This is a genomic window from Kibdelosporangium persicum, from assembly GCF_013280595.1.
Taxonomy (GTDB): domain Bacteria; phylum Actinomycetota; class Actinomycetes; order Mycobacteriales; family Pseudonocardiaceae; genus Kibdelosporangium; species Kibdelosporangium persicum.
The window spans coordinates 57672-114253 of the sequence record NZ_JAAATY010000020.1; the positions used below are offsets into that span (position 1 = coordinate 57672).

Genomic DNA, 56582 nt, shown 5'->3' on the forward strand with positions numbered 1-56582 from the left:
CATCAGGACCGCGTCGAATGCGCGCCGAGCAGAGCTCGGCGCGCATTCGCCTGTCAGCGGTGCCGGGCGACGGTCGCGGCCGCGGCACTGGCGCCGAGCAACAGCACCAGGGTCACCACGGCCCAGCGCCGTTTCTTCTCCGTGTCGGGTTTCTTCAGCGCCGCAACGGGTTTCGCCGAAGGAGGCGGATCCTTGCGTGGCCGGTACGCGGGCGGAGCGGGCGGCGGCGGAGCCGGAAGCTGAACCACCTGCTGTGCGGGAGGACGCGTCGTTGTGGGCGTCGGAGTCACCGGCGGTGGTGATAGCGGTGGTGCTGGTGATGATGGTGGTGGTGGTGACGGTGGCAGAGCGGGCTGTGAAGCGGGAGGCTGGGGCGGAGCGGGCCGCGGCGAAGAAGGAGGCGGCGGCACCGGGGGAGGCGGAGGCGCGGGAGGCTCGGCAACCGGTGGTGGCGTCAGGCATCCGGCCGCGTCCGTCGAGTCGGCGGGCGGGAAGGAGGCCACCTCCGAAGCACTCCGCAGTGCGTTCAAGGGAATCCGGTACAACCGGCTCTTGCCGTTCGACCGGTTGTTGATCGCGTACAGGATTCGTCCCGGAGCCATCAGCACCGCGCCGTACGTCCCGAACGGCAGAGCATGCGGCCTGCCGAGCACACGCACCTTCCCGCTGAGCGGATCGACGCTCACGACGAGGCCATGGCTCGTCACCCCGTACAGCATGGCGTCCGAGCCGAAATCCCAGTCGTCGACGGCAGCGAGCCAGGACAGCCACTTGGTCCTGGTGACTTTCAAGTACGCCGGGCTGGCGGGATCGATGTTCAGGGAAACCAGTTTCGGTCCGTCCCGCAGGAACAGCGTCGACCCCGAGATGGCGCCCGCGGTCGCGTCCCCGATGCCGTGCACCTTGCCGCGGTCGACGGCCGTTCCACCGCGGTCGAGCGTCACCACACGGGATCGGGTCGACACGCCGTACAGCAGGTTCTGGCTCGCCGAGTAGCCGATGGCGTTCAGCTGGCTGGGGAACTTGCGCAACTCGGTGCCGCTGCCTGCCGGCAGCACCAGCCTGACCAATGTGGACATCGAGCCGTGTTTCGGCGTGTACACCTCGAAGGCCTCGCACGCGCCGTCGGCGGCGTGGGCGGAGCCGACCAGTCCGCTCGCCACCAGGAACGAGACGGTCAACGCCAGGCTGGGCAGGCGCATCAGCTCAACCGGTCCAGCACGGCGGTGAACGCCTCCGGCCCGATCGCCGCCCCGCCGCTGAACGGGTTCTGCAACTGGTAGATCGCGAACAGCAGCAGCGTGATCGCCGCGGCCAGGGTGCCGGTGATCAACGCGTGTGACAGCACTTTCGGGCCGCCGTGCAAGTAGATCAGGCCCATCACCATCAAGCTGCCGAGGATCAGCGCGAACCACACCACGGTGCTCACGCCGCCGCCCGCGGCCGCGTCGAGCCGGGCCTGCCTGGCTTCGTAGACCTGCCACAACTGGTCCGTGGCCGTGGCTTTCCGGCTCTCCCGCCACGAGTCGTCCGGTGTGGTGGGTGCGGCGGCGATGGTGTCACGCAACTGTTCGAGCTGCTGCCAGCCCGCCGTGCTGTCCACTTTGCCGCGGTCGCTCATCTGCGGCCATTCCTGGCGCACGACCGTGTCGGAGTAGGCCGCGGTGATCTCCCGGACCTTCGAGCCGACGGGTTCCTGCAGCGCGTCGGCCGCCCACGACACGGCGACGAGGTTGTTGGCTTCGCGCTGGGATTCCTGCTGGGCCGTGCTCACCCGGTCGAACAACGAGATCAGCACGAACCCCAGCAGCACCGCGTGCAACCCGGCGACGATCGTGAACACCGGACCGGCGACCTCGTTGTTGCCCCGCAGGCCGACGGTCGCGGGGATGCGATGGATGAGGACGGCGACCAGTGCCGCCGCCACTCCGGCGCCGATGATCCAGAAGGCGCCGCTCAGATAGATGCTCACGGCGCCGAACGCTTACGCAACGCACTGTGGCCGGACAAGACCTGTCTGTGATTACCACTCTTCGACACCGGGGATTCGCCGATTCGGAGCAACGCCGGTCAGGGCGACTGCTCCGAACGCGTGAAGCCACCGGCCCTGAGCCACGCCAGAACCGCCGCTCGGCCCAGCGACTCACGGTCCTCGCCCAGCGCTCGCAATGTCGTTGTGCACAGCCGCGCGTGGGGGATCGTCGACGCCCATCGGTCCGCGACCTCGATGGGGTGAACGGGGTCGTCAGAACACGTGGCGATCCCGGCCGGTACGGAGAGCCGCGCCAAGTCGGCCAGTTCCGGAGCGGGCCGCGTCGCGGCGACGTCCAGCGAGTCCGCCAGGCCAGGCCCGGCGCGCCGCCACGCCCGGTCCAACTCGGTGACCAGCCACGAGTCGGCGTCCACGGCCGCGAGCGTGACGTCCACACCGTGCTCGCGGACGGCTTGGGCGCTGACCCGCGCCGACACGGCAGCGGGCGCATCCGCGGGTGACCCGTTCCACGCGGGCAGCGCGAGCAGCAGGCCGGCACACCGTTCCGGGTTTCGGAGTGCCCATTCCGCGGCGAGGTGCGCGCCCAGGGAGATCCCGCCGGCCAGAACCGGTTCGGCGGCGGCCGCGTCGAGTGCCTGCATGTACGCCTCGGCCAGGGCTTTTCCCGGCTGTGGCGGAGGCGCGACCAACCGGATGCCCAAGGCCCGAAGCGGACCTTCGAACACCGAACGGACAAAGACCTCATCCGAGGCGGTACCTGGCAGAAGGACAGCCGTCTGAATCGTGTCCGGGCGGGAACGCCCGACCGCCACCTCGCGTTGGTGTACTGACACGGTTCTGGCCTCCTGCCCACGGTTACGCTTGATTGTGCACGGGTCGGATTCGGGGCCGATCCCACCATCGAGGAGCAGGCATGGGTGTCGACAAGGGGGACGGATATTGGCGCCGTCTTGTCCGCAAACTGACCAGTGACGTCGAAGAGCTGGACGCCGATGACCTGTCCAGGAGCGTGGAGGCCAGCGGCGCGGTCAAGGCGTGTGACTGCCGCTCCGGCCAGGAGGTCACGGTGCTCGGCCGGCTGCGCAGCGTCGAGCTCTCACCGGGTGACGCGGTCGCCACGCTGGAGGCGGAGCTGTTCGACGGGACCGAGGGTGTGACATTAGTCTGGCTCGGCCGACGGCGGATTCCCGGCATCGAGCCGGGCAGGACGGTGAAGGCGAAAGGCCGGATCGCGGTGCGGGACGGCCGCAAGGTCCTCTACAACCCCTACTACGAGCTGCAGACGACTACATGACTGATGAGACGCCGGCCAAGCCGGCCGACCCGCGGACCGCGCGCGCCGACGACGCCGAGAAGCCGATGCCGACGCTCTGGGAGCAGATGGGCGGGATGGTCGGGTTCATCTCGGCCTCCATCCCGGTCGCGGTCTTCGTGATCGTCAACTGGGCCACCAGCATGGGCCCGGCGATCTGGAGCGCGGTCGGCGTGGCCGTGCTGATCGCCGTGGTCCGGATCATCCGCAAGGAACCGTTGATGCCCGCGGTGTCGGGCATCTTCGGCGTGGCCATCGCGGCGTTCATCGCCTACCGGGTCGGCGAGGCCAAGGGCTTCTTCCTGTACGGCATCTGGGTCTCCGGCGCGTTCGGCACGGCGTTCCTGATCTCGATGTTCGTGCGGTGGCCGCTGGTCGGCGTGATCTGGTCGACGCTCAACGGGCACGGCTTGGGCTGGCGCAAGGACCCGAAGTCGCGGCGTTACTACGACATCGCGACCGCGGCGTGGACGCTCGTCTTCGCCGCACGGCTCATCGTGCAGCAGTGGCTCTACAACGCCGACGAGACCACGTTGCTCGGTATCGCGCGTATCGCCATGGGCTATCCGTTGACCGCAGTCGCGTTCCTCGTGACCATCTGGGCGGTTCGTCGCGTGGACAAGCGCGACAAGGCGCGTGAGGAAGCCGAGAGAGCGGAGAACGAGCGCATCGAGCGTGAGCTAGGCGCGAAGTATGACACCCCAGCCCAAGAGTCCCCTTAAGGTACTAAGGGATTAATCGGAGCCTCACCGGATCTGGCCAGTTCGTCGATCACACTTTCGCTTTACGGGCAGGGGATCCGACCACGTCGCCGTCCGGCATTCCTTACGACAACAACGATCCGCTGGAGAGCTTGCACAGCGACTTCGACAGCGTGCCGTTCGGCCGGAGCAGGCCGATCGACGGCACGGGCGTGGACAAACCACGCGAACAGGTGAACGTGCTGGGCTCGTACATCGACGCGTTCGCGGTGTACGGCACCGCCGACCGGCTGGAGTGGATGCGCGAAGGACTGCGTGCCTCGTGAGTGTTTATCAGGGTTAGAACGCCGATAAACACTCACGAGGGGTGAGCACGCCATTCGCTGGCGAGGAGGGCGTAGACGATCTCGTCGGTCCACTCGCCCTTGACGAACTCGTTCTGGCGGAAGTGCGCCTCCTGGCGCATCCCCAGCTTGGCAAGCACACGCCCGGACGCGGCGTTGCGGCCGTCGAGCCTGCCGATCACACGGTGCGCCTTCAGTTCCTCGAACGCGATCCGCAGCAGCGGGCGGGCGGCCTCGGTGGCGAAGCCGTGGCCGTAGTGGTCCGGGTGCAGCACGTACCCGATCTCGGCCTGCCGGTGCTCGCCCGGCAGCCAGTTGAGCACCACGTCGCCGATCATCGCGCCGGTGTCCTTGCGCACCACCGCCAGCATCAGCGAGTCGCCGGGCTGGTCCAGCCGGGACATCTTGGCGATCCGCTCGTCCAGTTTCGCCTGGACCTCAGCACGGCTCATCGCCTCGCTGTAGAGGTAACGGTTCACCTCCGGGCGGGACCGGATGTCGTACAGCTCGTCGAGGTCGGCGGGGGTGAAGACACGCAGCCAGAGCCGGTCGGTCTCGATCTTGTCAGGAGGGGCGAACACCCGTCCGACACTATCCGATCACGACCCCAGAGCGGTCCGGATCTGGTGCTCCACGCTCGCGGCCGCCACGAACAACAGCTCGTCACCGGGCTCGAACGTGTCGTCCGGCTGCGGCACGATCACCCGGCCGCCGCGCAGGATGGTCACCAGCGCCGCGTCGCGCGGCAGGGACACCTCCTGCACGGGCCTGCCCGCCAACGGTGTGTCCTCCGGCAGCGTCATCTCGACGAGGTTGGCCTGGCCCTGGCGCAGGGTCAGCAACTGCACCACGTCGCCGACGCTGACCGCCTCCTCGACCATCGCGGCCAGGATGCGGGGTGTGGACACGGCCACGTCGACGCCCCAGGCCTCGGTGAACAGCCACTCGTTGGCCGGGGCGTTCACCCGCGCGACCACGCGGCGCACCGCGAACTCGGTCTTGGCCAGTAATGAGACCACCAGGTTGACCTTGTCGTCGCCGGTCGCCGCGATGACCACGTCGCACAGCTGCAGCCCGGCGTCCTCGAGCGAAGACAGCTCACACGCGTCGGCCAGCACCCATTCGGCCTGCTCGACGGTGTGCGGCTCGAACTGGGCGGCCTGCCGTTCGATCAGCATCACCTGGTGCCCGCCGGCGACCAGCTCGGCGGCGATGGACCGGCCCACGGCACCGGCGCCCGCGATCGCGACCCGCATCAGTTCTCCTCTTCCGGTGGCTGCGCCGCCGCATTGGTGATGTCACTGACCGTGCCGGACAGCGCCGCCACGTAGATCACGTCGTCAGCCTGCACAACTGTCTTGGCGTTGGGAAGCACCCCGGTGCCGAACCGCATGATGAACGCCACACGCGCGCCGGTGGCTTCCTCCAGGGCGCTCACGCGCTTGCCCGCCCATGACTCGTGCACGGGCAGTTGCAGCACGGCGACCTTGCCCGACGGCTCCCGCCACGCGGACGCCACGCCGTCCGGGAGCAACGTCCGGAGGAAACGGTCGGTGGTCCACGGCACGGTCGCGACGGTCGGGATGCCGAGCCGCTCGTAGACGGCCGCACGCTTCTCGTCGTAGATCCTGGCCACGACGTGCTCGACGCCGAACGTCTCCCTGGCCACCCTGGCGGAGATGATGTTCGAGTTGTCGCCGCTGGACACCGCCGCGAACGCACCCGCCCGCTCGATCCCGGCCTTGATCAGCACGGTCCGGTCGAACCCGATGCCGACCACCTGCGAGCCGCGGAAATCCTGGCTCAGCCTGCGGAACGCCTGGACGTCCTTGTCGATGACGGCGACCGTGTGACCGAGCCGCTCGAGCGCGGCGGCGAGCGACGACCCGACGCGGCCGCAGCCCATGATCACCACGTGCACGACCAGCCTCCTAGAAGATCTCTCCAGCCGTCCGGCAAGAACCTACCGTCCGGTGCTCCACCTGGGTGACGGGAGGACATACTCTGTGATCCCGTGTCGAAGTTCTCAACCGCCGCGAAGCGCCTCCTGGTAGGCCGGCCCTTTCGCAGCGACAGCCTGGGCCACACGCTGCTGCCCAAACGGGTGGCTTTGCCCGTGTTCGCCTCGGATGCCCTGTCCAGCGTGGCGTACGCGCCGCAAGAGATCTTCCTGACCCTGAGCATCGCCGGCATCGCCTCGTTCGCTTTCGCGCCGTGGATCGGTCTGGTCGTCGTCATCGTGCTCCTGACGGTGGTCATGAGCTACCGCCAGAACGTGCACGCGTACCCCAGCGGCGGCGGTGACTACGAGGTCGCCACCGTCAACCTGGGCCCGAAGGCGGGCGTCACCGTCGCGAGCGCGCTGCTGGTGGATTACGTCCTTACTGTCGCGGTGTCCATTTCGTCCGCCGCGGACAACCTCGGTGCGCTGGTGCCGTGGATCCACGAGAACAACGTGCTGTTCGCGGTCATCGCGATCGTGCTGCTGACCGCGGTCAACCTCAGAGGCATCCGGGAGTCGGGCACCGCCTTCGCGATCCCGACGTACGCGTTCATGATCGGCATCTTCGCGATGCTCGGCTGGGGCTTCGTCCGCACCCTGGTGCTCGGCGACGACGTCAAGGCCGCGAGTTCTGGGCTGGAACTGCACGCGGAGAACGACCACCTGGCCGGTTTCGCCCTCGTCTTCCTGGTGCTGCGGGCGTTCACCCAGGGCTGTGCGGCGCTGACCGGTGTGGAGGCGATCAGCAACGGCGTCCCGGCGTTCCGCAAGCCGAAGTCCCGCAACGCGGCGACCACGCTGTTGATGCTCGGCACCATCGCGGTCACCATGTTCATGGGCGTGATCTTCCTGGCCCAGCTCACCGGCGTCGTGCTCGCCGAACACCCGGAGACCCAGCTGGCCAACGCGCCGCAGGGCTACCAGCAGCAGACCGTGATCGCGCAGCTGTCGCAGGCGGTGTTCGCCGACTTCGTGCCCGGCTACTTCTTCGTCATCGTGTTCACCGCGCTCATCCTGGTGCTCGCGGCGAACACCGCGTTCAACGGTTTCCCGGTGCTCGGCTCGATCCTGGCGCAGGACCGGTACCTGCCGCGCCAGCTGCACACCCGCGGCGACCGGCTGGCCTTCTCCAACGGCATCCTTTTCCTGGCGGGCTTCGCCATCCTGCTGGTGATCGCGTTCGACGCCGACCCGACCAAACTGATCCCGCTGTACACCGTCGGCGTGTTCGTCTCGTTCACGCTGAGCCAGAGCGGGATGATCCGGCACTGGAACCGCTTGCTGCGCACCGAGACCGACCCGGCCGCCCGGCGCAGGATGCGCCGCTCCCAGGGCATCAACGGGTTCGGCCTGGCGATGACCGGCACCGTGCTGGTCATCGTGCTGGTCACCAAGTTCCTGGTCGGCGCGTGGATCGCGATCGCCGCGATGACCGCGATCTTCGCGTTGATGACCGGCATCAAGAAGCACTACGACCGCGTCGCCGACGAACTGCGCGAGGCCCAGGACGACCGGCCGATGGTGATGCCGTCCCGCAACCACGCGATCGTCCTGGTGTCCAAACTGCACCTGCCGACCCGGCGCGCGCTGGCGTACGCCAAGGCGACCCGGCCGGACGTGCTCGAGGCCGTGACGGTCAATGTGGACGACCGGGACACCCGGATGCTCGTGAAGGAATGGGAGTCCAACGGGTTCAAGATCCCGCTGAAGGTCATCGAGTCGCCGTACCGCGAGATCACCAAGCCGGTGCTGGACTACGTCAAACGGATTCGCACGAACAACCCGCGTGACGTGGTCACGGTGTTCATCCCGGAATATGTTGTCGGTAGGTGGTGGGAGCATCTGCTGCACAACCAAAGCGCGTTGCGGCTCAAGGGGCGGCTGTTGTTCCAGCCTGGCGTGATGGTCACCAGCGTGCCATGGCAGCTGGCGTCCTCCGAGAAGGTGCACGACCGGGCCGTGATCGCGCCCGGATCAGTGCGGCGTGGACTGCACGGCGAGGACGACAAGTGACCACTGGGGAGAAACTGAACTGGAAGGGCCGCAGGCTCGACGTGCACGTCGGCCCGGTGGCCCACGGCGGCCACTGTGTCGCGCGGCACGAGGGACGTGTTCTCTTCGTGCGCCACGCGTTGCCAGGGGAACACGTGACCGCCGAGGTGACCGAGGACAAGGGCGGCTCGTACTGCCGTGCGGACGCCGTGGAGATCCTGTCCGCGTCGCCCGATCGGGTACAACCGCCGTGCCCGCTGTCCGGGCCCGGTGCCTGTGGCGGCTGCGACTGGCAGCACGCTTCCGGTGAGGCACAACGGCGGCTGAAGGCCGCTGTGGTGTCCGAGCACCTGAGCAAGGCGACCAACCGGGACATCGACGTCACGGTCGAGGAGCTCACCGGCGGGCTGCTCGGCTGGCGGACCCGCGTGCGGATGGCCGTCGGTTACGACCGGCTGCCCGGTTTCCACCCGCATCGCAGCCACGGCGTGATCCCGGTCGGGCACTGCCCGATCACCGTGCCCGGGCTCGTCGAATCGGTGGCGGGCCAGGAGTTCGCCAAGGACAGCGAGATCGAACTGGTGCGGGACGGCAGCGGGCGCATCCACGCCCGCCAGGTCAGGCTGGTGCGCGGTTACCGCGGCCGGATGCGGTGGGAACGCACACCGATCGCCGGGGACGGCGGGGCGGTCGAGTTCGCCGCGGGCAGGCACTGGGAGATGGCGGCGTTCAACTTCTGGCAGGTCCACCCGGCGGCCGCGGACACCTTCGCCGCCGCGGTGGGGGAGTGGACCCAGGCGTCGCCCGGATCGTGCGCGTGGGACCTCTACAGCGGTGTCGGGCTGTTCGCGTCCGTACTGGCCGCCCAGGTCGGGCCGGCCGGGCGGGTGGTCGCGGTCGAGCAGGCCGGACAGTCCTCAGTGGACTCGGCACGGCTGCTGGCCGACCTGCCGCAGGTCACGTCGGTCGCCCGGAAGGTCGAGCTGGCGCTGCGGGACGGGTCGCTCGACGGCCCCGACCCCGAGGTGGTCGTGCTCGACCCGCCACGCAAGGGCGCCGGGCACGAGGTCGTGGACACCATCGCCGCCCGACGGCCCACGCGCGTGGTCTACGTGGCCTGCGACCCCGCGGCGTTGGGCCGGGACGTCGCCCGGTTCATGCTGCGCGGGTACCGGCTGGACCAGGTCCGCGCCTTCGACGCGTTCCCCATGACCCACCACGTCGAGGCGGTCGCCCTGCTCAGTCGGGGCGACTGAACCAGTACTGCGGCCCGGGCTTGAGGTTCTGGTAGATGTGCTTGGCCTCCTGGTACTCGGCCAGTCCGGCGCGGCCGAGTTCCCGGCCGACGCCGGAGCGCTTGAACCCGCCCCATTCGGCCTGCGGCAGGTACGGGTGGTAGTCGTTGATCCAGATCGTGCCGTGCCGAAGCCGCGCGGCCACGCGCTGGGCCTTGTCACCGTCCTTGGTGAACACGCCACCCGCCAGGCCGTAGTGCGTGTCGTTGGCGATACGGACGGCGTCGTCCTCGTCAGTGAACCGCTCCACGGTCAGCACAGGGCCGAACGCTTCCTCACGGACCGCATAGGTGCCCTGCTTGACGTCGGTGAGCACCGTCGGCAGGTAGTAGAAGCCGTCCTTGAGGCGCTCGTCCTGCGGCCGCCAACCACCCGTCCGCAGCGTCGCGCCCTCGGTCATCGCCGCGGCCACGTAGTGCTCGATCTTCTCCAGGTGCGCCGCGGAGATCAACGGGCCGGTCTCGGCGTCCGGGTCGAACGGGCCGCCCAGCCGGATCCGCTCGGTCCGCCGGACCACTTCGTCGACGAACTCGTCGTGCAGCTCGTTCTGCACGATCAGCCGCGCACCGGCCGAGCAGACCTGGCCGGAGTGCAGGAACACCGCGGTGATCGCGTAGTCGACCGCGGTCTCGAAGTCCGCGTCGGCGAACACGATGTTCGGGTTCTTCCCGCCGAGTTCGAGCGCGACCTTCTTGACCGTGGCCGCGGCGGCCGCGGCGATCCGCGTGCCGGTCGCCAGCCCGCCGGTGAACGACACCAGGTCGACGTCGGGATGCCCGGCCAGCGGCGCCCCCGCCTGCGCCCCGGCACCGAGCACGAGGTTCGCCACCCCGTCCGGCAGGCCTGCCTCCTGCAAGGTGCGCATCAGCATGATCGCCGTGCTGGGCGTGAGCTCGCTCGGCTTCAGCACGAACGTGTTCCCCGCGGCGAGCGCGGGGGCGACCTTCCAGATCGCCTGCAGCAGTGGGTAGTTCCACGGCGTGATCAACCCGCACACGCCGACGGGTTCGTACACGATCCGGCTGGAGACGTTCGGATTGCCCGCGTCGACGATGCGGCCGGGTTCGTTGGCCGCGAGCTTGCCGAAGTAGCGCAGGCACGCGACCACGTCGGCCATGTCGTACTCGCTCTCGACCAAGCGTTTGCCTGTGTCGAGGGATTCGGCCCTGGCGTAGGCGTCCTTGTCCCTGGTGATCAGATCGGCGGCGCGCAGCAGCAGGTCGCCGCGCTCGGCCGCCGGAGTGCCGGGCCACGGGCCGTTGTCGAAGGCTCTGCGGGCCGCGTCGATCGCCGCCTCGGTGTCGTCGCCGTCGGCCTCGTCGACCGTCGCGACCAACGATCCGTCGGCCGGGCACCGGATCTCCCGCGTCCCGCCGGCGAGCGCGGACATCCACTCGCCCCCGATGAACAGCTCGGCCATCAGCACTCCGATCTTGTCTCGCGGCAAGCCTCAACCCTACGGGCTTTTCCAGCGATTCCGGGGAAGTGCCACCATGCGCAACAGGATCAGGTGCGGTAGCCGAACTCCGCCTCATGGAAGACGTCACTGTCCTGCGTGGACTCATAGGCGACGCCGCATTCCTGGCTGAGCGCCGCGTGCCCGAGATTGGCGAGCGTGAGCCACGCCGTGATCAGTCCGCCGATCAGCAGGAAGACCCCGACAGTGCCCGCGCCCGCCCGGAACGCCCACGCCACGAGCATGGCCACCGCCAACGTGATCGCGGCGGTGAGCACCGCCCGGACGAGGTAGGTCCGCCGCTCGCGCGCCACGTCTTTGCGGGACGCGGCGTAGATCGCCACAGTCGCGCCACACTGCCAGCACTTCACAGTCACGACAGCCGGTTCGGTCTCGTGCCGCTCGAGCGAGTAGACCTCACCGCCCGCCGCGTTCAGGTGCGTCACCCGCGCGGACACATGGTTCGCGATCCGTAACAAGCCCCGCCTTTCTCCCCGGTCTCCATGATCCTCCGCCGGTCGGCGGTGCCGGGCAAGCGGCCGCCCGGGCTACTGCTGCCCCGGCTGAGGCGGCGGCAGCGTGCCCTCCGGCGGCATGCTGCTGACCAGCCCACCCGGTTCGGCCTGCGCGGACAACCCGGACGGCGGGGCGTCCGCGGCGCCTTGCGGGCCGAATCCGGGGTCGTCCGGTGTTCCCGCTCGGGCAGGACCGGGCGGGGTGCTCGGTGGCGCACCCAGCACTGAGACACCGGTCGGACCCAGGGAGAACCGCATACCGAGGCCAGGTGGGGACAGCGGCGTGCCGCCAGGCGGAGTACCTGGTGGTGCACTGTGGGGCGGTTGAAGTGGTGTGGCTGGTGATCCTGCCGCCGGTCCGGTCTGGCCAGGTGGTGGAGTCGGTGTGCTGCCGGGCGGCGTGCTGGGTGGTCCGCCGTGCGCGGGCGGTTGAGGCGGTGTGCCTGTGGTGCCGGGTGTGAAGGGCGTGCCTGCTGGTTCGGCTTCGTTTGGTGGTGGATGTGGCGTGCCGCCTGGTGCCGCCGGTCCGGCGTGGCCGGGAGGTGGAGTCGGTGTGCCGCCGGGTGGGGTGCTGGGTGGTCCGCCGTGCGCGGGCGGCTGAAGCGGTGTGCCTGCGGCGCCGGGCGCGAAAGGCGTGCCTGTTGGACCGGCTTCGCCTGGCGGTGGAAGTGGTGTGCTGCCAGGTGGCGTGCCTGGTGGCGTCGGTGCGGCCTGGCCAGGTGGTGGAGTCGGTGTGCCGCCGGGTGGGGTGCTGGGTGGTCCGCCGTGGGCAGGCGGCTGAAGCGGCGTACCTGCGGCGCCAGGCGCGAAGGGCGCGCCTGGAGGCCCGGCGTGGCCTGGCGGTGGAAGTGGTGTGCCGCTGGGCGGCGTGTTCAGCGGCCCGCCCGGTCCGGCTGCGGCGTGGCTGTGCGGCGGCAGCGGAGTGCCACTGGGCGCCCCGGCCGGACCCATGGGCGGAGACATCGGTGGCCCACCCGCGGGGCCGGGCACGGGCGGCAGGCCCGCGCGGGCCCGCAGCCACTCCGGAATGTGGGCATCCTCACGGGGGAACTGGCGCAGCTCGTCCTGGAAACCGATCGGCGGCGGCACCCGTCGCCACCGCGGCTCGGTGTCCGGCTCGAACTCCGCGCTGAACTTCGACGGGTGATCCAGCAGGTAGACGCCGGAAAGCCAGGTACCTCTGCCCGGCCGGTACATCGCCGTGCGCAACTCGCCGAACAGTTCGACCACGTCCATCGGCGGCCGGATCGGGAACGGCTGGCCGTCATCCCCCGTGACCGCCACGTCCACCTCGATGTGCCGGCCCGCCGACCGGTACTCCGCGCGGATCTGCTTCCAGTTCGGCGGTGCCGCGCCGAGTAGCGCCCGGCCGATCCGCCTGATCAGCTGCTGCTGATCACCTTCTGGCACGCTCATCTCCCCCGGTCCTCCCTGACCACAGCGTTCCTGCAGGGACCTTACAACTTACGGGCCGCCGGGAAGGCCAGGTTCGTGCCGCCCGGGCCGTATTCCCGCGCCGTCCGTAGACTGGCTGGAAGCCGGTTGGGGCGGGAAGCCGGGCGGACGAGTACGGAGTGGAGCGACTCAGACGAGGTGGAAGCAGTGACTCTGCTGGAGAACCTGCACGGGCCGACCGACTTGAAGCGCCTCACCGACGAGGAGGTGGTCCGGCTCGCCGGCGAGATCCGCTCGTTCCTGGTCGAAAAGGTGGCCAGGACCGGTGGGCATCTCGGGCCCAACCTGGGAGTCGTCGAGCTGACCCTCGCGGTGCACCGGGTGTTCGACTCGCCGAGTGACGCGATCGTGTTCGACACCGGGCACCAGAGCTACGTGCACAAGATCGTGACCGGGCGCGCCGCGGGGTTCGACACGCTGCGCCAGCGCGGCGGCATGTCCGGGTATCCGTCGCGTGCGGAGAGCGAGCACGACCTGGTGGAGAACAGCCACGCCTCCACCGCACTGTCCTATGCCGACGGTCTGGCGAAGGCGTTCCAGCTGCGCTCGCAGCGTCGGCACGTGGTCGCGATCGTCGGGGACGGTGCGCTGACGGGCGGCATGTGCTGGGAGGCGTTGAACAACATCGCCGCGGACCGCACGCGCCCCGTCGTGATCGTGGTCAACGACAACGGGCGGTCGTACGCCCCCACCATCGGTGGGCTGGCCAATCACCTCGCCTCGCTGCGCCTGCAACCTGGCTACGAGAAGGTGCTCGAAGGCGGCCGCCGCGTGCTGCAGAACACCCCCGTCGTCGGTAAGCCGGTCTACGCGGCGCTGCACGCGGCCAAGCGCGGGATCAAGGACGCGCTGAGCCCGCAGATGATGTTCGAGGACCTCGGCCTGAAGTACGTCGGCCCGGTCGACGGGCACGACGTGCACGCCATGGAAGCCGCGCTGCGCCGGGCCAAGGAGTACGGCGGGCCCGTCGTGGTGCACGCGGCGACCCGCAAGGGCAACGGCTACGCGCCCGCCGAGAACCACGTGGCCGACCAGATGCACGGCATCGACGTGATGGATCCGGTCACCGGCGAGCCGGTCAAGCCCAAGAAGGCGACCTGGTCGTCGGTGTTCTCCGAGGAGCTGCTGCGGCTGGGCGCCGACCGTGAGGACATCGTGGCCATCACCGCCGCGATGCTCGGCCCGACCGGCCTGGACAAGTTCGCGGCCCGGTTCCCCGGGCGCTGCTTCGACGTGGGCATCGCCGAGCAGCACGCGCTGACGTCCGCCGCAGGCCTGGCCATGGGCGGCCTGCATCCGGTGGTCGCGGTGTACGCGACGTTCCTGAACCGGGCGTTCGACCAGTTGCTGATGGACGTCGCGCTGCACAAGCAGCCCGTCACCGTCGTGCTGGACCGCGCGGGCATCACCGGCCCGGACGGCGCCAGCCACCACGGCATGTGGGACATGTCGATCCTCGGCACGATCCCGGGCATCCGGGTCTGCGCGCCGCGGGACGCCGCCACACTGTCCGAGCTGCTGCGCGAAGCGACCGACGTGGACGACGGCCCGACCGTGCTGCGGTTCCCGAAGGCCGCGGTCGGCCCGGACATCCCGGCGGTGGACCACGTCGACGGCGTGGACGTCCTGCGCCGCCCAGCCGAGGGGGAGGACATCCTCCTCGTGGCGGTCGGCGTGTTCGGCGAGCTCGGCCTGGCCGCCGCCGAACGACTCGCGGACCAAGGCATCGGCGTCACGGTCGTCGACCCGCGGTGGGTGACTCCCGTGCCCGCGGTGCTCGTCGAGATGGCCGCACGGCACCGGATGGTCGTGACCATCGAGGACGGCGGCAGGCACGGCGGTTTCGGCTGGGCGCTGGCCGCGGCGATGCGGGACGCCGAGGTGGACGTTCCGCTGCGCGACCTTGGTGTGCCGCAACAGTTCCACGAGCACGGCACCCGTGCGGAGGTGCTCGCCGACCTGGGCCTGACCGCGCAGAACGTGGCCAGGCGCGTGACCGAGTGGGCCGCGGGCAGGCTCGGTGAGCCGGCCGCCGCCGAAGTTCGAGCGTCCACGAAGGACTGACCACGTGCGAGTTCTGGTAGTCGAGGACGAAGAGGCGCTGGCCGAGGCGATCGCGCGCGGCCTGCGCCGGGAGGGCATGGCCGTCGACGTCGCGCTGGACGGCGACGCGGGGCACGAGAAGTCCACGATCACGCGGTACGACGTGGTCGTGCTGGACCGTGACCTGCCCGGCATGTCCGGTGACGAGCTGTGCCGCGAGATCGTCTCCTCCGGCGCGCTCACCCGTGTGTTAATGCTGACCGCGAGTGGCACGGTGGAGGACCGCGTCGAGGGCCTGTCTCTCGGCGCGGACGACTACCTGGCCAAGCCGTTCGCCTTCCCCGAACTGGTCGCCCGCGTGCGTGCCCTGGCCCGCCGCGCCACACCGGCCACCCCGCCGGTGCTGACCGTCGGCGACCTCGAGCTCGACCCGGCCAAGCGCACGGTGAGCCGGGCGGGCCGCGCCGTCGAGCTGACCCGCAAGGAGTTCGGCGTCCTGGAGGTCCTGCTGGCCGCGGGCGGGTCCGTGGTGAGCAGTGAGGAACTGCTCGAACGGGTCTGGGACGAGAACGCCGACCCGTTCACCACCACGGTCCGCGTGACCGTCATGACCTTGCGCAAGAAGCTGGGCGAACCCGGTCTGATCGACACCGTGGTCGGCTCCGGCTACCGGGTCCCGGTGGCCGGTACCGAAGCGGGGTGACCACCCGGCGCGGGCTCAGCCTGCGAGTCCGTATCACGTTGCTGGCCACCGGTTTGGCCGCTGCCGTCAGTGCGATGTTGTTGTGGCTCGGCTGGTTGCTCGCCGGGGACGCGGTCGGTTCCGTGCCGACCCTGTCCGGGGACACGCCCGTCGTGGTGAACGGCAGGCAGGTCGACGCGTCCCGACTCGCCAAGGTGCTCCAGGAAGACACCCGTGAACGCATCCTGATCTTCGGCTCCCTCGCCTTCGCCGCTGTGGTGGCTGCCGCGGCCCTCCTTTCCTGGACTCTGACCGGACGGATCCTCCGGCCGTTGCGGGAGGTCACCTCGACCGCCCGCCGGCTGTCCGCCGAGTCCCTCGGTTCCCGCATCGCCTACGAAGGCCCACGCGACGAACTCGCCGAACTCGCCGACACCTTCGACGCCATGCTCGCCCGCCTGCAGGCGGCTTTCGAGTCACAGCGCCGCTTCGTGGCCAACGCGAGCCACGAACTGCGCACGCCGCTGTCGGTGATCCGCACCGAACTGGACGTCACCCTCGCCGACCCGGACGCGGACGTCGCCGAACTGCGCCGGATGGCAGGCGTGGTGCGCGCCGCCACCCTGCGGTCCGGTCAGCTCGTGGACGCCCTGCTGCTGCTCGCCCGCACCGACGGCATGGGCCTGGGCGTCCGCGAACCCGTCGACCTGGCCAGCACGGTCGCCACCGCCTGGCACGGTGTCCGTGCCGAGGCGGAGCCGCGCGGCATCATCCCGACCTTCCATGCCGCTCCGGCGCCCGCGGTCGGCGACCCGGCACTACTGGAACGTGTCGCCGGTAACCTCCTGGAGAACGCGGTCCGTCACAACGTGGACGGCGGATGGATCGATGTTCGTACGTCAGCGACCCCGGAGTGGGCGACGCTGCGCGTGAGCTCCTCCGGCCCGCACATCGACGCCTCGCGCGTCGCTGAACTCTTCGAGCCCTTCCGCCGCGGCGGTGTCGACCGCACGGCCCAGTCCGGCACCGGCTTGGGCCTGTCGATCGTGCGAGCCGTCGTGATCGCCCACCACGGCCAGGTCAGCGCCTACCCCGTGCCCGAGGGCGGCCTGTCGGTCGAAGTGCACCTCCCTGCCAAACTGTGATCGGTGTGGTCATGGTCGGCGAGTCGACAGGGGCGGCCGTCACTCGCGCTCGAAGTCCTATAAGGACACCTTCAGGTGTCGCCACTTGCGGGTCGCGGCAGGCATGGGGCTACTCCCAGATCTGGATGGCCTTCACCACGAACGGTGCGTCGGGCACGAACGTCCCGGCTCGGGGATACGTGGTGAATTCCGCCTCGGTCGAGCAGGTTGTTCCTTGGTAGACAGTGACATCCTTGGTCAGGCGGTTGGCGAGTGACTTGGCGACCACACCACCCAGCGAGACACACTCGCCGGGATTGGCGGTCTCCAGGGTGAGTCTGACCGGGGTACCCGCGTAGTTCTCCTTGGGCCAGGCGCAGAATTCGCCCCGGTCGCACTTCGGTACGGCGTCGGCCGTCGCGGCGGGTGCCGCCGACAGCACAGTGCCCGCGGTGAGCAGGCTGGTGAAAAGGGCGCGCTGAACAAGCTTCGACATGTGAGATCCCCTTGGTGACGGCGACCACCCGTTGGTCGCACCGCTCCAGGTTGCCGCGTCCGGGGCGCCGGTGTCCGCGAAATCCGGATCGATCACTCTATCGTGTTGAGCGGGAGGCGTTTTCGTAACGCTATGGCGTCACCGGGGGCCTTCACTTTGATGTCGTTGTCGAAGTAGACGTACACGTCCGTGTTCCACCGCCGGATCTTGTCCGCCCACATGTCAAGCGCCTCGTCGGAGTACCCGCTGGCGTACAGCTCGACATCACCGTGCAGCCGGACGTAAGCGAAATCCGTTGTGACGTCTTCCAGATACGGGAACTTCCCCGCCGTGTCCGCGACGACGAGCGCGATGTCCTTCCGGCGCAACAGGTCCACAAAGGCCGGATCGAGGAAGCTGGGATGACGGACCTCGATGGCGTGCCGGATCGGACGGTCCGCCGGCACTTCGGTCCAAGAGCGACCGTCCAGCCGCGAGTCGTGGTGTGCGGCCAGCGACGCGGCCTGCGTGGTCGACCGTGGCAGCAGGTCGAAGAAACCGGACAGCAGGCCGGCGTCGAACGGGAAGTTGCCGGGGAACTGCCACAGGACCGGCCCGAGCTTGTGCTCCAGCGCCAGCATCCCGGAGGCGAAGAAGTTGGCCAGCGGCGTCTCGACGTCCCTGAGCCGCTTCATGTGCGTGATGAACCGGCCGCCCTTCACGGCGAACACGAAGTCGTCCGGCGTCTCGGCGGCCCAGCGCCGGTAGCTGGACGGCCGTTGCAGGGAGTAGAAGGAACCGTTGATCTCGACCGAGTCGACCTGGCGCGAGATGTACTCCAGTTCCCGCCGGTGCGGCAGGCCTTCTGGATAGAACACGCCTCGCCACGGCGGGTACAGCCAACCCGAGGTCCCGATCCGGATCACAGGTCAGGTGTACCCGCCAGGAGCCGTCACCACACGTCGACGAACACCGGGTTGGTGTAGCACCACAGGTCCTGGAACGGATCGGAGTCGCCGATCACGTCCGGCGCGGGCTCGATGCCGCCAGGGGCGTGGCGGTTACCGTCCGTGCCGCGCACACGTGCGTAGAAAGGCGCGCGGACGTCGCGGAAGGTGTGCTGGAACAAAACGGTGTGCCCGGGCCACCAGCGCGGCTGGAAAGATTGCGCTACTCTGGTCGCAGGGGCGGACACAGCATCCGGTGAAGCGGTTCCGGTGATGAGGCCTTGGATCAGGTCGAGACGGCGTAGTTGGGGAATGGAACCGCTTCCGTTGGGACGACAGGCCATTCGGGCCGCGATGACGACAGTGACGGACGAACCCCGGCGGACACGGATGCGGTCGCCGTACGTGGCGGACTGACCATCGCCATGAACGGCTACTTCGAGGTTGTCGACGAGACCGCCATGGGTGACCCAGATGCGGCCGGCGCGTAGGGCGGACGCGACGGCACTGTGGGTCCGTGCGGTGGCGCCGGCATAGGTGCGGCTGAACTCGCCGGGGTAGAAGTCGGCGTAGGGCGCGAGCAGGTGGGGCACGCCGGAATCGACCGGGTCCGGATACTTCCCGGTCTTGTCGTAGTAATCACCGGGCACGGCCGGCCGGGCCAGCACGTCGCCCCTGTTGTAGTGGGAGTCGGAGTTGCTGGTGATCCAGAAGCCTTTGCCCTCAGCGAGAAGGGAGTCCCAGATGCCGCCCAGCTTCGCGGTCATCCAGTCGAACCCGCCGTAGGTGCGGTAGGCCTCGGCTGGATATCCGGGCCACGAGTCGGTACCGGGGTTGTTGACGTAGCCGCCGCGTGCGCCGCCATTCCCGTCAGGTTTCGGGAAACCGTCGGCCTGCGCGCCGGGGGCGCCTTCCATCCCGATGGCGAGGCCGGTGTCGCGTAAGGCCCGCAGCTCGTGCGGGGCGACGCGGCCGTTCCGGCTGGGGTGGTTCACGACGACGATCGGGTCGCGCGTGTTCTGCCGTAGCCACCGCACCGCTGCGATCGCCTTGGCTTCGTTCTCGGCCGATCCCGAGCCGGAGTCAGTCAGGCGGGAGTCGTACGTGCGCTCGAACGTGCGCAGCAGCGTCGCTTCGTCCGCGCCGGGCGCGAAGAAGACGGTGGCGTGCTCGGCGCCGGGCACGTTCCACTCGATGCCCTGCCACAACAGGACATCGCGATGTTTCCGGCGTGCGGCGCGGACGTCCACATTGGTCGGCTCGACCGAGGACTTCTCGTGCGCGGGATAACCGTGGTCGGTGATCACCAGCCAGTCGGCACCATGCAGCCGGGCGCCCGACACGACATTGTCCACGGTGTACATCGCGTCATACGAGTACTGCGTGTGCGTGTGGTGATCGCCGACGAGCCAGCGGTACCGGGTGCGGCCGAGCAACCGGCCCAGCTCACTGGTGATGTCAGCCGAAACCGGCGGCGCGGCGGCCAGGGAAGTACCGGCCACCGCCGCGCCCAGGATGAAGAATCGTCTCCGGGAGGACCTCATGAGCCGGACGTTATGTGTCCGACATGGCCACAAGATGGCCGCCGGATGGCGCACGACCTGACAGGGAACCAGTACGGGCATGGCCCGGTGGAGGGCAGATATGAGCGGTGCCTCGGGGCAGCGACGAACCGCGGAAAAGCCTGGCAGCCAACCGCGATCACACGGGGGCGCTCGGCAGGCGTCCACATGCGTGGCTCGGCCTCTGCCGACGCGCAGTCGGCAGGTGGCCCCTGACGGGGCAGGGGCCACCTGACAGGACTAGCGGGGAACGCTCGCCACCCCGGGCTCAAGGAACCGCTTGCCCGTGACGCGCTCCGAAACGCCGCTGCGGTCGAGGTAAGGCGTGATCCCGCCGAGCCAGAACGGCCAGCCGGCGCCGAGGATCAGGCACAGGTCGATGTCCTGTGCCTCGGCGACGACGCCCTCGTCGAGCATGCGGCGGACCTCGTCGGCCAGTGCGGCCAGGGTGCGGTCGAGCAGCTGCTGCGAGGTGGACGGGGAGTCACCGGCCTGCCAGAGCGCCGCGACCTCCGGGTCGAGGGTCTGGTTGCCCTGCGCGTCCCATTGCCACACCGCGGTCTTGCCCGCTTCGACGAAGCGCTTCATGTTCTCGCTGACGCCGAAGCGGTCGGGGAACGCGTTGTGCATGATCTCGGCGACGTGCAGGCCCACGGCCGGGCCGACCAGTTGCAGCAGGATCATCGGCGTCATCGGCAGGCCGAGTGGGTCGAGCGCGTGGTCGGCCACGTCGAACGGCGTGCCCTCGTCCAGTGCCGCGGTGATCTCGCCGAGGAAGCGGGTGAGCAGGCGGTTGACCACGAACGCGGGCGCGTCCTTGACCAGGACCGACGACTTCTTCAGGTCCTTGCCGACCTTGAACGCCGTCGCCAGGGTGGCGTCGTCGGTCCGGTCGGCGCGGATGATCTCCAGCAGCGGCATGACCGCGACCGGGTTGAAGAAGTGGAAGCCCACCACGCGCTCCGGGTGCCGGAGCTTGGCCGCCATGTCCGTGATGGACAGTGAGGAGGTGTTGGTCGCCAGCACGCACTCGGCCGAGACGTGCTCCTCGACCTCGGCGAAGACCTGCCGCTTGACTTCCAGGTCCTCGAAGACGGCCTCGATGACGAAGTCGGCGTCGGCGAACGCCGCCTTGTCCAGCGAACCGGACACCAGGGCCTTCACCCGGTTCGCCTCGTCCGGCGAGATCCGCTTCTTGCCCTGCAGCTTGTCGACCTCGGTGTGCACGTAGCCGACGCCCTTGTCCACACGCGCCTGGTCGATGTCCGTGAGCACCACGGGAACGTGCAGGCGGCGGGCGAACAGCAGTGCCATCTGGGACGCCATCAGGCCCGCCCCGACGATGCCGACCTTGGTCACCGGACGGGCCAGCGACTTGTCCGGCGCGCCCGCCGGGCGCCGGGCGCGCTTCTGCACGAGGTTGAACGAGTACAGGCCGGCGCGCAGTTCGTCGCTCATCACGACGTCCGCCAGCGCCTCGGTCTCGGCCGCGTAGCCACGGTCCAAGTCGTTGTGCCGGGCCAACTCCAGCAACTCGACGGCCTTGGCCGGACCGGGGGCGGCGCCGTGGGTCTTGCCTTCCACGATGGCGCGGGCGCGGGCGATGGCCGCGTCCCATGCCTCGCCGCGGTCGATCTCCGGGCGCTGCACGGTGGTCTTGCCGTTGACCACGTCGGCCAGCCACAGCAGCGACTGCTCGAAGTAGTCCGGCGAGTCCAGCAGCACGTCCGCGATGCCCAGCTCGAGCGCCTGCTTCGGCTTGAGCATCTTGTTCTGGTTCAACGCGTTCTCGATGATCACGGTCACCGCGCGGTCCGCGCCGATCAGGTTCGGCAGCAGCTGTGTGCCGCCCCAGCCCGGGAACAGACCGAGGAAGCACTCCGGCAGGGCGATCGCGGCCACGTTCGACGCGATGGTCCGGTAGTGGCAGGACAGCGCGAGCTCCAGGCCGCCACCCATCACCGCGCCGTTGACGAACGCGAACGTCGGCACTTTGGAGTCGGTGAACTTGCGGAACACGTCGTGCCCCTGCTTGCCGATCTCCAGTGCCGTCTCGCGGTCGGTGACCTGGCCGACACCGGTCAGGTCCGCGCCGACGGCGAAGATGAACGGCTTGCCGGTGACCGCGATCGCGGCCGGGTCGGCCTGCACGGCCGCGTCGAACGCGGCGTCGAGGCTGGCGAGGCCTGCGCGGCCGAACGTGTTCGGCTTGGTGTGGTCGAAGCCGTTGTCCAAGGTGATCAACGCGACCGGCTTGGCCAGGCCGGGAACCCGGATGGTGCGGGTGTGGGCGTGGGTCACAACTTCGTCGGTCACTTGCCGCTCCAGTGGGGATTCTCCCAGATCACGGTGCCACCCATGCCGATACCGATGCACATGGTGGTGATGCCGTAGCGCACCTCGGGGTGCTCGGCGAACTGGCGGGAAAGCTGCGTCATCAGCCGCACGCCGGACGAGGCGAGCGGGTGGCCGGTGGCGATCGCGCCGCCCCACTTGTTCACCCGCGGGTCGTCGTCGGCGATGCCGAAGTGGTCGAGGAACGCCAGTACCTGCACGGCGAACGCCTCGTTGATCTCGAACAGGCCGATGTCCTCGATGCTCAGCCCGGCCTTCCTGAGCGCCTTCTCGGTCGCGGGGACCGGGCCGACGCCCATCACCTCGGGCTCGACGCCCGCGAAGGCGTAGCCGACGAGGCGCATGCCGATCGGCAGGCCGAGCTCGCGCGCGGTCTCCTCGTCAGCCAGCAGCGCGCCGGTGGCGCCGTCGTTCAGACCGGCCGCGTTGCCCGCGGTGACCCGGCCGTGCGGACGGAACGGCGTCTTGAGCTCCGCCAGCGCTTCGACGGTGGTGCCGGGGCGAGGCGGCTCGTCCTCGGTCGCCAGGCCCCAGCCCAGCTCGGCGGAGCGGGTCGCGACAGGCACGAACTCCGGGCCGATCTTGCCGGTCTTCACGGCCTCGGCGTACTTCTCCTGGGACGCGGCGGCGAACTTGTCCGCGCGCTCCTTGGTCAGGTGCGGGAAGCGGTCGTGCAGGTTCTCGGCGGTCTGGCCCATCACGAGCGCGGACGGGTCGACCAGCTTGTCGGCGAGGAACCGCGGGTTCGGGTCGACGCCCTCGCCCATCGGGTGGCGGCCCATGTGCTCGACGCCGCCGGCGATGGCGACGTCGTACGCACCGAAGGCGATACCGCTCGCGGTGGTGGTCACGGCGGTCATGGCGCCCGCGCACATCCGGTCGATCGCGAAGCCGGGCACCGACTTCGGCAGACCGGCCAGCAGCGCGGCGGTCCGGCCGATGGTCAGGCCCTGGTCGCCGATCTGGGTGGTCGCGGCGATCGCGACCTCGTCCACGCGCTCCGGCGGCAGCTGGGGGTGCCTGCGCAGCAGTTCGCGGATGACCTTGACGACCAGGTCGTCCGCGCGGGTCTCGGCGTAGATGCCCTTCTTGCCCGCCTTGCCGAACGGCGTGCGTACGCCGTCGACGAAGACGACGTTGCGAAGGGCTCGCGCAGCACTGGTAGGTGCTGGTGCGGCCACGGCAAGTCCTCCCTCGTGTCTCTGGGTTACCCGCCGGTAGGGGCGGCCGTGGCCTCAACTCTAGTCCTTGTTACCCGTCGGTAACTACAGTGGTCCCCCTGTCGTGTGTGTCACGGTCTGGCCGCTGGGCGCGGCCTCCGGCCCCCGGAATCCACGCTACTGACGAGCCCCGACAAAAACGGCACGAGCGCGGTCGCCGACGCCCGAGTTGTCCACAGGCAGGAGTTGTCCACAGGTGCCATTCGGCCAGGCTTCCGTCCCCCGCCCGGATGCGAATAGCCTGAAATCAGGGGTCCCCCATGCGGGCGGGCAGAGGTCCGTGACGCGCTGGGAGCGGTTCCAGGGTCGGCGTGCCGGGGGAGGCCAGGGGGCGAGCACGGCCCGGAGGATGCACGCGAGGATCGTCGGTTCGAGCTGTTCCGGCTGGTCGCGTGAGGAGCTGAGCGCCGAGCTTGGGCTCGCGGCATGGGCTGAAGCCGCAGGCACCAATGCTGGTCGCGTGGGAGGGTGGGCCCGAGCTCGGGCCTGCGTGTGGGCTGAGCCGCGGGATCGGTTGCGGGGGCTGACCGTGTTGGACGGGCTGGGCGCCGCGTCTGTGCCCGCGGCATGGATTGAGCCGCGGGCACAGGGTGGCGTCGGAGGCTGATCGAAAGCCTGTTACTCGGCGGCTGGCGGAGTCGCGTGCAGGGCCTTGCTCAGCAGCTCCGCCACCAGCTCGACCTGCCATTCACGCGCTCCGCCCGCCCGCAAAGCCGCGGCCGTGCCGTCGACGTCGATGGCGGCCGGGGGAGTCCAGCAGATTCGGCGGACGAGGTCGGGCTGGACCATGTTCTCCACCGGCAGGCGCAGTGTCTCGGCCAAGGCCGAGAGGCCGGCGCGGGCCGCGGACAACCGGGCGGCGGCCGCCGGGTCCTTGTCCGCCCACCGGTTCGGCGGCGGAGGGCCGTCCTGCTGCGGGGACGGGTCGGGAAGCTCGTTGCGGGGCAACTGGGCGGCGGCCTTCAACGCACGCGCCCACGTGCCCGCCAGGCGCCGTTGCGACCGGCCACGGAAGACGGGGAGCTTCACCAACGCCGTTTCGTCCAGCGGGGCCGCGACGGCGGCGTCGACGATCGCGCTGTCCGGCAGGACGCGGCCTGGGGCGACGTCCCGCTCACGAGCGATGGTGTCGCGGACTTCCCACAAGGCCCGGACGAACGCGAGGGCACGGGCCCCACGAGCCCGGTGGATGCCGGAAGTGCGCCGCCATGGCTCCTTACGGGGCTCCGGCGTCGGAGCGTCCCTGAGGGCCTCGAATTCCTGCAGCGCCCAGTCCAGCTTGCCCTGGGACGCGAGTTCGGCTTCGAGGGCGTCGCGCAGCGGCACGAGCAGTTCGACGTCCAGCGCCGCGTAGTTCAGCCACTCACGGGGGAGGGGACGACGCGACCAGTCGGCGGCGCCGTGGCCCTTCTCGAGCCGGTAGCCCAGCACCCGCTCGACCAGTGTGCCGAGCGCGACCCGGTCGAACCCGGCCAGCCGTCCGGCCAGCTCGGTGTCGAACAGCTTGCCCGGTCGCAGGCCCAGCTCCGCCAGGCACGGCAGATCCTGCGATGCCGCGTGCAGCACCCACTCCGTGCCGTCGAGTGCCTCGATCAGCGGGTCGACCTCGTCGTTCAACGCGACCGGGTCGACCAGGTAGGTGCCTGCGCCCTCGCGGCGCAGCTGAACCAGGTACGCCCGTTGTGAGTACCGATATCCGGACGCGCGCTCGGTGTCGATCGCGACCGGCCCATCACCCGCCGCCAGAGCTGCGGCCGCGCGCCGCAGCTCTGCCGGCTGGGTCACCACAGGTGGCGTACCACCCGCTGGCTCGACCAGAGGAATTGGCTCCGGCTGGTCGCTGGGGGGATTTCCGGGTGTGCTCACGGCGGGAAACCCTACGTCAGGGTCACCCGCCGATCGCACGTTTTCGGGCGAACAGCGTTTCAGCGGATCACGCCGGCACGCATGGCCAGCGCGACCATCTGGGCCCGGTCACCGGTCCCGAGCTTCCTGCCGATGCGCGACAGGTGGCTCTTGACGGTGAGTGCGGACAGGTTGAGCGCCTCGCCGATCTCCTTGTTGCTCTGGCCATCGGCGACCAATTGCAGCACCTCAACCTCGCGAGCGGACAGCTCACGCGGTGTGTTGTCGGTCCCCGGAACCCGCGTGCCCGTCGCGAGCACGGGAGCCACACTCGGGTCGGCGTAGACGCCGCCCTCGAGCACTCGCCGCACTCCGTCGGTCACCACCACCGGCGATGCGGACTTCAGCAGGTAGGCCTGGGCCCCTGCCTGGAAGGCCGAACGCACGGCGTACGGGTCGTCGGACGACGCCAGCACCACGATCCTGGGCCACCCGTGGCTACGGAGTTCCGTAACCAACTCGATGCCCGAGCCGTCGGGCAGCCCGAGGTCGAGGATCGCCAGGTCGCATGGCCCTGTGGCCAGCGCCCGTGCCCTCGCCTCGGCCACCGAAGCGGCCTCGTGCACCGTGCCCGCGCCCATCTGGGTCAACCGGGCAGCTATCGCCTCCCTCAAAAGCGGATGGTCATCGACCACCAACACCGAGAACAACTCTTCCCGCGGGTGCGGGACCATGTTCGCCGGCAACGCGCCGGCTGGCGTGGTTCGAACGGCCTGACCTAAGCCGACGGCAGCCACGTCACTACCTCCCTGGAGTCGGTCGTGCCCCCCGACCGGCACCGGGACTTTCCGCCAATCAGCCGCGCCGCTGATGGACCGAAAGTGGTGTCGACGAGGGCAGCCTAGCCGCCCAAGCGGGTCAACGGGACGATCAATCGGGTATGTATCCGATCGGGTTGTGACTTTCTGGACCTGTTGTCACACGATCAGGTGACTCCGGTATTGGTGACGTAACGGAAGCAAGCCCCAACGCGATGGAACGAGGTCATGGGTAATGAAGTCCGCAGGATTCGACCGTGCGGTGGCCCTTCTCCGAACGACCCAATTGGCTGACGGTCACAACGACCTGCCGTGGGCGCTGCGCGCGATCGCCGGTCCGGACCCGGCCGCCGCGGTCGGCTCGACCGATCTGACAGTTGCGCAACCGGGGTTGCATACCGACCTGCCCCGGCTGCGCCGCGGTGGCGTCGGGTTGCAGTTCTGGTCGGTGTACGTGCCGTGTCAGTTCGAGGGCCATTCCGCGGTCACCGCCGTGCTCGAGCAGATCGAGATCGTGTACCGGCTGGCGGAACGTTACCCCGGCGACCTGACTATCGCCACGACCGCCGACGAAGCCGAAGAGGCCTTCCGAGCAGGCAGGATCGCCTCGATGCTGGGCGCGGAAGGCGGTCACTGCATCGCCGGGTCGCTGGGTGTCCTGGCGGCCTTGCGGCGGCTCGGAGTCCGGTACATGACGCTCACGCACAACCTCAACACGCCGTGGGCGGACTCCGCGACGGACGACCCGGTGCACAACGGGCTGACGGATTTCGGCCGCGAGGTCGTCCGCGAGATGAACCGGATCGGGATGATGGTGGACCTCTCCCACGTCGCCCCGGCGACCATGCGGGACGCGATCGAGACGTCACAGGCGCCCGTCGTGTTCACCCACTCCTCCTGCCGGGCGGTCAACGACCATCCGCGCAACGTCCCGGACGACGTCCTCGAGTCGCTGCCCGCCAACGGCGGTGTGTGCATGATCACGTTCGTGCCCCGATTTGTATCGCCTGCATTGGCCGAGTGGGATGAAGCGCTTCAGAACGCGATGGGCGCGGAAGGCCTGGACCACCGGGACTTGGAGGTGCGGGGCAAGTTCGCCGAGAGGTGGGACGGCCCGCCCGAGCCGGTGGCGACCCTGGACGAAGTCGTGGCGCACGTCGAGCACGCCCGCGAGGTCGCCGGAATCGATCACATCGGCATCGGCGGCGACTACGACGGCGTCGGTTCGTTGCCCGTCGGGCTCGAGGACGTCTCCACCTACCCGGTCCTGTTCGGCGCGCTGCTCGACCGCGGCTGGAGCGAGGAGGACTGCGCGAAGCTGGCGGGCCGCAACGCCCTGCGCGTGCTGCGGGCGACGGAAGAGGCAGCGGAACGTTAGCCCTTGAAGAGGGTCACCCCGACCGGCGGCAGCCCCACCACGCTGGCCAGGAGGTCGCAGAAGGCCTCGCCGTGCGGCCGCAGCTCCGCCGTGCGGGGTGTCCACGAGGCACGCAGTTCCAGGTCGTCGGTCCGGGCGGGCCCGGCGATGTCGCCGAACCGGGCGGACGAGGTCTCGGTCACGGTCCCGCCCAGCGCGCCGAACCTGGCCCCGGAGGCCTCCAGCGCGTCGGTCAGCCAGGACCAGCCCACGGCAGGCAGCAACGGATCGGAGGCCAGCTCCGCGTCCAGTTCGGCCCGCACGTACGTGACCACTCTGAGCACGCCGTCCCAGGCTTCCTGGCCGTCGGGGTCGTGCAGCAGCACGAGTCGTCCGGTGGCCAGCACCTCGGCGGGACCGTTGACCTCGGCGGTGATCGCGAAGGCCCACGGCGCCAGCCGTTGCGGCGGACGGACCTCCTCCAGCTGGACCTCGCGTCGCGGCCGGACCGACCGCAGCGCCGCGACGGCCTGGCGAAAGACCTCGGGAGCCTCGGGAGCCTTGGACGCAGTCACGACAGGTAACTGTAGGACCACCCGAGTCAGTGAGCCTGGATGGCGCGCCGAGGAACACCGCATACGTTGGGTGGGCAAATCGATCATCCGTCGGCCTGGGGACGCGCGAACGAGTCGACCGGCGCCGGGGAATCGAGCCGTGGAAACATGGGACGGGTGACAGCCGTATCGCCCGCGTCGCCCCTCAGGCGGGACCTGACCAACGCTCCTTTGCTCGCCGCCGCGCGCGGTCAGGCGCCCCAGCACACGCCTGTGTGGTTCATGCGGCAGGCGGGACGTTCGTTGCCGGAGTACCGCAAGCTGCGTGAAGGCGTGCCGATGCTGACGGCGTGCTTCACACCGGACATGGTCGCCGAGGTCACCCTGCAACCGGTCCGGCGGCACGGCGTCGACGGCGCGATTCTGTTCAGCGACATCGTCGTGCCGCTGAAGGCCGCCGGGATCGACCTGGACATCGTGCCGGGCACCGGGCCCGTGGTGGCTGATCCGGTGCGCGACGAGGACGGCGTCAACGCGCTGCCGGAGCTGGACCCGGCCAGCCTGGACCCGGTCGCCGAGGCGGTGGGCATCCTGGTCCGGGAACTCGGCGACGTGCCGCTGATCGGCTTCGCCGGTGCGCCCTTCACCCTCGCGTCCTACCTGATCGAGGGCGGCCCGAGCAGGCACCACGAGCGGACCAAGGCGCTGATGAAGGCCCGGCCGGACGTCTGGCACGCGCTGCTGGGCAGGATCGCCGACTACACCCTGACATTCCTCAGGATCCAGCTCGACGCCGGCGTCGACGCCGTCCAGCTGTTCGACTCCTGGGCAGGCGCACTGTCCGAAAGGGACTATCGGGAGTTCGTGTTCCCGCACTCCCAGCGGGTGCTGACCGGGCTGGCGCCCGCCGGTGTGCCGCGGATCCACTTCGGTGTCGGCACGGCCGAGTTGCTGCCCGCGATGCGCGAGGCCGGCGCGGACGTCGTCGGCGTGGACTGGCGGTTGCCGCTGGACGAGGCCGTGCGCAGGCTCGAAGCCGCCGCGCCGGACGCGCCGAGACCCGTCGTGCAGGGAAACCTGGACCCGGCGGTGCTGTTCGCGGGCTGGGACGTGGTCGAGCGTGAGGTCCGGCGGATCGTCGCGGAGGGCGAAGCCGCCGCGGGCCACGTGTTCAACCTCGGTCACGGCGTCATGCCGGAGACCGACCCGAACGTGCTGACCAGGGTCGTCGAGCTGGTCCACAGCATCCGCTGATGGCCGGGCAAACGACTGCCGGGCAGATGACCGCTGGGCGGAACCACCCGGAGAAGGTCGTGGTCGTCGGCGGCGGCATCGCCGGACTGGCCGCCGCCTACCGGCTGCGCACGCTGCGCCAGGACGTCGAGATCACGATCATCGAGTCCGCCGGGCGGCTCGGTGGCAAGCTGCGGACCCGGGACCTCGCGGGCGTCTCGATCGACGTCGGCGCCGAGGCGTTCGTCACCCGCAATCCCGCGGCGGTCCGCCTGGTCGAGGACCTCGGCCTGGGCGGTGAACTGGTGCACCCGGTGTTGTCGGCCGCGACCGTGCACGCAGGCGGACGCACGGTCGCCCTGCCCAGGCGGACGTTCCTCGGCCTGCCCGCGAACGCCGACGAGGTACGGGACCTGCTGTCCCCGGCGGGCACGGCGAAGGTCGCGGGCGAAAGAAACCTGCCACCGCTGCATGTCGACGCCGACCCGACGGCTCCGGACGTCTCGGTGGGACAGGTGATCGGCGAACGCTTCGGTCGCGAGCTCGTCGACCGGCTGGTCGAGCCGTTGCTCGGCGGTGTGTACGCGGGCCGCGCGGACATGCTCGGGCTGCGCGCCACGATGGCTCCGCTCGTGGCCAAGGAACAGACGCTGACCGAGGCGGTCGACCGCGTCCTCGGACCGCCGCCGGACGGCCCACGGCCGCCGGTGTTCGGCGCGCTGCGCGGCGGGATGGCCCGTCTGGTGGACGAACTGGCCCGGCGGTCGTTGGCGACAATTCGCCTCGGCCTGCCGGTCAGGGCGCTGAGCAGAACCCGGCGGGGCTGGCGGCTGGAGATCGGCAGCGCGGCGGCGCCGGAGTTCCTGGACGCCGACGCGGTGATCCTGGCCGTGCCCGCGCCGTCCGCCCGCAAGCTGCTGGAACCCGTGGTGCCCCGTGCTTCCGCGGCTTACGGGCGCGTGGAGGTGGCGTCCATGGCGGTGGTGAGCCTGGCGTTGCCGCCGGATGCCGTCCTGCCCGAGGCGACGGGTGTGCTGCTGGCCGTGGGGGAGCGGCATGCGGACGGAACTCCGTTCACAGCCAAGGCTTTCACTTTCACCAGCCGGAAATGGGGACGTCCGGACGGTGCGCCGGTGCAGCTGCGGGCCTCGGTCGGCCGGTACGGTGAGACGGAGACCCTGCACCGGGACGACGACGAACTGGTCGCCGCGGTGCTGTCCGACCTGAGGGAACTCACCGGAGTCGATGTTCCGCCGGTCGAGCGAATCGTGACCCGTTGGGGTGGCGGGCTGCCGCAGTACGGGGTCGAGCACACCGCCGCCGTCGCCGCGATCACCGACGCGGTCGGGAGAATGCCTGGTCTCGCGGTCGCCGGCGCCACTTTGCGCGGCGTGGGTATCCCCGCGACCATCGACTCCGCCGATGCCGCGGCATCGGCGATTGGCGCTTACCTGGCGTCGCGATCGGGCGAAATTAGTCCGCCGAGTGGCCTAGTGGGTGAGTAACCGCCTGTGCTACAGTGCGGCTCCGTTGCGGTCGTTTCTCGGGTGACTCACTAAAAGGGGTCGGTGTCGATCTCTTACGGGTGTCCCGCTTTATTCGAAAAGTATTCGACACCGGTGGAGTATCGTGAGATTTCTGGGTGACCGGCACCAGGGCCACGGCTCTATCCGGACGCGACTCACCGCCGTGGTGGTGTTTTCGGCGGTCGCGCTCGTCGTGATGTGGGTGGCCGTCAGCCTGCCCCGGCTCTACGACGCGATCTACTTACGCGCGGTCAGCGAAGCCATGCAGGAGACCATGCCCAAGGCGGTCCGCGCGCTCGCCGCCGTGCAGGCGGAACGCGCGCAGAGCCTCTCGACGGCGGGGTCCGGGGCCGAACTTGCCGACCGGCGCAACCAGACCGACCAGTCCGTGCGCGAGGTCCGGGAACTGGTCGAGCCGCTGCTGGCGGACTCGCCGCAGGAGGTGCGGGACCGCTACCGCGACTTCACCGGGGCGCTGGACGAACTGGTCGACATCCGACGGCAGGCCGACACCAAGGCGATCACGCGGCCGGAATTGTACGGTTTTTACAACAAAGTCGCCGACGTCAGCATGACAGTTTTCGAGACGATGGCGCGCGCGGTGCCGGATCAGCAGACCGCGTTCAGCGGTGTCCAGGTGACTCAGCTGTTCCGCGGCGCGGACCTGATGTCGCGGGCGGGCACGGTCGCCGGCGGCGCTATTGCGACCGGCGTACTGAATCAAGCCGACCACGCCGAATTCGCCCGGCTGACCGGTGCTTATCGGCAGCAGCTCGAATTGTCCACACAAAACAGTTCGGACCAGGTGCGGTCCGCCTACCAGGCAATACGTGCGAGCGACGAGTGGAAAAGGCTGATCGCCGCCGAGGACCTGTTGATCGATCAAGGTCCGTGGACCGTCGTGACCGGCCGCACCCGGGCGGACGGGCAGCTCGCGGCGCCCCCGGTGAGTGACCAGGAATGGCGGGACGTCACCGGGAAGGTCTACGCCGGACTGGAACAGCTGGGCGTCATCCAGTTCGCCGACTCGGCCAGGCTGGCCGACGAGAAGTCCGGCACCAGCCTGACCCAGGCGATCGTCGGCAGCGTGATCGCGTTGCTCGTCGCCCTGGTCACGATCATCGCCGCGATGCGGATCATGCGGTCCACCGCGCGCAGGCTGACCAAGCTGCGGTACGAGACGCTGGACCTGGCCGTGGAGAAGCTGCCGCCGATCGTGGAGCGGCTGCGCGGCGGCGGGCAGGTGGACGTGACCACCGAGCTGCCCGCGCTGGACTTCGGCAAGGACGAGATCGGCCAGGTCGCCAGGGCCTTCAACGCCGCGCACGCCACCGCGGTCGAAGCCGCGGTGCAGGAGTCGCAGGCCCGTGCCGGTGTGCGCAACGTGTTCCTCGGCATCGCGCACCGCAGCCAGGCGCTGGTGCACCGGCAGCTGAAGATCCTGGACAAGCTCGAACGGGAGCAGGAGGACCCGCAGCAGCTGGAGGCGCTGTTCACGCTGGACCACCTGGCCACCCGTGCCCGGCGCAACGCCGAGAACCTGATCATCCTCGGCGGGCAGCAGCCGGGCCGCGCGTGGCGCAAACCGGTGCTGCTGGCCGACATCCTGCGCGGCGCGGTCGCCGAGACCACCCAGTACAAGCGAATCCGCCTGCAAGGCGTGCCCCGGGTGTCACTGGTCGGCTCCGCCGTCGCGGACACCATGCACCTGCTCGCCGAGCTGCTGGACAACGCGACGTCGTTCTCGCCGCCACAGGCCCAGGTGCGGCTGTCCGGGGAACCGGCGGCCAAGGGCATCGTGGTGGAGGTCGAGGACAACGGCCTCGGCATGAGCGACGAGGAACGCCAGCGGCACAACATCGTGCTGGCAGACCCGCCGGACTTCGAGTCGATGGCGCTGAAGGGCGACCCGCGGCTCGGCCTGTTCGTGGTCGCGCGGCTCGCGGCCCGGCACGGCATCAAGGTCGAGCTGCGCTCGTCCTCCTACGGCGGCACCAGGGCGATCGTGCTGATCCCGGCGACGTTGCTGGTCGACGCCGACCAGGACGACACCACGGTGTTCGAACCGGTGCCCTCGGCACGGTCCGCGTCGCCCGATCAGGACTACGTCGATGACGTGCTGCCGTTCCGGGTATCACTGTTCCAGCCGGCCTCCGAGAGCACCGCGACGGCCGGGACGCAGGTGCGGGAACGGGAGGAGCCGGAGCCGGTGTGGCCACAAGAAGACATCGCGGAGCCGCTGGGTGGTGAACCACACCAGGCAGGGCCGAGTGTTGATCCCGTGCAGAATCCGTTCGGGCAGCAGACCGCGCCGGGGATCCCGCCCATGCCGATGGACCCGGTCGCGTACGACACCGGCACGCCGGAGAAACCGGCGTTGCCGCGCCGCCGCAGGCAGGCCAGCCTGGCGCCACAGCTCAGAGAGACCTCACCGATGCGGCTGGACGACGAGGATCCCGGTGGTGGCCGGTCGCCGGAGGAGGTCCGCTCCATCATGTCGGCCTTCCAGCAGCAGACCAGGCGCGCACGTGACGAGGATCAGTAGGGGAGAACTGAATGATGAAGGCGAACTCCGGGGCAGATCTCGACTGGCTGCTCGAGGATCTGATCGGCCGGGTCGTCGGCGCCCGGCACGCGGTGGTGCTGTCGGCGGACGGCCTGCTCGTCGGCCGGTCGGCCGCTTTGTCCAAAGAGGACGGGGAGCACCTCTCCGCGGTGGCCTCGGCCTTCCAGAGCCTGGCGCGGGGCACTGGACGGCAGTTCGGCGGCGGCAAGGTGCGGCAGACCATCGTGGAGATGGAGCACGCGTTCCTGTTCGTCACCGCGGCGGGCCAGGGCACGTGCCTTGCCGTCCTCGGCGAGGAGGACGCGGACGTCGGCCTGATCGCGTACGAGATGAACCTGCTGGTCAAACAGGTCGGTTCGGTGCTCAACGCCCAGCCCCGCGTGGAACACCTCGGCGTGCCGACGTCATGACGGCCGGCCGCGACAACTGGGTGGACGACGAGGCCGGTCCGCTGGTCCGTCCCTACGCGATGACGCGCGGGCGGACCCGGCCGGCGAACAGTGATCTGAACATGATCACGCTTGTGGTCGCGGCGAAGGACGAAATCGACACGGTGACCCTGGACGCCGACTACGTGGCGATCCTGGAACTGTGCCATCAGCCGCTGTCGATCGCCGAGCTCGCCGCCCGCCTCGACGTGCCCATCGTGGTGGTCAAGATCCTCGTGTCCGACTTGATCGACCTGCGGGAAGTAATAGCCCGCAACCCCACACGCGATGTCAGGGTTCCCGACATGAAACTACTGCAGGCGGTGCTCGATGGTGTCCGACGGCTCTGATGAGATGCCGCGCGCGGTCAAGATCCTGATCGCGGGCGGGTTCGGCGCCGGCAAGACCACGATGGTCGGTGCCGTCAGCGAGATCGCGCCGATGTCGACCGAGGAACTGCTCACCGAGGCCGGCGTCGGCGTCGACGACCTCGCGGGCATCGAGAACAAGCGGACCACCACGGTCGCGCTGGACTTCGGCCGGATCACGCTCAACCAGCAGGTGATCCTGTACCTGTTCGGCACGCCGGGGCAGGGCCGGTTCTGGTTCATGTGGGACGAGCTGGCGTTCGGCGCGCTCGGCGCGGTCGTGCTGGCCGACACCCGGCGGCTGGAGACGTGCTTCCCGTCGATCGACTTCTTCGAGAAGCGCGGGGTGCCGTTCGTGATCGCGGTGAACTGCTTCGACGGCGCCACCCGCTACGACCTCAAGGAGGTGCGCGAGGCACTGGACGTCGGGCCGGACGTGCCGCTGGCCATGTGCGACGCGCGCGACCGGGAGTCGGCCAAGGAGGTCCTGGTCACATTGGTGGAGTACGTCCTGAGCAAGCAGCCGTTGGCCCGTGCCACGATGTAGGCATGGCTCGCCTCAACTACTCCGAACTCAACGACACGATCCGGTACACGATGTGGTCGGTGTTCCGGGTCGAACCGGGCAAACTGCCCGACGACCGCGGGCCCGCCGCCACTGAGGCGGAGTCTTACCTCGATGCGCTCGAAGGCAAGGGCGTCATCGTGCGCGGCGTGTACGACGTGGCGGGCTTGCGCGCGGACGCCGACTACATGATCTGGTGGCATGCCGCCGAGATCGAGCAGGTGCAGGCGGCGTACACCGGGCTGCGGCGCACCACGCTGGGCCGCGCGTCCACGCCGGTCTGGAGCCAGGTCGCCCTGCACCGGCCCGCGGAGTTCAACAAGAGCCACATCCCGGCGTTCCTGGCCGGGGAGGAGGCACGCAAGTACATCTGCGTGTACCCGTTCGTCCGGTCCTACGAGTGGTACCTGCTGCCGGACGACGAGCGCCGCAAGATGCTGGCCGAGCACGGCCAGATGGCCCGTGACTACCCGGACGTGCGCGCCAACACCGTCGCGTCGTTCGCGTTGGGCGACTACGAGTGGATGCTCGCGTTCGAGGCGGACGAGCTGCACCGGATCGTCGACCTGATGCGGCACCTGCGTGGCAGCACCGCCCGCCGGCACGTGCGTGAGGAGATCCCGTTCTACACCGGCACGCGGCTGCCCGCGGCCGAGCTCGTGACCAACCTCCCTTGATCGACGCCCCCGGGTGGTCACGCACGTCTCGCACATCCTGAACAAGCTGGGCGTCAACTCGCGGACCGACATGGCCCGCGAGGCCGCCAGCCGCGCCTCGGGGTGAATGGCCGGAAACTTGCGGATCTCGGCCCACGCCCTACTCGCTCACCGGTTCAGCGCGCATGAGGATGCACGCGTGATAGTCGAACTCAGGCAGTACACGCTCAAACCAGGCCGCCGCGACACGCTCGTCGAGATCTTCGAGAAGCACTTCGTCGACACCCAGGAGGCCGTCGGCATCACGCTGATCGGGCTGTTCCACGACCTCGACAACCCCGACAGGTTCGTCTGGCTCAGGGGTTTCCAGGACATGCGGAGCCGCAAGGCCGCCCTGATCGCGTTCTACGAGCAGGGTGAGGCGTGGAAGACGCACGGGCCCGCGGCGAACGCCACCATGATCGACTCGGACGACGTGTTGTTGTTGCGGCCTCTCGGAGACGTCGTCGTCGACCGGGAGTACGGCCAGTACACGGCGGTGATCTCGGCCCGTCCCGCTGAAGTCGCGGAGCCGGTCATGCGTTTCGAACCTCTTGTCGCCGAGAACACCTACCCGCGTTTGCCGGTACGCGAGGAACAGATGTTCGTCACGGTGTACGCCGGCGGCGACAGTTCGGGAAGCGAGGGGCTGAGGTTGAAACCCACGGCCGGATCCGCGATGCGGTAAGCGTTCAGCAGCAACAGGCGCGGAAGGACCGTCTGACCTGCGGCGCGGTTGGGCAGGGAAAGGAAGGTATCCGCGTCGCGGTAAGTCGACGCCGGGGTGCGGAGCGGCCCCGAGGTGGGGGCGGCTCGGGGCCGCTCCGCTGTGAATCAGGACAGGGAATACGTCAGTTCAGCTTGTACGCGTTGATGATCGTCTGCTCGACGGTGTTGCCCGCCCGGTCGGTCGCCTTCGCCCGCAGGGACACCGAGGCGCCGTCGTTGGGGTGCTGGACGATGGCGAACACGTTCGCCACGACGGTCGCCGCGGTCCACGTCTGGCCGCCGTCGAAGGACGCCTCCACGGTCAGCGACTTGGGCAGCGTGCCCTGGCCGCTGTTCTGGGCCTGCACGGTCACCGGCACGATGAACGACTCACCGGCCGGGGCCGAGTTCGTGGCGTCCAGCGCCGGCGTGTACCGGACGGTCGACAGCGGCAGCCGGACCGGGTCGGCGCCCGCCTCGGCCGACCGGAACGTCCACGAGCCGCGGACCGTGGTCGAGACGTCCGAGACACCGCTGCGGACCGCCTCGGTGGTCAGCACGTAGCCGCCCGCCTCGGCGGGAACGTCGAACGAGCCGTAGCCCGCGTCGGCCGACTCGCCGATCTTCTTGCCGTCGCGGTACAACACGGTCGACGCCTTGTCCACAACGGACGAACCGGCGTTGCCGGCGGCGTCACCGAACAGCGGGATGTTCACCGAGATCTTGTTCTCCACCCGGGTGACGTACTGGGCGGGGATGCGAGTCTGCGGCATGACCGGGGCGAACACGCCACGGTTGTAGGACTCCTCGTACGTCGTGCCCGCCTGCAACACCTTCACCGGGCTGGACAGCTGGAGTTCGATGGTGCTGCCGTCGCCGGAGGTCTGCCACAGGCCTGGGCTCCAGGCTGTGTCCTCGGTGGTGTAGTACTCGTCGCGCTCGCCCGGCAGCTTCGCCGGCAGCAGAGCCGCCCACGCGCCCGGGCCTTGGCCGAACTTCGGGTACGGGAACGCGTACCGCAGGCCTGCCTTGCCCGGCACGGTGGCATGGAACGTGCCGTGTACGTGCGCCAGGCTCTCCTTCTTCACCGCCTTGGTGAAGCCGGTCGGCATCGACCCGTTCTGGTAGAAGGCCAGACCGTAGTACTCGCCCGCCGGCGTGTTCCACTGGGTGTTGATCTGGGTGATCAGTTCCCGCGGGGACACCTCGGGCCCGGCGTGTGCTGTCCACAGTGTACCGATGTCGCCGCCGAGCAGGACCCAGCCGTAACCGAAGGTGTCACGGCCCACGGTGCGCTGGTAGGTGATCTCCGCCAGCCGCAGCTCTGCCGCCGGATCGGGCGTGGTCACGCTGGTCTGCTTGGCACGGCGGAAGTCCAGGTCGATCGTGGTGTCCCCGGTCAGCGTGAACGCGGGGTACGCCAGCCAGGTGATCCGCTGGCCGACCACCGAGCTGTCGATCACGTAGTCGCCCTTGGGCAGCCGCACCGACGGGCTGCCGTCCGGATCGAACGCCGAGGTGAACTTCCGGCTCTGCAGGCCGTACATCGAAGTCCGGTAGTTCGTCGCGGGCGCGCCGTCCAGTCCGATGTGGTTGATCGTCAGCGTGTAGCTCTCCGGCTCCCGGTTGATCGCCACCGGGGTGGTGACCACCGTCTCGCCGGCGGTCGCGGTCAGCGTTCCGGAGTAGACGCCGTCCAGGCCTTCCACCTTGGTGTTCCCGGTGACCGTCACCTTCGCCTCACCACCGGCGGGCACGGTGACCTTCGACGGCGACGCGGTCAGCAGACCGGCGGGCGCGGGCTTGCCGTCCGGGCCGAGCGCGTTGACCGTGACGTCGAACGTGACATCAGTCTTGCCGGTGTTGCGGTAGGTCACGGCCTTGTCCACCGGCTGGTCGTCGTCGTGCGGCCAGAGCTGCGTGCCGAGGCTGACGTTGGTCGGTGTGGTGGTGACGGCCTGCGTGATCGCCTTGGCCACGTCGACCCGGCCGGAACCCTGCTGGAACGCGGTGAGTTTGGCGTTCGGCTTGGCGGACGCGGTCAGGGTCGCCTTGATCTGATCGCCGCTCCAGTCCGGGTGAACCTGCGCGAGCAGGGCGGCGGCACCGGCGACGTGCGGCGTGGCCATGGAGGTGCCGGACTCGGAGACGTAACCGTCGGCGACGGGCGTGCCCATCCGGCCGTGGGCGGCCTTGGCCGCGGCGATGTTGACACCGGGTGCGGTGACGTCCGGCTTGATGGCCGCGTCCCCGATCCTGGGGCCACGGCTGGAGAACGGCGCCAGGCTGTCGTCACGGTCGACGGCGCCGACCGTCAACGCGGCATCCGCGCTGCCCGGCGAACTGACGCTCTCGTCACGGGGTCCGCTGTTGCCCGCGGCGATGACGAACAGCGTGCCGTGCTTGGCGGACAACGTGTTCACGGCTTCTTCGAGCGGGTCGATCTCCGGTGTGTCGGAGCCGCCCAGGCTCAGGTTGACGATCTTGGCGCCCTGGTCGACCGCCCACTGCATGCCGCCGATGATCCACGATTCCTGGCCGTAACCGTTGTCGTCGAGCACCTTGCCGTCGACGATGTTCGCGCCGTGCGCGACACCCTTGTACTTGCCGTCGGCCTTGGCGCCGGTCCCGGCGATGGTGGACGCGACGTGCGTGCCGTGGCCGAAGCGGTCGACGGCGTCGGCGGCGTCGCTGAAGTTCTTCTCGGCGATCTCGCGGCTGGCGAGGTCGGGATGCGTCTGGTCGACGCCGGTGTCCAGCACGGCGACCTTGACGCCCTCGCCGGTGACGCCCGCCTGCCACGCGGCGGGCGCGCCGATCTGCGCGGTGCTGCGGTCCAGCGAGGCCTTGCGCTTGCCGTCGAGCCAGACCTTCTTGACGTTGCCCGCCGTCAGCGACTGCCATGCGGCGCCGGTCTTGTCCGCGGTGACCGCGGATGCGTTGACAGTGGCCAGGTTCGCGGTCGTGGTGACGCCCGCGACGCTCGCGCCGGGCGCGTGGCTCACGATCAGCGGCAGGGTGTTGCGTTCACCGTCGGCGTAGCCGAATTCGGTCAGTGCGGTCAAGTCGAACAGGCGCTCGTCCAGGCGTCCTTGCGCGACAAGGGAAACCGCGTCCTGCGGGACGACGTAGTGGTGGCCATCGCGTCGGTATGTCGAGAACGCGAGTTTCTCGCGGCCCTTGCCGGGAACGATGGCGTGCACCTTGTACGCGTCATCGACCATGACGACCCGGTCACCCGTGATGAGCGTGACCGACTTGCCGTTGGGTTGAGCGACTGGCGCCGCGACGGCTACCTGTGCCGTGCTGAGCACGACCCCCAGGACGAGAGCCCCGGCGCCGAAGCGTCTGGCGGCTCGTTTCTTGGCTGAATGCACCTGAAAAACCTCCCGATCGGTTTTCTGCGCACGCCCCAGACATCGACGGTGAGAAGTCGATGAACCACACTCCGTGGTCAACGCAAGCTATCGGGACCACCAAGGGGTGACAAGTCCTCAACGGGACTATCTCGAAAGTAAATTTCCCCAGCAGTTGATCACTGGATGTTCACTGACGTTCGCTTACCGTCCCATCGGGGGACACGAATAGGCCGCCTTGCGGTGTGCCGCCTCCGCACTCCGGACCAGCCGGGTACCGGACTTTCGGAGTGACCACCACCTGGTGCGCGCCGAGCCCGGCACCGGCCGGATCGATCAGCGTCAGCGTCACCTCGACCGGCCCGGCCGGGAGTTCCCGCAGGTCGGCGAACGAGTGCAGGCCGCCGGTCGGTGCCATCCGCGCGGCGCACGCGGTGTCCGGGCCGCCTGACGGACATGATGACGACTTGCCAGCCGTGGAGGGGTAAAACTCGAGTGCGGAGTGCTGACAGGACCCGTTCCAGCATGCGCTCAGGCGCGCGGAACCGACCTTGGGCGCGTAGGCCGGGTCGACGTCGACGGAGATGCCCTGGCGGATCGCCGCGCCGCTACAGTCGCCGATCTCCGTACCGCACGCGGTCAGCGCGGCGGTGGCCAGTGCGATCACGGCCGTCAGCTTCCAGTTCACGACTGTGGGACGGTCCTCACCGGTTTTTCGTTGCACGCCTGCGTTGCCACCAGCTCAGTTTCGGCAGGTGGCCGCGTTCACGCAACCATTCGACGAACGCGCGGGCGTCATCCCTGGCCCGCGAACCCTCGATCCGCGGATAGGCCTTGGCGTACTCGGTGAACAGCGGGACGAACCTGTCCGCCAGGTCGGCGCAGACGTCCGGCTCGATCATCGCCACGACGCGCCGCCGTTTCGCCCGCAGCGCCTTGGCCTCCACCTCCAGCCGCCCCGGGTCGAAACCTTTCGGAGCAGGACCATCCGTCAGCAGCGCGCGCAGCAGTTCCGCCTGCTGCCGGGCGAGCCGGTCCCGTTGCGGCTGGGTCATATCCGTTCCCGGATCGCTCGCAGCTCGGCCGCCAGGTCGGTGTCGGTGGGGTAGTCGCCGTCGCGTTCCAACAGGACACCGGGCGGCTTGGTGCGTTTCACCAACTCCGCCAACAGGTCCAGTACTTCCGGCAACACCGGGTGGGTGTGCGTGTCGTGGTACACGCCGTCGTGTTCCTCGCCGCCCGCGACGTGCACGTAGGCCACACGCTCCAGCGGCAGGTCGTCCAGGAGCTTGAGCGGATCGTGGTTCAGGTTGCGGGCGTTGGCGTACATGTTCGCGACGTCCACAAGCAACAGGCAGCCGGTCCGCTCGGTCAGCTCGCCCAGGAACTGCGCTTCGGTGAGCTCGGCGTCCGGCCATTCCAGCAGTGCGGCGATGTTCTCCAGCGCGAACGGCACGTTCAGGATCTCTTGCACGGTCCGCACGTTCGCGACGAGCACGTCCAACGCCTCACGGGTGCGGGGCACCGGCATGAGGTGCCCCGAATCCAGCCCGCCCGCCCGCACGAAGCAGACATGGTCGCTCGCCAGCGGCGCATCGAGGACATCGGCCAGTCTGGCCAGGTGCTCGACTCGTTTCCTGTCAACGGGTTCGGCACCGCCCACGGACAGCGACACCGCGTGCGGAAGCACAGGCAGACCACGTTCCCGCAGCAGCACAACGGATTCCGGGAGGTGGTCCGGGTTCAGGTTCTCCGCCACCACCTCGACGAAGTCCACCCCCGGCAGCCGCTCGACGGTGATGTCGATCTCCGGGCGCCAGCCGATGCCGACCCCCAGCTCCCGTGACTCAAGCACTACCGCGACTCCCCGCGCATCATGGCTACGATCCTCCTCCGCCGCATCCACCGCCGCCACCACCGCAGCTGCTGCTGCTCCCGCTGCTGCTGCCACTGGAACAGCTGCTGCCGCCACTCCAGCCGATCCCCGCGGCGGCACCTGTCGAGACCGTGGATCCGTTGTCGTACGACCTCAGCCCGACGCGTGACTCGCGGAACGACGCCGAGATCGTCACATCCGGGTACGCCCGCAGCCCGTGCCTGGCCACCGCGTCGACCGCGCGCTCGGACCGTTCGCCCCGGGACGGGTCACGCAGGGCTCGCATGCCCGCACCGGTCGGCCCGGCCTTGATCGGCCGCAACGCGAAGACGATCGTCACGAGCGTCAGGATGAGCAGCATGCTCAGGTACCCGACCGGGAACCCGAGGTTGACCCCGTTGATCCAGCGGGCGATGCCGATCACCGCCAGCACGAACAGCGGAAGTGCGGCGAGAGCGGCCCTGCCACGGGTGCCGCCGTCGAAAAGCAGGCCACGGCGCACAAGGTCGTCGCGGACCTGGTCGTAGTCGGGCAGCTTGTTCAGCGTGGCGAGGTGGTAATGCAGGGGACGGCCCGGCCGGCCGGCGACCCGCGAGACGAGCCGGTCCTCCAGCGTGGACTCCGGCACGAACCCGCTGTCCGCGACCGGGTACAGCAGTCCGTTGCGCTGCACGCGGATCACGTTGCGCTCCACCAGATCCGCCAATGTCGACTCGACCATCCGCGGCCAGCCGCCCGCCAGATACGCCGTCTCGTCGGCGGTCAGCGGCTCGTGCTGCGCGGCCAGCGGTGCCGACCGGGCCCGCTTGCGCAGCACCAGCGTCGCGACGCACGCGATCACGAAGCCGATGGCGTACAACACGATGAAGTCCGGACCCGAAAGGCCCCAAGGGTTCTGCATGACTTTGTCCCCTCTGTGTACGGATCGGCCCGGGGACGCGCGGTTCCCGGGCCGATCCACCTCCCCCTGCTACCCCCTGCGGCTGCCCTCCGTGGCACAGCCGCTGTCACCCCCCGGTGACGCACCCCTCCGGCCCGACAACGACTCCCGGATCATCTCGTCCGGGTGGCTGGTGAACCCACCGGCCGCCACCAGCTCGGCCGGTGCGCTCACCCTCGCCCTCCCCACGGCATTGGCCCCCTCGAACGTCCTCGCGCAGACCCCCTGCCGGTACAGCGCGTAGGCGATCAGCCCGGTCGCGGCCAGCGCCGCGGTCAACCCGCCGGCCGGCTGGCCGGAGGCGATCGCGTCCAGCCACCGGACCACACCGATGGTGAACACCGCGACCACCGGAACCATCCCGATGGCCTTGCGGCGCCTGGCCAGCTCGCCGTCCACCAGATACCCCGCGCCGACCAGGCGCGCGGCCACCTCGCCGACCGCGTCGCTCGCGGCCAGCCGGTGCGTGAGCATCACGATCGACCGGCGCCCGTGCCGTGCCACGTCGGCCATCACGGTGCGCTCGACCGGGTTCGTCCCTCCCGACGACCTGTCCGCGACCTCGAGATATCCGTCGCGGGACGCGCGCAGCCGGCCGGCGTCGACCAGCTGCGCGACCGCGGCCTCAACCACTCGCCGCGGACCCCCGGTCAGGCACGCCAGCTCCTGGGCCGACAGTGCCTGGACGGGCGCGGTTGTGGCGGCCGCACCCGAACGAGTGAGAATGCGAACTGCGAACACGAACAGCAAAGCCATCGAAAACCCGAGCAGATAAATACCGACGAACGTCGGCCCGGGTATTCCCCACGTGTCTTCCATGATCTTCCCCCTCTCCCCTTCGAGAGCCGGAAATCAAGTGGAGACACCACTTTCTTCCTGCCGGGGGCACCCGGCAAGACACCTTGATAAAGATTTAGGGTTGTGTTGGGGGTAACTTAGGATTGCTCGTCCGCGCCGTCGTCCGGGCGCAGCGTCAGCGAGATGCTGTTGATGCAGTACCGCTGGTCAGTCGGGGTGGGGAAGCCCTCGCCCTCGAACACGTGGCCCAGGTGGCTGTGGCACGTCGCACACAGCACTTCGGTCCGGCTCATGCCGAGACTGCGGTCCTCGCGGAGGATGACGCTGTCACCGGCGAGCGGTGAGAAGAACGACGGCCATCCGCAATGCGATTCGAATTTCGTCGAACTGCGGAAAAGCTCCGCGCCGCACGCACGGCACGCGTACACGCCGACAGTCTTCGTGTCGGTGTATTCACCGGTGAAGGCACGCTCGGTCCCTGCCTCGCGGAGCACGTGGTACTCCTCGGCGGTCAGCTGCTCGCGCCACTCCTGGTCGGACTTGACCACACGTGGCGTGACACCGGTAACGGGCTTCATGGACACCTAGCCTCCGAAGGTGGACAGGATGAACACCAAGGCGTCCCACACCGCGACGACCACCCCGATCAGGATCAGTCCGATCAGGATCAGCGCGGTCATCCGGTGGTGGCCGCCGAGGCGGTTCGCCGAGTCCGCGAAGTCCGAGATCCCGCCGATGTATCCCTCCACGGTGTATCCCGACCGGCTGGTCTCGATCCGCTCGAGATGGGCCGCGAACTCCCGGACCTCGGGATCATGCGGGTCAAGGCCTTCAAGGTCCTCGCGAAACCGCTGTGACGCGGGCTCATCAGGGGACGCGTTCACTGCCATGTCAACACCGTAACCGGTCAGCCTGATTCCCGGCTCCCCAAAACCCGCTCATCAGCCACCGTGTCCGCCTTCACGTGGACGAAGGACGTGTAGCCCCACTCCTCCAGCCTGCCCAGCTGCGCGCCGAACTTGCCGCGCCGCTTGATCGCCGTGACCTGCCGTCCTTCCGCGCGCAGCTGCCGGGCGACGGCCAGCACCTGCGCCGGGGCGACGTCGGCCTCGTGCAGCACGGCGACAGCGTCCGTGCGCGGAGCGTCGTCGAGCAGGTTCACGATCCGCTCGAAACCGATGGAGAACCCACAGGCGGGCACGTCCTTGCCCAGCGAACGGCCGATCAGCTTGTCGTACCTGCCGCCGCCGGCCACCGACGAACTCGTGCCGGGGTGGCTGATCTCGAAGATCTGCCCGGTGTAGTAGCCCATGCCGCGCACCAGCGTCGGATCGAACTCCCAGCCCAGTTCCCGGCTCGTGGCCAGCTCCGCCAGTGCCGTCGTGGTCGCCGCCAGGTCCTGGGCGACGTCCTCGGGCAGGGTGGGCACCGCGTCGGTCAGCTGGTCGGCCAGCTTGGCCGGATCCAGGCCCTGCAACGCCGTGATCGCCGTCTGCACACCGTCGGCCTGTGCCTCGCTGAACCCGGCGCGCTCGGTGAGCTCCTTGCGCACGCCGTCCCAGCCGATCTTGTCCAGCTTGTCCAGCGTGATGAAGAACGAGCCCTGCGCCTCGGGCGCGACGCCCGCGCCCTCGGCCAGCGCCGACAGGAACCGGCGGTCCGACAGGCGCACCGTGGTGCCGGGCAGGCCCGCGGCCGCCAGCGCCTCGGTCGTCGCCTCGATCAGCTCGGCCTCCGCGAGCACCGACTCCTCACCGATCAGGTCGATGTCGCACTGGTTGAACTGGCGGTACCGGTCCTTCTGCGGCCGCTCGGCGCGCCACACCGGCCCGAACTGGAACGACCGGAACGGAGTCGGCAGCGTGGCGTGGTTGTTGCCGTAGAACCGCGTCAGCGGGACCGTCAGGTCGAACCGCAGGCCGAGGTCGGCCAGTTCGTCGACGCTCTCCGGCAGCTCGGTCAGGCCGCGGCGGAGGATCTTGAAGATCAGCTTCTCGTTCTCGCCGCCCTGGCCGCCGGTCAGCCGCGCGATGTCCTCGATCGCCGGGGTCTCGATGCGCTGGTAGCCGTACCGGTGGTAGACCTCGGTGATCCGGGCCAGGACGTGGTCGCGCACGGCGACAGTCGCGGGCAGCAGGTCACGAGTGCCCCTGGCGGGGCTGTTGTCCATCTTCACCGGGCGTCCTCGGGCGTGTCGGATAGGTGCTCCCAAACTACCCGCCACGTGCGAACGCTTTTACCCCTAGGGTTGCCGTATGGCTTCGAAGGCGATCGAGCTGACGGTCGGTGAGCGCACCGTGCGCGTGTCCAATCCGGACAAGGTGTACTTCCCGGAGCGCGGGATCACCAAGCGCCAGGTGGTCGAGTACTACGTCTCGGTGGCCGAGCCGTTGCTGAAAGTGTTGCGGGACAGGCCGACGACCTTGAAACGCTACGTCGACGGGGTCACCGGCGAGGCGTTCTACCAGAAGCGCGTGCCCAAGGGCGCGCCGGACTGGGTCGAGACCGCCACCATCAAGTTCCCGTCCGGCCGTACCGCGGACGAGGTGTGCCCCACTGAGATCGCGGTCATCCCGTGGGCGTCCAACCTCGGCACCTTCGACTTCCACCCGTGGCCCGTGCGCCGGCCCGGCGTGGACCACCCGGACGAGCTGCGCGTCGACCTGGACCCGCAACCGGGCACGGATTTCTCCGACGCCGTCCGGGTCGCCGGCGTGTTGCGGGAAGTGCTGGCGGACAACGGGTTGACCGGCTACCCGAAGACGTCCGGCGGCCGTGGCATCCACGTGCTGGTCCGGATCCGGCCGGAGTGGGACTTCATCGACGTGCGGCACGCGGTGATCGGGCTGGCCCGTGAGGTCGAGCGGCGGATCCCCTCGCTGGCGACCACCGCCTGGTGGAAGGAGGAACGCGGCGAGCGCGTGTTCCTGGACTTCAACCAGGCCGCACGGGACCGGACGATCGCGTCGGCCTGGTCGGTGCGCGGCACGCCGCGCGCGACCGTGTCGATGCCGTTGACGTGGGACCAGCTGTCCGATGTGGATCCCGACGACTTCGACATCTTCACCGTGCCGGAGCTGCTGGCGTCCCAAGGCGACGCGCACGCCGACATCGACTCGCGGGCGTTCGGGATCGAGTCGCTGCTCGAGCTCTACGCCGGCGACGACCGCGGCGAAATGCCGTACCCGCCGGACTACCCGAAAATGCCGGGCGAACCGAAGCGTGTGCAGCCTTCCCGAGCCCGGCCGGACGTCGAGTCGTAGCGCCTGACACGCGGTCGTGCTAGCCAGGTAGGGCGCCGACCGTGTCCCTGATCTGAGTACCCAGGCTGCTGGATCCCTGCCGTGCGCAGTGCGCGCAGCAGAAGAACCGGCCCTCGACTTCGACACCGTGGCCGAGAATCCGGCATTCGCAGTGCTCACACCGGGGTGCCAGCTTCTGGATCGCGCACTCGAAACTGTCGAACGTGTGGACGTCGCCGGTGACGGTCCGGACTTCGAACGTCATCCAGTACTCGTTGCCGCACACGTCGCACTTCGCCATCTCATGCATGGTCCGAGCGTGCGCGCCGCCGCTGTGGTCGGCAACTCGAGACCGGTCGAACGATTCCGCGGCACAACAATTGTTTGATCAACCACATAGGAAATGTTATATACCGTCGGACTTTATATCATTTCCGTTGTGTGGGCGGCCCACTCTCGGTGGCGAGGTCTACTGCATTTGGCGGCTTTCACTGCAAACGTGTGCCGCTACTCTTCGGCGCTACTTGAACGGTGCGGTGCTGCGCTGATGAATTCACTTGAGAGGACACACTCCACATGCGTCGGAGAAAACTTGCGGTCGCCGGTCTCGTCATGGTGATGACGGCGGCGGCCGGGGGTTGCGGTGCGTTCGGTCAATCCGCTGAATCGTCGCAGGGTGCGGGTGGTGGCGGACTGGAGAAGACCACCATCAAGGTGGCCGAACTCAAGATCATCGACGCCGCGCCGATCCACCTGGCGATCGACAACGGCCATTTCAAGGCCGAAGGGCTGAACGTCGAGCTGTCGATGGGCGGCAAGGGCTCGGTGAACATCGACAACGTCGTCGGCGGATCGGTCGACATCGGCCTGAGCAGCTATCCGCCCGCGATCATGCCGGTAGCCAAGAAGGTGGCCGAGCTGAAAGTGGTCGCCGACGCGGTCAGCACCACCGAGAACCTCTTCATGCTGGTGGTCAAGAAGGACGGCGCCATCAGGACCGTGAAGGACCTGGTCGGCCGGAAGATCGCGGTCAGCTCCCAGGGCGGCATCGGTGAACTGGCGCTGCGCACCCAGCTGAAGATCAACGGCGTCGAGATCACCAAGGAGCAGTACATCTCGATGCCGTTCCCCGACATGCCCGGCGCGCTGGAGCGCGACGACGTGCAGGCCGCGATCATGAACGAGCCGTTCCTGACGCAGACCCTGCAGAACTCGGGCGTGGCCAAGCTGTTGTCGCCCTTCAGCGGTTCCACCGCCGACTTCCCGACGTCCGGCTGGATCGCGACGAAGAAGTTCGTCGAGGCCAACCCGAAGACGGTGGCGGCGTTCCAGCGCGCCATGGCCAAGGCGGTGGCCGACGCCCAGCAACGCGGCGTCGTGGAGGCCGCGGTGACGAAGTACGTTGGTGTGCCGCCGAACGTGGCTTCGCTGATGACGATGCCGACGTTCCCGTCGAGCACGGACGCGAACCGGTTCCAGCGGGTCGTCGACCTGATGATCGAGACCGGCGAGCTCAAGGCGGAGCAGCGGGTCGACATGCGCACGATGGTGATCGACTCGAAGTGACGCCGCCTGGCCGGGGAGCGGATCGCTCCCCGGCTTTCCCGCGTCAGCCCAGGCGATGCGTGCGGTACATGGTGGCGACGAACGGCACACCGAGCGTCGGCGTGCCGCGTTGCTCAGCCTGTTCGGCCAAGTGGTCGTGCAGCTTGCCGAGCAGCGGTTCGCGCTCCGCGTCGGACAGGGAGATGATGGCGCTGTAAGTGCTGTGCATGGCGCAGATCTCCTGCGGAGTCATCTCCCGCTCGTAGCCGACGACGTGTTTCTCGACCGGCGTGAAAGGCAAATCCGGCGGCAGTTCCAGTTGGTGCACCGGACGCGCCGGGTTGTGCGCGGACAGAATCACTTCCTGCACTTCGTCGAGCCACAGGCCGCTGGGACCGCGATCGTGCCAGGAAACGCCGAGAACGCCGCCGGGTTTCAGGCACCGGGCGGCTTCGGCGCCCGCTTTCCCGGGATCGAACCAATGCCACGCGTTGCTCGTCAGCACGGCGTCGGCGTAAGCCGTCGGAACCGGCAGATCCTCGGAGCTGCCGACCCGCACGGAGGCGTCGGGAAACCTTTCCCGCAGCCACGCGCACATGTGCTCATCAGGGTCGATCGCGATCACCTCGGGAACCCGGCCGAGCAATATCCGCGTCAGATGCCCGGTACCCGCGCCGACGTCGACCACGACGCCGCAATCCGCGGGCAGCAACCAATTCGCGGCCAGTTCGGGGACAGCGGGGCGATGCTGGTCGTAGTGCGCGGGATCGACACCGAAAACCAATCCGGGCTGAGCCGTCATCTCGGTAATCCTCCAGTCGGTGCGAAAAGCACACCGAGGCTATCGGTGACGTTTCACCGCGGATACGGCCGATTGCCGTATTAACCGACCGGATTGGACCTCGCGTTGATGACCCGGTCGACGGGAACATCGCACGCCTCGGCCCGTTCACAGCCGTGCGGCAGCCAGTCGAGCTGGCCGGGCGCGTGCGCGTCGCTGTCGATCGCGAAGTCACAGCCGATCTCGACGGCGAGCCGCAGCAGCCGCAACGGTGGATCGAGGCGTTCCGGCCGTGAGTTGATCTCCACCGCGACACCGTTGTCCCGGCAGGCCTCGAACACGGCCTTGGCGTCGAACGTGGATTCCGGCCGGTCCCGTTTCGCGGTGCGCATCCGGCCGGTGCAGTGACCGAGGATGGTGACGTGCGGGTTGCTGACCGCCTTGATCATGCGCCGGGTCATCTCGAAGGACGGCATGCGCAGTTTGGAGTGCACGCTGGCCACGACGATGTCCAGCTGTGCCAGCAGCTCCTCGTCCTGGTCGAGGCTGCCGTCGAGCAGGATGTCGACCTCGATGCCGGTCAGGATGCGGAACGGCTTGAGCTCCTCGTTCAGCTCGGCGACCACGTCGAGCTGCCTGCGCAGGCGTTCGGCGGAGAGGCCGTTGGCGACAGTCAGGCGAGGGGAGTGGTCGGTCAGCGCCATCCACTCGTGGCCGAGATCCCGTGCGGCCTCGGCCATCTCCCGGATGGTGCTGCCGCCGTCGGACCACTCGGAATGCGTGTGGCAGTCGCCCTTCAGCGCGGCACGCATGGCGTGCCCGCCGGCGACCGGCAGCTTGGCCTCTTCGATGAGCTTGCTCAGGTACTCGGGTTCGCGGCCCGTGACGGCGTCGCTGATGACACCGGCGGTCGCCTTGCCGATGCCCGGCAGTTGCGTGAGCGTGCCTCGTTTGGCGCGGACCTGGACTTCCTCCGCCGGCAGGCCGTCCACGATGGCGGCGGCCTTGCGGAAAGCCTGCACCTTGAACGTGGCCTCGCCCCGGCGCTCGAGGTAGAAGCCGATCAGACGAAGTGCCTTCGCGGGATCCATGCGTTCATCATCGTCCTTAGTACGATGGATCGAGTGCACATGGTGGAGGGAGAGCCGATGTCGCAGGATTATCTCGTGCGGTACGTCGGCGGACCGCTGGACGGGCGCGTGGACACGTTGTCGGAGTTGCCCGCGACCCTGAAGGAGACGGTCACGCACGTCCACCTGCACGGCGGCCCGAAGATCGTGCACCACTACGACCTGCACTACGCGGTCGAGTACGGCTGCGAGTACCGGTTGCGCGGTGGTGCAGAGTAAGGAGCATGCTCTCCGACAACGACATCACCCAGCTGCGTGACGCACTGAAGGCAGGCAAGGCCCCGACAGTGTGGTTCACCGGCCGCGCGGTAGGCGTGGACGCGGGAAAATCAGGCAAAGTGGTGTCGTTCGCCTCGCCGGAGGAGGGCGACTTCATCGAAGTGAAGCCGACGGGCTCGCAGGACACCTTGTCCTTCGCCAAAGCGGAACTGACGCTCAACCGCCCGAAACAGCGCCCGGCCGCGAAGAAACCCCCCGCCGCTGCCGCCGAGCCAGCCCCGGTGGTCGAGGAGATCTACCAGCCCGCTCCCGCCGTGACGGAGAAGAAGAAGGCGGCGCCGCGACGCAGGACGGTGCCGCCCGCCGAAGTGACGGTCACCCTGCACTCGACGCCGCGCGGTGACTGGACCGTGGACGTGGTGGTGGGGAAGAAGCGGAGCGTTCGTTCGATGCCCATCCCGGCTGCGGCGATCGCGAGGATCTCGAAGGAACTGCCGGACCAGGTGGAAACCGCCATCAGCGCGGTCATGGCCGCGGCCCGTCAGCAGCACGAGGAACGTATAGCGCTGCTTCAGGCGGAGTTGGACGCGGCGCGTCGCGCCCTGAACGAATTGGCCTAGACAGACCGGATGTGCGCGAGTAAGGAACGGACGTCCACGGTCAGTACCTCGGATGGGTTCTTGCTGTCGCGCACGTGCCGGAGATCCTGATTGACCTCGACACAGTCACCTTCCTGATGGCTCTGGCTGCTCTTGCGCCACGTTGACTCGGTCATGCTTTCTCCATTGCCGTGAGGACGTCTGCGATGTGCTCGGCGGATTGCTCAGGGCTCATCGCTACTCGGCGGATCTCGTCCGCCGCCTGCCAGCAGCACGAGGAACGTATAGCGCTGCTTCAGGCGGAGTTGGACGCGGCTCGCCGTGCCCTGAACGAATTGGCCTAGACAGACCGGATGTGCGCGAGTAAGGAACGGACGTCCACGGTCAGTACCTCGGATGGGTTCTTGCTGTCGCGCACGTGCCGGAGATCCTGGTTGACCTCGACACAGTCACTTTCCTGGTGGCTGTAACTACTCTTGCGCCACGCCTGCTCCGTCATGAGGATGCCTCCAGTGCGTTGAGAATCTCGGCAATCCGCTTCGCGGACTCATCGGGGCTCATCGCCTCTTGGCGAATCATGTCAGCCGCAGACTCGTAGGCGGTCACATCCGCCTCGTCCACCAGGAACACGCCGCTCCGATAGTGCTCCAGGTGGACGATGGCGGGTTGGATACCGAACCTGTAGAGAACGAACGGCCCGGCGAGACCTGGGTGCCATTTGCCCGTCAGACTCACCAATCTGCGTGCTCCTCGCCGTGGCGACGGCCGGCTGCGGCAGCGTGAAGGGAACGCCCGTGCCGCCTCCTGACAAGAACTCCTGGGCACTGACGCACAACGACATGCCCGCCTGGTACAACCTCGTGCACACGTGGACTCACCAGAACGCCCTGATCGTGGCAACCGACGGACAGGTCGCGAGCTATGACCGTGGCACCGGTGCGCGACAGTGGATCACCGAACCGCCCGGCGACGCGCCGGACGCGCCCTTGTTCTGCGGTGCGAGTCCCACCATCAGCGGCAAGAAGATCGCACTGGCCTACGGTTCGGCACGGAAAACCGATACGTCGACTGCACGCACGCGGCTGTGCTCGATGCAGGCACCGGCAAGCTGACGTGGCACACCAGGATCGGCGATCCGCGGGAAGGCATCAACGGGGCGCCCGGTGAGGCCTACCTGGACATCCATGGCGACCTGCTGCATGTCGGCTGGGACGCGTACCTGGCCGTTCATCGCATGTCCGATGGTGCGCAGCTGTCGAAGAACAAACTCAAGCATGACGGCTACAGCTGCGCCATCGTGTCCATGACCGGACGCCATCTCGCCGCGCAATGCCTTGGCCCGGACCTGCCCGACCTCAGCGTCGCGGCGGTCAGCCCGGAAGGCCGGCTTGTCAACGTCAAGGATCACAGCAAGGCGACCGCCGGCCTGTCGATTCTGTCCGGCCGTTTCGTCTCGACGTCTCCGCCCGTGCTTTGGGTGACGGACAACGAGGCGAAACCGGCGAGCGCCGAGTACCTGGTGCTCGACGCGGACTTCGCCGTCAAGCATCGAATCCCCGGCACCGCGGCCGATCTGGCGATGGATGCTCTCGGACCGGCGAACTCGGTCGGCGGTATCCGTCAGCACCGAGTACTGGTCGTCGGTCAGACGCTGGTGACGGTGACCGTTCCGTACTTCGGCAGAGTGAACAAGGTCGTCGCCTATGACCTGGTCACGGGTCAGCGTCGTTGGGAGTCTCAGCCGAGAACGCTCGCTTGGTAATTCCGCTGGTCGCGGATCGCGGCACTGTGGTGGTTGCGGCCGATGGCGGTGTTGTCCGCTTCAGCCTCGCCGATGGGACCGTCGCCTCGATCACCCGGTTGCCGGCCAACGGCGGTACCAGTGTGTTGCACAGTCGCTGTCCACAACGGCTTCAGCAAGGTCGTGCCGCTCATCTTTACTGTCGGCTGACCGCCTGTCCAGGTGATCTGGCAGGTCGCCGGAACCATCCCCGCTCCAATTCCGTCACAGCCAAGACGGGCCACGTCACCCCTTGATACCGTGGCTCGGGGAGGCTGGAACGAGGGGACGACATGTACGACGACCTTGGTGGTGGCGTCCGGTCGGGCATCGGCTCGGCTGACATCGGCAAGAGCATCGCCAGCATCGGCGCGAGCATGGGCGCGTTCGCCGGTATGGCGGCCAGTGGTGGCTTCGAGGTCAACGAGTCCGGCGGCCAGGCATTGCTCAATGCCATCAAGCGCATGCGCGAGTGGGCAACTGATCAGGAGTTGACGCTGGCAGACCTGGCGCAGCCGATGCCCTTGGGGTCCACCAGCACGGCCAAGATCATGGTGCCGTATCTGCAACAGGTGGCAGCGGACAACCAGGGTTTCCTGACACAGTTGGCCCAATTCCAGGAGTCCTTGCACAAGGCAGAAGAGGGCATCAACACCGCGATGGCGAACTATCGGGCCACCGAAGAGGCGAAAGCCGCTGCAATGCGCAAAATCGATCCTGTATGAAGTCCGATGTCGAGACCAGAAAGAGTTCTGGACCTGTGAAGCCTTCTTTCGTTCCTGTCGTCACAGCCATCTTGGCGGTCACTGTGAGTGCGGTTGGCTGCACCGCCGAAACGGGTGGATCACCAACGCCTGGCAACACGCAATCGACATCGGAGACGGCTCGCCCGACACTTCCGGGCGGAGGCGGCTCTTCCAGTTCGTTGCCTCCGACTAGCGGCGGAGGCGCTGGCAGGACCAGTCCGATCGAAAACACCGATCCCTGTGCGTTGCTTTCGGCAGCCGACAGGTCGACACTTTCGCTGAAAGATGGGGCGGTCACTGACGGATCGACCGATGTTGACAAAGGTTGTCGTTGGCACTCCTCGCAGCAGGGTGATCATTCCGTGCAGATCGATATCTACGCCGAGCTGGGTACAAAAGATGTTCAAGCGACCGGCGGAGTCAAGTCAATCGCGGACGTGGGTAAGCACAAAGCGGTTCAGTACAACTTCGGCACAACGTGCACGATAAGTCTGGCGATCACAGACTCGTCGCGGGTCGATGTTCGCGTTGGTGCAGCCGGTGACAACCAGAAGGCATGTGCGATGGTTCAGCAAGTGGCTCAATTGGTTGAGCCCAAATTGCCGGCCGGGAGTTGAGTGATCATGGCACCGAGGCATTCGCAGCCAGAGCAGAACCCCGCGATCCAGACGGCGTATCACCCGCCGAACTATCGGGGCGACACGCACGGCGTGGACATGCGGGGGCAGTCCGACTCCCGTGGCCAGGTGCAGGGGCAGGTCGAGCAGGACGTAGACCAGGAGATCGACCAGCAGAACTGGTGGAACAGGATTTTCTCCTCCCTCTCGCGCGAGAGCGAGGTGCAGGAGCGCACGAACCAGCAGATGGCGGACCAGGCGAAGGCGCTGACGCAGGGCGTGGAGACGCGGCCTGCGCCGCCGTTGCAGTGTGCCAACTACCAGCAGTACGACCACCAGGTCCTTGAATCCATGGTCAAGGAAGGTGTGAGTCCCAGCCGGGTCGGCGAGGTCGGAGCCAAATGGCTGGACGCCGGTAACCAGATGGTCCAGTTCCAGACGGACGTGGTGAACGCGATCACCAGCAGCGAGGCTGACTGGCGCGGTACGGCCGCCAACAACGCTCGCCAGTTCATGGTCGACGTCGGGAACTGGGTGGGCAAAGCGGGACAGAGCGCGCAGCTCGCGGGAACCCAGACGCAGCAGTACTCGGCGGCCTTGGAGACGGCGAAGAACTCCATGCCGCCGCCGGTCGACTTCGACGTCAACGCGGCGAACGCGGACCTGCAGCGGACGACGGACCCGTTCCAGTACATGTACAAGTACGTCGCCTACGAGGCCCAATACAACCAGCAGCAAGAAGCCAAGCAGCAAGCTGTTCAGGTCGTTGGCACGTACGACAGCACCTTGGGCGGCGCCAGCACCATGCCGGCCTTCGCGCCGCCGCCGACGATGACGGGCAGTAGCACGCCTCCGCCCACGCCGCCTCCGACACCGCCGCCCACCCCGCCGATTCCGCCGGGCTCGATTGATCCGCCGGGTCCTGGTGGTGGGCCGGGTGGTGGTCCTGGCGGGATCGGCGGTGGGCCGGGTGGCGGTCCCGGCGGCACCGGCGGTGGGTTCGGTGGTGGCACCGGTGGCGGTACTGGCGGCGGCGCGGGTGGCGGCGCCGGTATCGGTACGGGCACCGGCAGCGGGGTCGGCACGGGCAGGGGCCCTGGCAGTGGCACGTCCGGCCAAGGCTTCATCCCCAACCCCGGCGGCCGGGGCAACAACTTCGGCAACAACCAGACCGGATACGACTCCACGACCAGTGTGCCGCCTGGCCTCATGCCGGGCATGGGCCCCGGGTTCGGGCCGGGCGGTGGTAACCCCAACTACGGCGGTGGCAGTAACCGCGGGTTCGGGCCGGGCTCAGGCGGTGGCGGTGGTGGCTACGGCGGCACGGGCGCAGGCGCCGGTGGGACGGGCGCCGGCGCTGGGCGTGGTGGTTTCGGGCCCGGCGGCGGGTCGGCTGCTGGTGTCGGTGGTTACGCGGCCGAGCAGGCGGCCGCCGGCCGTGGTGGTGCTGCCGGCATGGCCGGTGCACGTGGTGGCGCCGGTATGGGCGGTATGCCGATGGGCGCCGCTGGACGCGGCCAAGGCGGGGAGGACGAGGAGCACCAGCGGCCCTCGTACCTCGTCGAGCCGGACCCGGACAGCATGTTCGGCACCGACGAGATGACCGCCCCGCCTGTCATCGGCGGTTAGACCTCGGGGCGGGCGCTGCCGCGTGTGGCGCCCGCCGAGGCCGCCACGACCGCGAACACCGCGACCCACTGCAGCATGTGCAGCGACTCCTGGAGCACGACGAGGCCGACGATGGCGGCCACCGCGGGCTCCAGGCTCATCAGGATTCCGAACACGCGCGGCGGGATCTTGCGCAGCGCTTCCAGTTCCAGCGAATACGGGATCACCGAGGACAACAGGGCCACGCCGATCCCGACGATGAGCACCCAGGGCTGGAACAGCGCGGTGCCGCTTTCCGCCGCACCGAAGGGCACAGCCACCAGAGCGGCGAACGCCATGCCGATGGCGAGACCGCTGCCTTCCGAGGTGTGACGGCCGAGCGCCGCGCTCAGCAGGATGTACGTGCCCCAGCACGCGGCCGCGGCGAGAGCGAACAGGAAACCGACGAGGTCGAGGTCGCCGCGGCCTTCCATCAGCAGCACGACTCCGCCCGCCGCCAGCAGCGCCCAGAACGCGTCGAGCCACCGCCGGGACCCTGCCAGTGCCACCGCGAGAGGGCCGAGGAATTCGACGGTCACCGCGATGCCCAGCGGGATGCGTTCCAACGCCAGGTAGAAGCACAGGTTCATGGTGCCGAGCACCACGCCGTAGCTCACCACGACCGTCCACGCGCGACGGTTCAACCGCAGTGACGGCCGCCACAACAGAACCAGGATCAGTGCGGCGAAGAACAGTCGCAGTGCGACAGTCCCGGTGCTGCCCACCACGCTGAAGAGGTTCTTGGCCAGTGCCGCGCCGATCTGCACGCTCACGATGCCGAGCAACACCTGCGCCGTGGGCGGGATCGCGCCCAGCGTCCGTCCTGCCAGCGTCATCAGGGTGAACCGGGGGAAGGAACCGCCTCCGGTGCGGTCGACGTGCATGGTGGCCATGCCCTGGATAGTGGGCGATCGGCCCTCGTCAAGTCATATCGTTTCCAGATTCTGGAACGACGGTACCAGTTGCCCACCCTCACGGGGTTCTCACGAACATCGTGCGACGCTGACGACCATGGGCACCTTGGCGCGTCGGGGAATTGTGCTGTTCGCGGCGGTTGCCTCCCTCACCACGGCGTGCACGGCCGCGCCGTCGCAACGGCCGGCGATCGTGGTCAACGACGGTCCGCTCGAGCAGATCGCGCCGCCGTCGCAAAGTCCGGCGCAGGCGCCC

Annotated in this window: 60 protein-coding genes (1 of these 60 only partly in view); 27 read left to right on the forward strand and 33 right to left on the reverse strand. The window is 68.7% G+C overall.

Features of this window, described 5'->3' with window-relative positions:
- Window positions 1-53 precede the first annotated feature (53 nt).
- The 3 genes from GC106_RS48955 to GC106_RS30095 all read right to left on the reverse strand — a co-directional run bounded on the left by GC106_RS48955 (window position 54) and on the right by GC106_RS30095 (window position 2694).
- Window positions 54-1202, reverse strand: a complete 1149-nt coding sequence (locus tag GC106_RS48955) for a DUF6923 family protein (protein ID WP_173137620.1) — start codon at window positions 1200-1202, stop codon at window positions 54-56.
- Window positions 1202-1972, reverse strand: a complete 771-nt coding sequence (locus GC106_RS30090; RefSeq protein WP_173137622.1) for a bestrophin-like domain — start codon at window positions 1970-1972, stop codon at window positions 1202-1204. Before GC106_RS30090 ends, GC106_RS48955 begins: the two co-directional genes overlap by 1 nt.
- A 98-nt stretch (window positions 1973-2070) precedes the next feature.
- Window positions 2071-2694 carry an alpha/beta fold hydrolase gene (locus GC106_RS30095; protein WP_246366991.1) on the reverse strand — a complete coding sequence of 208 codons (624 nt, stop codon included), beginning with the start codon at window positions 2692-2694 and terminating at the stop codon, window positions 2071-2073.
- A gap of 212 nt (window positions 2695-2906) precedes the next feature.
- Here GC106_RS30095 and GC106_RS30100 point away from each other — a divergent pair, with 212 nt between their 5' ends.
- From GC106_RS30100 to GC106_RS30110, 3 genes are read left to right on the forward strand one after another with little or no spacing between them, the layout of a single operon-like run.
- Window positions 2907-3287, forward strand: coding sequence for an OB-fold nucleic acid binding domain-containing protein (locus tag GC106_RS30100; protein ID WP_173137624.1), 381 nt, complete (start codon window positions 2907-2909; stop codon window positions 3285-3287).
- Window positions 3284-4027: a DUF3159 domain-containing protein gene (locus tag GC106_RS30105; protein WP_173137626.1), complete on the forward strand. Its 744-nt coding sequence runs from the start codon at window positions 3284-3286 to the stop codon at window positions 4025-4027. The genes GC106_RS30100 and GC106_RS30105 overlap by 4 nt, the downstream gene beginning before the upstream one ends.
- 11 nt (window positions 4028-4038) lie before the next feature.
- Window positions 4039-4332, forward strand: coding sequence for a peroxidase family protein (locus tag GC106_RS30110; RefSeq protein ID WP_173137816.1), 294 nt, complete (start codon window positions 4039-4041; stop codon window positions 4330-4332).
- A gap of 32 nt (window positions 4333-4364) precedes the next feature.
- Here GC106_RS30110 and GC106_RS30115 read toward each other — a convergent pair whose 3' ends face one another.
- The 3 genes from GC106_RS30115 to GC106_RS30125 are packed head-to-tail and all read right to left on the reverse strand — an operon-like array spanning window position 4365 to window position 6271.
- Window positions 4365-4931 (reverse strand): GNAT family N-acetyltransferase, encoded by a 567-nt coding sequence (locus tag GC106_RS30115; RefSeq protein WP_173137628.1) that lies wholly within the window; start codon window positions 4929-4931, stop codon window positions 4365-4367.
- Window positions 4932-4949: 18 nt separating this feature from the next.
- Window positions 4950-5606, reverse strand: a complete 657-nt coding sequence (locus GC106_RS30120; RefSeq protein WP_173137630.1) for a potassium channel family protein — start codon at window positions 5604-5606, stop codon at window positions 4950-4952.
- A complete protein-coding gene (locus GC106_RS30125) occupies window positions 5606-6271 on the reverse strand; it encodes a potassium channel family protein (protein ID WP_173137632.1) in 666 nt (221 codons plus the stop codon). The genes GC106_RS30120 and GC106_RS30125 overlap by 1 nt, the downstream gene beginning before the upstream one ends.
- Before the next feature lie 93 nt (window positions 6272-6364).
- Between GC106_RS30125 and GC106_RS30130 the strand changes: the two genes are divergently transcribed.
- Both GC106_RS30130 and GC106_RS30135 read left to right on the forward strand, forming a co-directional pair.
- The gene (locus tag GC106_RS30130) at window positions 6365-8365 is read left to right on the forward strand and encodes an APC family permease (RefSeq protein ID WP_173137634.1); all 2001 of its coding nucleotides are present in this window, start codon (window positions 6365-6367) and stop codon (window positions 8363-8365) included.
- Complete coding sequence (locus GC106_RS30135) at window positions 8362-9600, forward strand: class I SAM-dependent RNA methyltransferase (RefSeq protein WP_312872964.1); 1239 nt, start codon at window positions 8362-8364, stop codon at window positions 9598-9600. The genes GC106_RS30130 and GC106_RS30135 overlap by 4 nt, the downstream gene beginning before the upstream one ends.
- On the opposite strand, the gene GC106_RS30140 is transcribed toward GC106_RS30135, so the two are convergent.
- The 3 genes from GC106_RS30140 to GC106_RS30150 form a co-directional block, all read right to left on the reverse strand.
- Window positions 9584-11059 carry an aldehyde dehydrogenase family protein gene (locus tag GC106_RS30140; protein WP_173137818.1) on the reverse strand — a complete coding sequence of 492 codons (1476 nt, stop codon included), beginning with the start codon at window positions 11057-11059 and terminating at the stop codon, window positions 9584-9586. The genes GC106_RS30135 and GC106_RS30140 overlap by 17 nt on opposite strands.
- An 86-nt stretch (window positions 11060-11145) precedes the next feature.
- On the reverse strand, window positions 11146-11553 hold the full coding sequence (locus GC106_RS30145; RefSeq protein WP_173137638.1) for a hypothetical protein: 408 nt from the start codon (window positions 11551-11553) through the stop codon (window positions 11146-11148).
- Between the two features lie 90 nt (window positions 11554-11643).
- The gene (locus GC106_RS30150) at window positions 11644-13026 is read right to left on the reverse strand and encodes a hypothetical protein (protein WP_173137640.1); all 1383 of its coding nucleotides are present in this window, start codon (window positions 13024-13026) and stop codon (window positions 11644-11646) included.
- Window positions 13027-13212: 186 nt separating this feature from the next.
- Here GC106_RS30150 and dxs point away from each other — a divergent pair, with 186 nt between their 5' ends.
- Genes dxs through GC106_RS30165 form a run of 3 tightly spaced genes read left to right on the forward strand, consistent with a single transcriptional unit; the run spans window position 13213 to window position 16935 of the window.
- A complete protein-coding gene (gene dxs, locus GC106_RS30155) occupies window positions 13213-15129 on the forward strand; it encodes a 1-deoxy-D-xylulose-5-phosphate synthase (protein ID WP_173137642.1) in 1917 nt (638 codons plus the stop codon).
- A 4-nt stretch (window positions 15130-15133) separates the two neighbouring features.
- The gene (locus GC106_RS30160; RefSeq protein ID WP_173137644.1) at window positions 15134-15811 is read left to right on the forward strand and encodes a response regulator transcription factor; all 678 of its coding nucleotides are present in this window, start codon (window positions 15134-15136) and stop codon (window positions 15809-15811) included.
- Window positions 15808-16935: a sensor histidine kinase gene (locus GC106_RS30165; protein WP_312872967.1), complete on the forward strand. Its 1128-nt coding sequence runs from the start codon at window positions 15808-15810 to the stop codon at window positions 16933-16935. The genes GC106_RS30160 and GC106_RS30165 overlap by 4 nt, the downstream gene beginning before the upstream one ends.
- Before the next feature lie 109 nt (window positions 16936-17044).
- Here GC106_RS30165 and GC106_RS30170 read toward each other — a convergent pair whose 3' ends face one another.
- The 7 genes from GC106_RS30170 to GC106_RS30200 form a co-directional block, all read right to left on the reverse strand.
- Window positions 17045-17410: a peptidase inhibitor family I36 protein gene (locus tag GC106_RS30170; protein WP_173137646.1), complete on the reverse strand. Its 366-nt coding sequence runs from the start codon at window positions 17408-17410 to the stop codon at window positions 17045-17047.
- Window positions 17411-17502: 92 nt separating this feature from the next.
- Entirely contained in the window at window positions 17503-18306 is an 804-nt protein-coding gene (locus GC106_RS30175) for a DUF72 domain-containing protein (RefSeq protein WP_173137822.1), read from the reverse strand.
- Window positions 18307-18341: 35 nt separating this feature from the next.
- Complete coding sequence (locus tag GC106_RS30180) at window positions 18342-19880, reverse strand: CehA/McbA family metallohydrolase domain-containing protein (RefSeq protein ID WP_173137648.1); 1539 nt, start codon at window positions 19878-19880, stop codon at window positions 18342-18344.
- 258 nt (window positions 19881-20138) lie between these two features.
- On the reverse strand, window positions 20139-22214 hold the full coding sequence (locus GC106_RS30185) for a 3-hydroxyacyl-CoA dehydrogenase NAD-binding domain-containing protein (RefSeq protein WP_312872969.1): 2076 nt from the start codon (window positions 22212-22214) through the stop codon (window positions 20139-20141).
- A complete protein-coding gene (locus GC106_RS30190; protein WP_173137650.1) occupies window positions 22211-23434 on the reverse strand; it encodes a thiolase family protein in 1224 nt (407 codons plus the stop codon). The genes GC106_RS30185 and GC106_RS30190 overlap by 4 nt, the downstream gene beginning before the upstream one ends.
- 657 nt (window positions 23435-24091) lie before the next feature.
- The gene (locus tag GC106_RS30195; protein WP_376777772.1) at window positions 24092-25339 is read right to left on the reverse strand and encodes an HRDC domain-containing protein; all 1248 of its coding nucleotides are present in this window, start codon (window positions 25337-25339) and stop codon (window positions 24092-24094) included.
- Between the two features lie 59 nt (window positions 25340-25398).
- Entirely contained in the window at window positions 25399-26115 is a 717-nt protein-coding gene (locus tag GC106_RS30200) for a response regulator (RefSeq protein ID WP_037262141.1), read from the reverse strand.
- A 256-nt stretch (window positions 26116-26371) separates the two neighbouring features.
- Here GC106_RS30200 and GC106_RS30205 point away from each other — a divergent pair, with 256 nt between their 5' ends.
- Window positions 26372-27514: a dipeptidase gene (locus GC106_RS30205; protein WP_173137652.1), complete on the forward strand. Its 1143-nt coding sequence runs from the start codon at window positions 26372-26374 to the stop codon at window positions 27512-27514.
- Here GC106_RS30205 and GC106_RS30210 read toward each other — a convergent pair.
- Complete coding sequence (locus tag GC106_RS30210; protein ID WP_312872972.1) at window positions 27511-28068, reverse strand: DUF3000 domain-containing protein; 558 nt, start codon at window positions 28066-28068, stop codon at window positions 27511-27513. The genes GC106_RS30205 and GC106_RS30210 overlap by 4 nt on opposite strands.
- A gap of 156 nt (window positions 28069-28224) precedes the next feature.
- On the opposite strand from GC106_RS30210, the gene hemE reads away from it, so the two are divergent.
- The 8 genes from hemE to GC106_RS30250 all read left to right on the forward strand — a co-directional run bounded on the left by hemE (window position 28225) and on the right by GC106_RS30250 (window position 36116).
- The gene (hemE, locus tag GC106_RS30215) at window positions 28225-29301 is read left to right on the forward strand and encodes a uroporphyrinogen decarboxylase (protein ID WP_173137654.1); all 1077 of its coding nucleotides are present in this window, start codon (window positions 28225-28227) and stop codon (window positions 29299-29301) included.
- Window positions 29301-30785 carry a protoporphyrinogen oxidase gene (hemG, locus tag GC106_RS30220; RefSeq protein WP_246367017.1) on the forward strand — a complete coding sequence of 495 codons (1485 nt, stop codon included), beginning with the start codon at window positions 29301-29303 and terminating at the stop codon, window positions 30783-30785. Before hemE ends, hemG begins: the two co-directional genes overlap by 1 nt.
- 124 nt (window positions 30786-30909) lie before the next feature.
- Complete coding sequence (locus GC106_RS30225; protein WP_173137656.1) at window positions 30910-33351, forward strand: sensor histidine kinase; 2442 nt, start codon at window positions 30910-30912, stop codon at window positions 33349-33351.
- Window positions 33352-33362: 11 nt separating this feature from the next.
- Complete coding sequence (locus GC106_RS30230) at window positions 33363-33782, forward strand: roadblock/LC7 domain-containing protein (RefSeq protein ID WP_246367020.1); 420 nt, start codon at window positions 33363-33365, stop codon at window positions 33780-33782.
- Window positions 33779-34150: a DUF742 domain-containing protein gene (locus GC106_RS30235; RefSeq protein WP_173137658.1), complete on the forward strand. Its 372-nt coding sequence runs from the start codon at window positions 33779-33781 to the stop codon at window positions 34148-34150. The genes GC106_RS30230 and GC106_RS30235 overlap by 4 nt, the downstream gene beginning before the upstream one ends.
- Window positions 34131-34715: a GTP-binding protein gene (locus tag GC106_RS30240; protein WP_173137660.1), complete on the forward strand. Its 585-nt coding sequence runs from the start codon at window positions 34131-34133 to the stop codon at window positions 34713-34715. Before GC106_RS30235 ends, GC106_RS30240 begins: the two co-directional genes overlap by 20 nt.
- Window positions 34716-34717: 2 nt before the next feature.
- The gene (hemQ, locus tag GC106_RS30245; RefSeq protein ID WP_173137662.1) at window positions 34718-35410 is read left to right on the forward strand and encodes a hydrogen peroxide-dependent heme synthase; all 693 of its coding nucleotides are present in this window, start codon (window positions 34718-34720) and stop codon (window positions 35408-35410) included.
- A gap of 178 nt (window positions 35411-35588) precedes the next feature.
- The gene (locus tag GC106_RS30250) at window positions 35589-36116 is read left to right on the forward strand and encodes an NIPSNAP family protein (protein ID WP_312872974.1); all 528 of its coding nucleotides are present in this window, start codon (window positions 35589-35591) and stop codon (window positions 36114-36116) included.
- 163 nt (window positions 36117-36279) lie between these two features.
- On the opposite strand, the gene GC106_RS30255 is transcribed toward GC106_RS30250, so the two are convergent.
- From GC106_RS30255 to hisS, 9 genes are all read right to left on the reverse strand, one after another.
- On the reverse strand, window positions 36280-39513 hold the full coding sequence (locus tag GC106_RS30255) for a S8 family peptidase (protein ID WP_173137666.1): 3234 nt from the start codon (window positions 39511-39513) through the stop codon (window positions 36280-36282).
- Between the two features lie 169 nt (window positions 39514-39682).
- The gene (locus GC106_RS30260) at window positions 39683-40180 is read right to left on the reverse strand and encodes a hypothetical protein (RefSeq protein ID WP_173137668.1); all 498 of its coding nucleotides are present in this window, start codon (window positions 40178-40180) and stop codon (window positions 39683-39685) included.
- 16 nt (window positions 40181-40196) lie between these two features.
- Window positions 40197-40547, reverse strand: coding sequence for an SCO6045 C-terminal-like domain-containing protein (locus tag GC106_RS30265; protein WP_173137670.1), 351 nt, complete (start codon window positions 40545-40547; stop codon window positions 40197-40199).
- Complete coding sequence (locus GC106_RS30270) at window positions 40544-41347, reverse strand: MbnB/TglH/ChrH family RiPP precursor modification enzyme (protein ID WP_173137672.1); 804 nt, start codon at window positions 41345-41347, stop codon at window positions 40544-40546. Before GC106_RS30270 ends, GC106_RS30265 begins: the two co-directional genes overlap by 4 nt.
- 25 nt (window positions 41348-41372) lie before the next feature.
- Window positions 41373-42269 (reverse strand): TIGR04222 domain-containing membrane protein, encoded by an 897-nt coding sequence (locus tag GC106_RS30275; protein ID WP_173137674.1) that lies wholly within the window; start codon window positions 42267-42269, stop codon window positions 41373-41375.
- Window positions 42270-42338: 69 nt separating this feature from the next.
- Complete coding sequence (locus GC106_RS30280) at window positions 42339-43127, reverse strand: TIGR04222 domain-containing membrane protein (RefSeq protein ID WP_173137676.1); 789 nt, start codon at window positions 43125-43127, stop codon at window positions 42339-42341.
- Window positions 43128-43243: 116 nt separating this feature from the next.
- Window positions 43244-43684 (reverse strand): peptide-methionine (R)-S-oxide reductase MsrB, encoded by a 441-nt coding sequence (gene msrB / locus GC106_RS30285; RefSeq protein WP_173137678.1) that lies wholly within the window; start codon window positions 43682-43684, stop codon window positions 43244-43246.
- Between the two features lie 6 nt (window positions 43685-43690).
- Window positions 43691-43996 carry a hypothetical protein gene (locus GC106_RS30290; RefSeq protein WP_173137680.1) on the reverse strand — a complete coding sequence of 102 codons (306 nt, stop codon included), beginning with the start codon at window positions 43994-43996 and terminating at the stop codon, window positions 43691-43693.
- Window positions 43997-44013: 17 nt separating this feature from the next.
- On the reverse strand, window positions 44014-45276 hold the full coding sequence (hisS, locus tag GC106_RS30295; protein ID WP_173137835.1) for a histidine--tRNA ligase: 1263 nt from the start codon (window positions 45274-45276) through the stop codon (window positions 44014-44016).
- 85 nt (window positions 45277-45361) lie between these two features.
- Between hisS and ligD the strand changes: the two genes are divergently transcribed.
- Window positions 45362-46369 (forward strand): non-homologous end-joining DNA ligase, encoded by a 1008-nt coding sequence (ligD, locus tag GC106_RS30300; RefSeq protein ID WP_173137682.1) that lies wholly within the window; start codon window positions 45362-45364, stop codon window positions 46367-46369.
- A 19-nt stretch (window positions 46370-46388) separates the two neighbouring features.
- Here ligD and GC106_RS30305 read toward each other — a convergent pair whose 3' ends face one another.
- A complete protein-coding gene (locus GC106_RS30305) occupies window positions 46389-46649 on the reverse strand; it encodes a metallothionein (protein ID WP_173137837.1) in 261 nt (86 codons plus the stop codon).
- 275 nt (window positions 46650-46924) lie between these two features.
- Between GC106_RS30305 and GC106_RS30310 the strand changes: the two genes are divergently transcribed.
- The gene (locus tag GC106_RS30310; RefSeq protein ID WP_173137684.1) at window positions 46925-47914 is read left to right on the forward strand and encodes an ABC transporter substrate-binding protein; all 990 of its coding nucleotides are present in this window, start codon (window positions 46925-46927) and stop codon (window positions 47912-47914) included.
- A gap of 43 nt (window positions 47915-47957) precedes the next feature.
- On the opposite strand, the gene GC106_RS30315 is transcribed toward GC106_RS30310, so the two are convergent.
- On the reverse strand, window positions 47958-48695 hold the full coding sequence (locus tag GC106_RS30315; RefSeq protein ID WP_173137686.1) for a class I SAM-dependent methyltransferase: 738 nt from the start codon (window positions 48693-48695) through the stop codon (window positions 47958-47960).
- Between the two features lie 80 nt (window positions 48696-48775).
- Complete coding sequence (locus tag GC106_RS30320) at window positions 48776-49765, reverse strand: PHP domain-containing protein (protein WP_173137688.1); 990 nt, start codon at window positions 49763-49765, stop codon at window positions 48776-48778.
- Window positions 49766-49822: 57 nt separating this feature from the next.
- Between GC106_RS30320 and GC106_RS30325 the strand changes: the two genes are divergently transcribed.
- On the forward strand, window positions 49823-50023 hold the full coding sequence (locus GC106_RS30325) for a DUF8847 domain-containing protein (protein ID WP_173137690.1): 201 nt from the start codon (window positions 49823-49825) through the stop codon (window positions 50021-50023).
- Window positions 50024-50028: 5 nt separating this feature from the next.
- Window positions 50029-50643, forward strand: a complete 615-nt coding sequence (locus GC106_RS30330) for a DUF6319 family protein (protein WP_173137692.1) — start codon at window positions 50029-50031, stop codon at window positions 50641-50643.
- Here the strand turns inward: GC106_RS30330 and GC106_RS30335 are convergent.
- From GC106_RS30335 to GC106_RS30345, 3 genes are all read right to left on the reverse strand, one after another.
- Window positions 50640-50798: a DUF397 domain-containing protein gene (locus tag GC106_RS30335; RefSeq protein WP_173137694.1), complete on the reverse strand. Its 159-nt coding sequence runs from the start codon at window positions 50796-50798 to the stop codon at window positions 50640-50642. The genes GC106_RS30330 and GC106_RS30335 overlap by 4 nt on opposite strands.
- A 164-nt stretch (window positions 50799-50962) precedes the next feature.
- Entirely contained in the window at window positions 50963-51121 is a 159-nt protein-coding gene (locus tag GC106_RS30340) for a DUF397 domain-containing protein (RefSeq protein ID WP_173137696.1), read from the reverse strand.
- Window positions 51118-51357, reverse strand: a complete 240-nt coding sequence (locus tag GC106_RS30345) for a Scr1 family TA system antitoxin-like transcriptional regulator (protein WP_173137698.1) — start codon at window positions 51355-51357, stop codon at window positions 51118-51120. The genes GC106_RS30340 and GC106_RS30345 overlap by 4 nt, the downstream gene beginning before the upstream one ends.
- Before the next feature lie 59 nt (window positions 51358-51416).
- Between GC106_RS30345 and GC106_RS30350 the strand changes: the two genes are divergently transcribed.
- From GC106_RS30350 to GC106_RS30370, 5 genes are all read left to right on the forward strand, one after another.
- A complete protein-coding gene (locus GC106_RS30350; RefSeq protein WP_173137700.1) occupies window positions 51417-51734 on the forward strand; it encodes a PQQ-binding-like beta-propeller repeat protein in 318 nt (105 codons plus the stop codon).
- A complete protein-coding gene (locus GC106_RS30355) occupies window positions 51707-52384 on the forward strand; it encodes a hypothetical protein (protein ID WP_173137702.1) in 678 nt (225 codons plus the stop codon). The genes GC106_RS30350 and GC106_RS30355 overlap by 28 nt, the downstream gene beginning before the upstream one ends.
- Window positions 52385-52695: 311 nt before the next feature.
- Entirely contained in the window at window positions 52696-53127 is a 432-nt protein-coding gene (locus GC106_RS30360) for a hypothetical protein (protein WP_173137704.1), read from the forward strand.
- On the forward strand, window positions 53124-53765 hold the full coding sequence (locus GC106_RS30365) for a DUF3558 family protein (protein WP_173137706.1): 642 nt from the start codon (window positions 53124-53126) through the stop codon (window positions 53763-53765). The genes GC106_RS30360 and GC106_RS30365 overlap by 4 nt, the downstream gene beginning before the upstream one ends.
- 6 nt (window positions 53766-53771) lie before the next feature.
- Window positions 53772-55394 (forward strand): PPE domain-containing protein, encoded by a 1623-nt coding sequence (locus tag GC106_RS30370; RefSeq protein WP_173137708.1) that lies wholly within the window; start codon window positions 53772-53774, stop codon window positions 55392-55394.
- Here the strand turns inward: GC106_RS30370 and GC106_RS30375 are convergent.
- Complete coding sequence (locus tag GC106_RS30375) at window positions 55391-56305, reverse strand: EamA family transporter (protein WP_173137710.1); 915 nt, start codon at window positions 56303-56305, stop codon at window positions 55391-55393. The genes GC106_RS30370 and GC106_RS30375 overlap by 4 nt on opposite strands.
- 118 nt (window positions 56306-56423) lie before the next feature.
- Here GC106_RS30375 and GC106_RS30380 point away from each other — a divergent pair, with 118 nt between their 5' ends.
- A protein-coding gene (locus GC106_RS30380; protein ID WP_173137712.1) for an alpha/beta fold hydrolase crosses the window boundary here: on the forward strand, window positions 56424-56582 show its 5' end (the start). Its footprint extends 1395 nt past the window's final position; the window shows 159 of its 1554 coding nt (coding positions 1-159); its start codon is at window positions 56424-56426; the stop codon falls past the right edge of the window.

Coding starts and splice junctions, on each gene's coding strand:
- GC106_RS48955 (WP_173137620.1), bottom strand. CDS start 1,202: ATGCGCCTGCCCAGCCTGGCGTTGACCGTCTCGTTCCTGGTGGCGAGC.
- GC106_RS30100 (WP_173137624.1), top strand. CDS start 2,907: ATGGGTGTCGACAAGGGGGACGGATATTGGCGCCGTCTTGTCCGCAAA.
- GC106_RS30105 (WP_173137626.1), top strand. CDS start 3,284: ATGACTGATGAGACGCCGGCCAAGCCGGCCGACCCGCGGACCGCGCGC.
- GC106_RS30120 (WP_173137630.1), bottom strand. CDS start 5,606: ATGCGGGTCGCGATCGCGGGCGCCGGTGCCGTGGGCCGGTCCATCGCC.
- GC106_RS30140 (WP_173137818.1), bottom strand. CDS start 11,059: ATGGCCGAGCTGTTCATCGGGGGCGAGTGGATGTCCGCGCTCGCCGGC.
- GC106_RS30150 (WP_173137640.1), bottom strand. CDS start 13,026: ATGAGCGTGCCAGAAGGTGATCAGCAGCAGCTGATCAGGCGGATCGGC.
- GC106_RS30170 (WP_173137646.1), bottom strand. CDS start 17,410: ATGTCGAAGCTTGTTCAGCGCGCCCTTTTCACCAGCCTGCTCACCGCG.
- GC106_RS30180 (WP_173137648.1), bottom strand. CDS start 19,880: ATGAGGTCCTCCCGGAGACGATTCTTCATCCTGGGCGCGGCGGTGGCC.
- GC106_RS30205 (WP_173137652.1), top strand. CDS start 26,372: ATGAAGTCCGCAGGATTCGACCGTGCGGTGGCCCTTCTCCGAACGACC.
- hemG (WP_246367017.1), top strand. CDS start 29,301: ATGGCCGGGCAAACGACTGCCGGGCAGATGACCGCTGGGCGGAACCAC.
- GC106_RS30230 (WP_246367020.1), top strand. CDS start 33,363: ATGATGAAGGCGAACTCCGGGGCAGATCTCGACTGGCTGCTCGAGGAT.
- GC106_RS30235 (WP_173137658.1), top strand. CDS start 33,779: ATGACGGCCGGCCGCGACAACTGGGTGGACGACGAGGCCGGTCCGCTG.
- GC106_RS30240 (WP_173137660.1), top strand. CDS start 34,131: ATGGTGTCCGACGGCTCTGATGAGATGCCGCGCGCGGTCAAGATCCTG.
- hemQ (WP_173137662.1), top strand. CDS start 34,718: ATGGCTCGCCTCAACTACTCCGAACTCAACGACACGATCCGGTACACG.
- GC106_RS30265 (WP_173137670.1), bottom strand. CDS start 40,547: ATGACCCAGCCGCAACGGGACCGGCTCGCCCGGCAGCAGGCGGAACTG.
- GC106_RS30275 (WP_173137674.1), bottom strand. CDS start 42,269: ATGCAGAACCCTTGGGGCCTTTCGGGTCCGGACTTCATCGTGTTGTAC.
- GC106_RS30280 (WP_173137676.1), bottom strand. CDS start 43,127: ATGGAAGACACGTGGGGAATACCCGGGCCGACGTTCGTCGGTATTTAT.
- msrB (WP_173137678.1), bottom strand. CDS start 43,684: ATGAAGCCCGTTACCGGTGTCACGCCACGTGTGGTCAAGTCCGACCAG.
- GC106_RS30290 (WP_173137680.1), bottom strand. CDS start 43,996: ATGGCAGTGAACGCGTCCCCTGATGAGCCCGCGTCACAGCGGTTTCGC.
- hisS (WP_173137835.1), bottom strand. CDS start 45,276: ATGGACAACAGCCCCGCCAGGGGCACTCGTGACCTGCTGCCCGCGACT.
- ligD (WP_173137682.1), top strand. CDS start 45,362: ATGGCTTCGAAGGCGATCGAGCTGACGGTCGGTGAGCGCACCGTGCGC.
- GC106_RS30305 (WP_173137837.1), bottom strand. CDS start 46,649: ATGGCGAAGTGCGACGTGTGCGGCAACGAGTACTGGATGACGTTCGAA.
- GC106_RS30310 (WP_173137684.1), top strand. CDS start 46,925: ATGCGTCGGAGAAAACTTGCGGTCGCCGGTCTCGTCATGGTGATGACG.
- GC106_RS30315 (WP_173137686.1), bottom strand. CDS start 48,695: ATGACGGCTCAGCCCGGATTGGTTTTCGGTGTCGATCCCGCGCACTAC.
- GC106_RS30320 (WP_173137688.1), bottom strand. CDS start 49,765: ATGGATCCCGCGAAGGCACTTCGTCTGATCGGCTTCTACCTCGAGCGC.
- GC106_RS30325 (WP_173137690.1), top strand. CDS start 49,823: ATGTCGCAGGATTATCTCGTGCGGTACGTCGGCGGACCGCTGGACGGG.
- GC106_RS30330 (WP_173137692.1), top strand. CDS start 50,029: ATGCTCTCCGACAACGACATCACCCAGCTGCGTGACGCACTGAAGGCA.
- GC106_RS30335 (WP_173137694.1), bottom strand. CDS start 50,798: ATGACCGAGTCAACGTGGCGCAAGAGCAGCCAGAGCCATCAGGAAGGT.
- GC106_RS30340 (WP_173137696.1), bottom strand. CDS start 51,121: ATGACGGAGCAGGCGTGGCGCAAGAGTAGTTACAGCCACCAGGAAAGT.
- GC106_RS30360 (WP_173137704.1), top strand. CDS start 52,696: ATGTACGACGACCTTGGTGGTGGCGTCCGGTCGGGCATCGGCTCGGCT.
- GC106_RS30365 (WP_173137706.1), top strand. CDS start 53,124: ATGAAGTCCGATGTCGAGACCAGAAAGAGTTCTGGACCTGTGAAGCCT.
- GC106_RS30370 (WP_173137708.1), top strand. CDS start 53,772: ATGGCACCGAGGCATTCGCAGCCAGAGCAGAACCCCGCGATCCAGACG.
- GC106_RS30375 (WP_173137710.1), bottom strand. CDS start 56,305: ATGGCCACCATGCACGTCGACCGCACCGGAGGCGGTTCCTTCCCCCGG.